The organism is Nocardia sp. NPDC004718 (assembly GCF_053601535.1).
Window position 1 is genome coordinate 55,580 of sequence record NZ_JBSGCA010000013.1, and the last position, 50,693, is coordinate 106,272.

General features: G+C 69.0%; 51 protein-coding genes and 1 pseudogene. 29 read left to right on the forward strand and 23 right to left on the reverse strand.

Annotated elements, in window-relative coordinates:
- Window positions 1-46: 46 nt before the first annotated feature.
- Window positions 47-259, reverse strand: a pseudogene (locus ACWEH3_RS12430) (cholesterol oxidase); the annotation flags it as partial.
- A gap of 18 nt (window positions 260-277) precedes the next feature.
- The gene (locus ACWEH3_RS12435; protein ID WP_450025264.1) at window positions 278-3,127 is read right to left on the reverse strand and encodes a hypothetical protein; all 2,850 of its coding nucleotides are present in this window, start codon (window positions 3,125-3,127) and stop codon (window positions 278-280) included.
- A gap of 695 nt (window positions 3,128-3,822) precedes the next feature.
- Between ACWEH3_RS12435 and ACWEH3_RS12440 the strand changes: the two genes are divergently transcribed.
- The gene (locus ACWEH3_RS12440; RefSeq protein ID WP_450025286.1) at window positions 3,823-4,824 is read left to right on the forward strand and encodes an alpha/beta hydrolase; all 1,002 of its coding nucleotides are present in this window, start codon (window positions 3,823-3,825) and stop codon (window positions 4,822-4,824) included.
- Window positions 4,825-4,875: 51 nt separating this feature from the next.
- Here the strand turns inward: ACWEH3_RS12440 and ACWEH3_RS12445 are convergent, their stop codons facing one another.
- A complete protein-coding gene (locus ACWEH3_RS12445) occupies window positions 4,876-5,466 on the reverse strand; it encodes a TetR/AcrR family transcriptional regulator (protein ID WP_450025266.1) in 591 nt (196 codons plus the stop codon).
- Between the two features lie 73 nt (window positions 5,467-5,539).
- Here ACWEH3_RS12445 and ACWEH3_RS12450 point away from each other — a divergent pair, with 73 nt between their 5' ends.
- Together ACWEH3_RS12450 and ACWEH3_RS12455 are read left to right on the forward strand one after the other, a co-directional pair.
- Window positions 5,540-6,352 (forward strand): class I SAM-dependent methyltransferase, encoded by an 813-nt coding sequence (locus ACWEH3_RS12450; RefSeq protein ID WP_450025268.1) that lies wholly within the window; start codon window positions 5,540-5,542, stop codon window positions 6,350-6,352.
- A gap of 130 nt (window positions 6,353-6,482) precedes the next feature.
- On the forward strand, window positions 6,483-7,238 hold the full coding sequence (locus tag ACWEH3_RS12455) for a ZIP family metal transporter (RefSeq protein WP_379252841.1): 756 nt from the start codon (window positions 6,483-6,485) through the stop codon (window positions 7,236-7,238).
- 32 nt (window positions 7,239-7,270) lie between these two features.
- On the opposite strand, the gene ACWEH3_RS12460 is transcribed toward ACWEH3_RS12455, so the two are convergent.
- Window positions 7,271-7,726 carry a MerR family transcriptional regulator gene (locus ACWEH3_RS12460; RefSeq protein ID WP_450025270.1) on the reverse strand — a complete coding sequence of 152 codons (456 nt, stop codon included), beginning with the start codon at window positions 7,724-7,726 and terminating at the stop codon, window positions 7,271-7,273.
- Between the two features lie 25 nt (window positions 7,727-7,751).
- Between ACWEH3_RS12460 and ACWEH3_RS12465 the strand changes: the two genes are divergently transcribed.
- The gene (locus tag ACWEH3_RS12465) at window positions 7,752-8,462 is read left to right on the forward strand and encodes an SDR family NAD(P)-dependent oxidoreductase (protein ID WP_450025272.1); all 711 of its coding nucleotides are present in this window, start codon (window positions 7,752-7,754) and stop codon (window positions 8,460-8,462) included.
- Window positions 8,463-8,498: 36 nt separating this feature from the next.
- On the opposite strand, the gene ACWEH3_RS12470 is transcribed toward ACWEH3_RS12465, so the two are convergent.
- Window positions 8,499-9,425 carry a class I adenylate-forming enzyme family protein gene (locus ACWEH3_RS12470; RefSeq protein WP_450025274.1) on the reverse strand — a complete coding sequence of 309 codons (927 nt, stop codon included), beginning with the start codon at window positions 9,423-9,425 and terminating at the stop codon, window positions 8,499-8,501.
- A 167-nt stretch (window positions 9,426-9,592) separates the two neighbouring features.
- On the opposite strand from ACWEH3_RS12470, the gene ACWEH3_RS12475 reads away from it, so the two are divergent.
- The gene (locus ACWEH3_RS12475) at window positions 9,593-10,879 is read left to right on the forward strand and encodes a PucR family transcriptional regulator (protein WP_450025276.1); all 1,287 of its coding nucleotides are present in this window, start codon (window positions 9,593-9,595) and stop codon (window positions 10,877-10,879) included.
- Window positions 10,880-10,962: 83 nt separating this feature from the next.
- Here ACWEH3_RS12475 and ACWEH3_RS12480 read toward each other — a convergent pair whose 3' ends face one another.
- Window positions 10,963-11,163, reverse strand: coding sequence for a hypothetical protein (locus ACWEH3_RS12480; RefSeq protein ID WP_450025278.1), 201 nt, complete (start codon window positions 11,161-11,163; stop codon window positions 10,963-10,965).
- Between the two features lie 114 nt (window positions 11,164-11,277).
- Here ACWEH3_RS12480 and ACWEH3_RS12485 point away from each other — a divergent pair, with 114 nt between their 5' ends.
- From ACWEH3_RS12485 to ACWEH3_RS12515, 7 genes are all read left to right on the forward strand, one after another.
- The gene (locus ACWEH3_RS12485) at window positions 11,278-11,730 is read left to right on the forward strand and encodes a hypothetical protein (protein ID WP_450025280.1); all 453 of its coding nucleotides are present in this window, start codon (window positions 11,278-11,280) and stop codon (window positions 11,728-11,730) included.
- 201 nt (window positions 11,731-11,931) lie between these two features.
- Complete coding sequence (locus tag ACWEH3_RS12490; RefSeq protein WP_452358315.1) at window positions 11,932-13,344, forward strand: MFS transporter; 1,413 nt, start codon at window positions 11,932-11,934, stop codon at window positions 13,342-13,344.
- A gap of 9 nt (window positions 13,345-13,353) precedes the next feature.
- A complete protein-coding gene (locus ACWEH3_RS12495; RefSeq protein WP_450023102.1) occupies window positions 13,354-14,349 on the forward strand; it encodes a sigma-70 family RNA polymerase sigma factor in 996 nt (331 codons plus the stop codon).
- Window positions 14,350-14,420: 71 nt separating this feature from the next.
- Window positions 14,421-15,056: a lipoyl(octanoyl) transferase LipB gene (lipB, locus tag ACWEH3_RS12500; protein ID WP_450023104.1), complete on the forward strand. Its 636-nt coding sequence runs from the start codon at window positions 14,421-14,423 to the stop codon at window positions 15,054-15,056.
- A 334-nt stretch (window positions 15,057-15,390) separates the two neighbouring features.
- Window positions 15,391-15,585, forward strand: a complete 195-nt coding sequence (locus ACWEH3_RS12505; RefSeq protein WP_450023106.1) for a hypothetical protein — start codon at window positions 15,391-15,393, stop codon at window positions 15,583-15,585.
- A gap of 217 nt (window positions 15,586-15,802) precedes the next feature.
- Window positions 15,803-16,783 (forward strand): DUF5996 family protein, encoded by a 981-nt coding sequence (locus ACWEH3_RS12510; protein ID WP_450023108.1) that lies wholly within the window; start codon window positions 15,803-15,805, stop codon window positions 16,781-16,783.
- Between the two features lie 305 nt (window positions 16,784-17,088).
- Window positions 17,089-17,331 (forward strand): hypothetical protein, encoded by a 243-nt coding sequence (locus ACWEH3_RS12515; RefSeq protein ID WP_356965283.1) that lies wholly within the window; start codon window positions 17,089-17,091, stop codon window positions 17,329-17,331.
- A gap of 64 nt (window positions 17,332-17,395) precedes the next feature.
- Here ACWEH3_RS12515 and ACWEH3_RS12520 read toward each other — a convergent pair whose 3' ends face one another.
- Together ACWEH3_RS12520 and ACWEH3_RS12525 are read right to left on the reverse strand one after the other, a co-directional pair.
- Window positions 17,396-17,947: a dihydrofolate reductase family protein gene (locus tag ACWEH3_RS12520; protein WP_450023110.1), complete on the reverse strand. Its 552-nt coding sequence runs from the start codon at window positions 17,945-17,947 to the stop codon at window positions 17,396-17,398.
- Between the two features lie 138 nt (window positions 17,948-18,085).
- Complete coding sequence (locus ACWEH3_RS12525; RefSeq protein WP_450023112.1) at window positions 18,086-18,673, reverse strand: NADPH-dependent FMN reductase; 588 nt, start codon at window positions 18,671-18,673, stop codon at window positions 18,086-18,088.
- Window positions 18,674-18,972: 299 nt separating this feature from the next.
- Between ACWEH3_RS12525 and ACWEH3_RS12530 the strand changes: the two genes are divergently transcribed.
- Window positions 18,973-22,203 (forward strand): BTAD domain-containing putative transcriptional regulator, encoded by a 3,231-nt coding sequence (locus tag ACWEH3_RS12530; protein ID WP_450023114.1) that lies wholly within the window; start codon window positions 18,973-18,975, stop codon window positions 22,201-22,203.
- Here the strand turns inward: ACWEH3_RS12530 and ACWEH3_RS12535 are convergent.
- Window positions 22,181-22,462: a hypothetical protein gene (locus tag ACWEH3_RS12535; RefSeq protein WP_450023169.1), complete on the reverse strand. Its 282-nt coding sequence runs from the start codon at window positions 22,460-22,462 to the stop codon at window positions 22,181-22,183. The genes ACWEH3_RS12530 and ACWEH3_RS12535 overlap by 23 nt on opposite strands.
- A 380-nt stretch (window positions 22,463-22,842) precedes the next feature.
- Here ACWEH3_RS12535 and ACWEH3_RS12540 point away from each other — a divergent pair, with 380 nt between their 5' ends.
- Entirely contained in the window at window positions 22,843-22,998 is a 156-nt protein-coding gene (locus ACWEH3_RS12540; protein WP_355080477.1) for a hypothetical protein, read from the forward strand.
- A gap of 65 nt (window positions 22,999-23,063) precedes the next feature.
- Here the strand turns inward: ACWEH3_RS12540 and ACWEH3_RS12545 are convergent, their stop codons facing one another.
- From ACWEH3_RS12545 to ACWEH3_RS12580, 8 genes are read right to left on the reverse strand one after another with little or no spacing between them, the layout of a single operon-like run.
- Entirely contained in the window at window positions 23,064-24,005 is a 942-nt protein-coding gene (locus ACWEH3_RS12545) for an ABC transporter substrate-binding protein (RefSeq protein ID WP_450023117.1), read from the reverse strand.
- 32 nt (window positions 24,006-24,037) lie between these two features.
- A complete protein-coding gene (locus tag ACWEH3_RS12550) occupies window positions 24,038-24,745 on the reverse strand; it encodes a class II aldolase/adducin family protein (RefSeq protein ID WP_450023119.1) in 708 nt (235 codons plus the stop codon).
- A 14-nt stretch (window positions 24,746-24,759) separates the two neighbouring features.
- The gene (locus ACWEH3_RS12555; protein ID WP_450023121.1) at window positions 24,760-25,929 is read right to left on the reverse strand and encodes an LLM class flavin-dependent oxidoreductase; all 1,170 of its coding nucleotides are present in this window, start codon (window positions 25,927-25,929) and stop codon (window positions 24,760-24,762) included.
- Window positions 25,926-27,026: an LLM class flavin-dependent oxidoreductase gene (locus ACWEH3_RS12560; protein WP_450023123.1), complete on the reverse strand. Its 1,101-nt coding sequence runs from the start codon at window positions 27,024-27,026 to the stop codon at window positions 25,926-25,928. The genes ACWEH3_RS12555 and ACWEH3_RS12560 overlap by 4 nt, the downstream gene beginning before the upstream one ends.
- Window positions 27,023-28,048, reverse strand: a complete 1,026-nt coding sequence (locus ACWEH3_RS12565; protein ID WP_450023125.1) for an ABC transporter substrate-binding protein — start codon at window positions 28,046-28,048, stop codon at window positions 27,023-27,025. The genes ACWEH3_RS12560 and ACWEH3_RS12565 overlap by 4 nt, the downstream gene beginning before the upstream one ends.
- Window positions 28,045-28,821 carry an ABC transporter ATP-binding protein gene (locus ACWEH3_RS12570; RefSeq protein ID WP_450023127.1) on the reverse strand — a complete coding sequence of 259 codons (777 nt, stop codon included), beginning with the start codon at window positions 28,819-28,821 and terminating at the stop codon, window positions 28,045-28,047. The genes ACWEH3_RS12565 and ACWEH3_RS12570 overlap by 4 nt, the downstream gene beginning before the upstream one ends.
- Entirely contained in the window at window positions 28,818-29,657 is an 840-nt protein-coding gene (locus ACWEH3_RS12575) for an ABC transporter permease (RefSeq protein WP_450023129.1), read from the reverse strand. The genes ACWEH3_RS12570 and ACWEH3_RS12575 overlap by 4 nt, the downstream gene beginning before the upstream one ends.
- Before the next feature lies 1 nt (window position 29,658).
- A complete protein-coding gene (locus tag ACWEH3_RS12580) occupies window positions 29,659-30,693 on the reverse strand; it encodes an NrtA/SsuA/CpmA family ABC transporter substrate-binding protein (protein ID WP_397077695.1) in 1,035 nt (344 codons plus the stop codon).
- A 257-nt stretch (window positions 30,694-30,950) separates the two neighbouring features.
- Between ACWEH3_RS12580 and ACWEH3_RS12585 the strand changes: the two genes are divergently transcribed.
- The 3 genes from ACWEH3_RS12585 (at window position 30,951) to ACWEH3_RS12595 (ending at window position 33,100) form a co-directional block, all read left to right on the forward strand.
- Window positions 30,951-31,700, forward strand: coding sequence for an IclR family transcriptional regulator (locus tag ACWEH3_RS12585; RefSeq protein WP_450023131.1), 750 nt, complete (start codon window positions 30,951-30,953; stop codon window positions 31,698-31,700).
- A 145-nt stretch (window positions 31,701-31,845) separates the two neighbouring features.
- Window positions 31,846-32,673, forward strand: coding sequence for an SAM-dependent methyltransferase (locus ACWEH3_RS12590; protein ID WP_450023133.1), 828 nt, complete (start codon window positions 31,846-31,848; stop codon window positions 32,671-32,673).
- 73 nt (window positions 32,674-32,746) lie between these two features.
- A complete protein-coding gene (locus ACWEH3_RS12595; protein WP_355080497.1) occupies window positions 32,747-33,100 on the forward strand; it encodes a hypothetical protein in 354 nt (117 codons plus the stop codon).
- Here ACWEH3_RS12595 and ACWEH3_RS12600 read toward each other — a convergent pair whose 3' ends face one another.
- Window positions 33,101-34,117, reverse strand: coding sequence for an NADP-dependent oxidoreductase (locus ACWEH3_RS12600; RefSeq protein WP_450023136.1), 1,017 nt, complete (start codon window positions 34,115-34,117; stop codon window positions 33,101-33,103). It abuts the gene before it with no gap.
- Between the two features lie 318 nt (window positions 34,118-34,435).
- Here ACWEH3_RS12600 and ACWEH3_RS12605 point away from each other — a divergent pair, with 318 nt between their 5' ends.
- On the forward strand, window positions 34,436-35,242 hold the full coding sequence (locus ACWEH3_RS12605; protein WP_452358316.1) for an LLM class flavin-dependent oxidoreductase: 807 nt from the start codon (window positions 34,436-34,438) through the stop codon (window positions 35,240-35,242).
- A 10-nt stretch (window positions 35,243-35,252) separates the two neighbouring features.
- Here ACWEH3_RS12605 and ACWEH3_RS12610 read toward each other — a convergent pair whose 3' ends face one another.
- Window positions 35,253-35,876 carry a LysE/ArgO family amino acid transporter gene (locus tag ACWEH3_RS12610; RefSeq protein ID WP_450023140.1) on the reverse strand — a complete coding sequence of 208 codons (624 nt, stop codon included), beginning with the start codon at window positions 35,874-35,876 and terminating at the stop codon, window positions 35,253-35,255.
- Between the two features lie 74 nt (window positions 35,877-35,950).
- On the opposite strand from ACWEH3_RS12610, the gene ACWEH3_RS12615 reads away from it, so the two are divergent.
- The 3 genes from ACWEH3_RS12615 to ACWEH3_RS12625 all read left to right on the forward strand — a co-directional run bounded on the left by ACWEH3_RS12615 (window position 35,951) and on the right by ACWEH3_RS12625 (window position 38,953).
- Window positions 35,951-36,832: a LysR family transcriptional regulator ArgP gene (locus ACWEH3_RS12615; RefSeq protein WP_450023142.1), complete on the forward strand. Its 882-nt coding sequence runs from the start codon at window positions 35,951-35,953 to the stop codon at window positions 36,830-36,832.
- 302 nt (window positions 36,833-37,134) lie between these two features.
- Window positions 37,135-37,884 carry an LGFP repeat-containing protein gene (locus tag ACWEH3_RS12620; protein ID WP_450023144.1) on the forward strand — a complete coding sequence of 250 codons (750 nt, stop codon included), beginning with the start codon at window positions 37,135-37,137 and terminating at the stop codon, window positions 37,882-37,884.
- A gap of 58 nt (window positions 37,885-37,942) precedes the next feature.
- Window positions 37,943-38,953 carry a zinc-binding dehydrogenase gene (locus tag ACWEH3_RS12625; RefSeq protein ID WP_450023146.1) on the forward strand — a complete coding sequence of 337 codons (1,011 nt, stop codon included), beginning with the start codon at window positions 37,943-37,945 and terminating at the stop codon, window positions 38,951-38,953.
- Between the two features lie 564 nt (window positions 38,954-39,517).
- On the opposite strand, the gene ACWEH3_RS12630 is transcribed toward ACWEH3_RS12625, so the two are convergent.
- On the reverse strand, window positions 39,518-40,414 hold the full coding sequence (locus ACWEH3_RS12630; RefSeq protein ID WP_450023148.1) for a helix-turn-helix domain-containing protein: 897 nt from the start codon (window positions 40,412-40,414) through the stop codon (window positions 39,518-39,520).
- A 254-nt stretch (window positions 40,415-40,668) separates the two neighbouring features.
- Here ACWEH3_RS12630 and ACWEH3_RS12635 point away from each other — a divergent pair, with 254 nt between their 5' ends.
- The 4 genes from ACWEH3_RS12635 (at window position 40,669) to ACWEH3_RS12650 (ending at window position 43,809) form a co-directional block, all read left to right on the forward strand.
- The gene (locus ACWEH3_RS12635) at window positions 40,669-41,502 is read left to right on the forward strand and encodes an SAM-dependent methyltransferase (protein WP_450023150.1); all 834 of its coding nucleotides are present in this window, start codon (window positions 40,669-40,671) and stop codon (window positions 41,500-41,502) included.
- Between the two features lie 26 nt (window positions 41,503-41,528).
- Window positions 41,529-41,996: a hypothetical protein gene (locus tag ACWEH3_RS12640; RefSeq protein WP_450023152.1), complete on the forward strand. Its 468-nt coding sequence runs from the start codon at window positions 41,529-41,531 to the stop codon at window positions 41,994-41,996.
- A gap of 173 nt (window positions 41,997-42,169) precedes the next feature.
- Window positions 42,170-43,096, forward strand: coding sequence for an SAM-dependent methyltransferase (locus tag ACWEH3_RS12645; protein WP_450023154.1), 927 nt, complete (start codon window positions 42,170-42,172; stop codon window positions 43,094-43,096).
- Between the two features lie 8 nt (window positions 43,097-43,104).
- Window positions 43,105-43,809, forward strand: a complete 705-nt coding sequence (locus ACWEH3_RS12650) for a DUF6081 family protein (RefSeq protein ID WP_356965311.1) — start codon at window positions 43,105-43,107, stop codon at window positions 43,807-43,809.
- A gap of 106 nt (window positions 43,810-43,915) precedes the next feature.
- On the opposite strand, the gene ACWEH3_RS12655 is transcribed toward ACWEH3_RS12650, so the two are convergent.
- Window positions 43,916-44,110, reverse strand: coding sequence for a hypothetical protein (locus ACWEH3_RS12655; protein ID WP_355076330.1), 195 nt, complete (start codon window positions 44,108-44,110; stop codon window positions 43,916-43,918).
- A gap of 407 nt (window positions 44,111-44,517) precedes the next feature.
- Here ACWEH3_RS12655 and ACWEH3_RS12660 point away from each other — a divergent pair, with 407 nt between their 5' ends.
- Entirely contained in the window at window positions 44,518-44,814 is a 297-nt protein-coding gene (locus tag ACWEH3_RS12660; protein WP_450023157.1) for a hypothetical protein, read from the forward strand.
- A gap of 431 nt (window positions 44,815-45,245) precedes the next feature.
- Entirely contained in the window at window positions 45,246-46,676 is a 1,431-nt protein-coding gene (locus ACWEH3_RS12665) for an AIM24 family protein (protein ID WP_450023159.1), read from the forward strand.
- A 16-nt stretch (window positions 46,677-46,692) separates the two neighbouring features.
- Here ACWEH3_RS12665 and ACWEH3_RS12670 read toward each other — a convergent pair whose 3' ends face one another.
- Together ACWEH3_RS12670 and ACWEH3_RS12675 are read right to left on the reverse strand one after the other, a co-directional pair.
- The gene (locus ACWEH3_RS12670; RefSeq protein WP_450023161.1) at window positions 46,693-48,306 is read right to left on the reverse strand and encodes a metallophosphoesterase; all 1,614 of its coding nucleotides are present in this window, start codon (window positions 48,304-48,306) and stop codon (window positions 46,693-46,695) included.
- Window positions 48,307-48,395: 89 nt separating this feature from the next.
- A complete protein-coding gene (locus tag ACWEH3_RS12675) occupies window positions 48,396-48,908 on the reverse strand; it encodes a mycothiol transferase (RefSeq protein ID WP_450023163.1) in 513 nt (170 codons plus the stop codon).
- Window positions 48,909-49,122: 214 nt separating this feature from the next.
- On the opposite strand from ACWEH3_RS12675, the gene ACWEH3_RS12680 reads away from it, so the two are divergent.
- Window positions 49,123-49,458: a hypothetical protein gene (locus ACWEH3_RS12680; protein WP_450023165.1), complete on the forward strand. Its 336-nt coding sequence runs from the start codon at window positions 49,123-49,125 to the stop codon at window positions 49,456-49,458.
- Window positions 49,459-50,077: 619 nt separating this feature from the next.
- Entirely contained in the window at window positions 50,078-50,632 is a 555-nt protein-coding gene (locus ACWEH3_RS12685) for a hypothetical protein (protein ID WP_450023167.1), read from the forward strand.
- Window positions 50,633-50,693: the final 61 nt, after the last annotated feature.

Consider the following 50,693-nt stretch of genomic DNA (forward strand, 5'->3'; position numbering starts at 1 on the left):
CCTGGCACCGGGACCGGCCGCACGCGACCGGTTTTCCGCCCGCTCGGACCGGGGTGATCGGCAGGCGCAACGCGCCGGGCGCGGCGACCGGCACCACCGGGTTCTTCGGCTCGATCGGCGCGAGCCTGCGGTAGGCCGTGCCGAGAGGTGGACGCACGTCGTCCTCGCCTTTGTTCGGCCACAACGACATGGCGCGTTCGGCTTGGGCGGTGATGGTCAGGGATGGATTCACGCGCAGGTTCGCCGAGATGGTGGAGCCGCCACCGTTTCGAGCAGGCTATTTCCCGCTGCCGCGCAGCAGGATTCGGACCACGAGACCGCCCTTCTTGTCCGGTATCGCGAACTTGTAGTCGTACTTCTCTTTCGCCGTAGGAGTGAAGGCGAAGCGAATCATGCAAGATGTGTCGGGTTGCGCACCGGGACAATCGGTTTTGTCGATGCTGTAGCCGGGTCCGGAGAAATACGCTTTCGACGCGTCGTAGCAACCTCGCCAGAGGAAGGAGACGACTTGCTTCGCGGTGTCGCCGACGGTGACCGCGCCGAATTGGAGGGTATCCACGACGACGGGACATTCCGGCGGCTTGGTGGTGGTCGTCGTCGTGGTCGTGGTCGTGGTCGTGGTCGTTATGGCCGACTGATCGGCCGAGCGCGCGATCTGCCGGGGGGTCGGGGTGCCGGCCGGTCGAGTCGTCGCCTCGTCCAGCGTCGCGCCGACCACGTCCTCCGTGGTCGCCGCGAGCGGAGCCGATTCCGATGGTCCGGCGGTGGTCGTTGTCTCGAACAGACCGAGCGCCACATCACCGGTCGGTGCCGCGAGGGCGATCCATACACCGACGACGACCGCGACGACAGCGGCGGCCAGCAGCGCCAGACGGGTTGTCCGCTCCGCTGTCTCCGCGCGTCTGCGCTGCGCGCGCAGCCGGTCGACGGTCTCGGCGATTTGGCGGCTGACCGGGTGATACGGGCCGAGTCTGCTGGTGAAGCTCGGCAGCCAAGATGCCCAGAGCGTCATCTGCTCGTTCGCGGCGCCCGGGGTGATTCCCTGGAGGAAGGCGAACGCGCCGTCGGGATCCCCCGCAGCCAGATAATGCCGGACCGCGGCGACTTCGCGGTATGCCGCGGCCTGCGCCGAGCCGCAGCGCTCCAATGCACTCAGCACGGCTCGGTGGGCGCGCCGTCGAGACACCCCCGCGGATGCGTTCGCCGAAGCCAGCGACGCGTGCACTGCGGCGTGCGCGACGCCGATGTGCTCGTCCGGGGTACTCGGGCGGCGACGGCTGAGCAGCGCGCCGAGTGCCACCGTGAGGTTGCGTACCTCGGGTTCGGGCATGCCCGCCGGGCCGAGGGCCTTGATCGATTCGCACACCACCTCGATCGGAAGCACCGGCCCCGGGCTACCGGTCAGCACCACCGCGACCAGCAGACCGAGACGATGGATCGCGGCAGTGCCGCCGGTGCGAGCCAGCGACGCGCGCACCACCTCCAGCCTCCGCCGCACCAGCACACCGACATCGACTCTGCCGTTGAGTTGCTCGTCGGTGAGCAGGGTGGCGGTGTCGATGACAAGACGCGGAATGAGCCAGCCACTGGTCGGCGACCACGGGCGCGCCGACCGGTCACGAGTGTCGGGCACGGTATCCGGCGCCAGACCCAAGGCCGTGACCAGTGCGGTCAGCCGTTGCTCGGGCCACGGTCTGCCCTGCCGGTCGCGCACATGCGCCCGCAGGAACAGTCGGATATCGGAGGCCGTGGGCCCGGTCAACGCGAACGACCGCATGCGCGCGAATTCCGGCATCGTCAGGACATCGGAATCGATTCCGGCGCTGATTATCACGCGCACGTGATCATAGTCCTCCAGCGTCGTGAGACTGCCGATCGTGCGCGCGATGCCCGCACGCCACCCGGGCTCGTCCGGCAGGTCGAGACCATCGATCAGTATCGTGACCCGGCGCTCGGCGTCGTAAAACCGGCTCAACACATCGTGTAGTTCTGCCGTGATCGCGTCGTCTCGCCCGCGGTCGACCGAATTCGTTCCTGTCGTCGGCTGTCCGGGCGCGGCCGGCGCGGGTAGCTGTCGTCGCAGTTGGACGACCAGCTCGTCCACGAGCTTCTTGGCGGTACCGGTCCCGGTGAGGAACACGGCCGCGTCGACGCTCGCGGCGGCGGCGACCGTCGGGATGGTGGCCGAGGTGTCGGCCAGGCCGGGGCGCACCAGCAACGCCATCAGCACGGATTTACCGGAGCCGCCGACGCCGACGACGCCGCGCAGTCGCTCGAATCCATAGTCGGACAGCTCGTTCAGTTGCCTGCGCATCGTCGCGGTGACATGCAGCCGCGTCGTCAACTCGTCCACGGTCGTGGCGTCGGCTCGCCCGTGGACCACGTCCTTCATTCGAGCGACGTTGCGCACCAACCACAAACCCGGATCGCCCTGCTTCTCGACCTCACCGACGGCCATCGAAAACGCCTGCGGCAGCTGTGATGTGCAGGATTTCGCGATGGGGTCGCGTAAATCCGCCGGCAAGATGTGTTCGCCACGGCGCGGTAGGCCGACGCTGAAGAAATCGAGCATGGAACGCGTGAAACATCCCTTATACGCCGGGCCGTCGTCGGATGCGACCAACAGCTCCAACCGGCCGGCGGATCGGGCTACCGCGTCCGACCAATCCCGGGCCGCGGCCTGCGTCGCGCCGCCCGCTTCACACGCGTCGACCAGCACGATCAGGCCGTCGATGTCGGAATACCGCTGCGCGAGGCCGCCGATCGCCTCCGACAGATTGAACACCCCGAAAGGGACGAACGGCTTGCCGCCACCGGCCATCGGCGAAGGCGAGTCCTTCGCCAGGAAGAAGTACCGAGGCGGACCGGTCATGCCGATCCCGTGTCCGATGAAACCGAGGAGCAATATCGCCCGTTGCCGGTTCGCTTCTTCGAACGCCTCGACCATCGCCGACTGTAGATCCGTCAACGTCGGATCGGTCAGCGCCATGACCTTGCCGTCGACCGCGCGCCATCCCCCGGACGTCACGAGTGCCGAAGACAATTCGCGCGCCAAATCGCCGGGAAATCCCAAGCGAGGCATCGCATCGCATTCCGATCCGACGATCAGCGCAAGCCGGTTCCCCACGAGCCGATGATATCGGCCCGCCGGGTTGATGTCTCCACATGGATCACATAATCCGTTGGTAATCAATCGTTTTCACGCGCGCAGCACACCGAGTCGTACGTAACGAGGGTTCGGATTCGGATATCCAACTCGTCGGTATTTCCAAAAGAAATCTTGAAGCGGCAAAGCGCTTTCTCACCCACCCGACGGAGATCCACTTAGTGGCCCGGAGCGCGTTCCCGCTGGGCGAAATCGACCAGTCGGCGAACACGCCCGGACGGCCCGGGGCGAAGTCCACGTCGTTAACATCCAGGCTTCCCATGGCAGCGAACAACCGCTGGGAAACCGGCGCGGCTCCTCGTGGGTCGACGACCGGCCGCGACACGCCGCACTTCTCGAACACGTCAGAGGGCCGCCGCGTAGCAACTTTTGAGCTACCATTTGACCGAGTCGCTCACCCTCGTTTCCTCGACCGGTAATCCGCATCGCCCCGAGCGGCCACAGCGGTCGGCCGACGTCGGTGAGCCGTCCACACCGCGCACCGCGGTCCGTCCCGACTTCCCATGCCTGACCGGGACGGAGCCCGGTAGCCAACACGGCGCAACGTAGGATGAATTCGCGATCGTGGCGCGGCAGCGCAGTGCGGAGCAAGCGATTCGCACTGCGCGACAAAAAGATTCGACTTATCGTCACCGAACAGGAGGCGGGTGGGAGGCATGCGGGTGGGCGCGGCAGCGCGGTCCGGAAAGCAGCGGGGTATTCGCGGTCGAATGAGAAAGACCGGCGCTGTCATGGCAACAGCCGTGCTCATGTCGTGCCTCGGCGGGGCCGTCGCCACCGCCGCGCCGATCCACGCGCCGATATTGCGGGCACCGGCGCGCGGTTTCAGCGAGCTCTCCGTGCCGTCCAGCATGGGACCGATCAAAGTCCAGGTCCAATGGGCGGCTCGCGGCGGAAACGCGGCGCTCTACCTGCTCGACGGCCTGCGCGCGCCCGCCGACCACAGTCAGTGGACGACCGACACCGACGCCTTGGCCCAATTCGCGGACGACAACGTCACCCTGGTGTTGCCGGTCGGTGGCCACTCGAGCTTCTACACCGACTGGTACCAGCCGAGCAGCACGAACGGCCAAGAGACGACGTACAAATGGGAGACCTTCCTCACGCAGGAACTGCCCGCCTACCTACAGCGGTTCGGCGTATCGCGCACCAACGATGCCGTCGTCGGCGCCTCCATGGGCGGCAACGCCGCACTGATCCTGGCCGGATACCATCGCAACCAGTTCAAGTTCGCCGGATCGTTCTCCGGGTTCCTGCACCCGACGTTCCCACTCTGGAACGAAGCGATGCGCGCCGCCATGCGGGACGAAGGCAATTTCAATGTGGACGACATGTGGGGGCCGGTCGGGGACCCGGCCTGGAGCCGCAACGACACCACCGTACAGGCCGAATTGCTGCGCGGGCTGCCGATATACGTCTCGACCGGCAACGGACTACCCGGCCCGCTCGACGTGCCGTTCGGAGTCGGGAACACGGTCAACGCGATGGGCCTCGAGTCGATGACGACGATCGCCGCCCAGATGTTCCGTGATCGGCTGGCGGAACTCGGGATGACCGCCCGCGTCGACACCGTCGACGGGACACACACCTGGCCCTACTGGCAGCAAGCACTCGCGACCGCGCGTCCGATGATCCTCGACGCGCTCGGCGCGCACTGACCGAGCCCCGACGCCGAGCACCGGGCCGGAGACTGCACCTGGGCGCTCACACTAGCCGGACAGTACTCCCGCGACGACCGCGCTCACCGCACCGCCGACCGCCTCACGCGAGGGCGGACCGGCGTCCCGATCGGCGAACAGCAGGTGCGCGGTCCCGATCAGCATGGGGGCGAGCGAGTCGACGTCGGCGGTCGCGGCGATGCGGCCGAGGTCGCGTTCTGCGGTGAGGTACCCGGCGATCATGGCGGTCGCTTCCGCAAGGACGGGGACGCCGGTCGGCCGGTCGCGGCGCAGGCGTGCGCGCAGTTCGTCCCGGAACGTGATCAAGCCGACGATGGCCGTGGTGACCGGGCTGAACACGTCCGTCAGCGCGGTGGTGAGGTGCTCGACCACGGCGCCGCTCCCGGCGGATTCCCGCAGAGCGGCGGCCCGTCGCTCGATCGCGACGATACGGGCGGTCGCCAGTTCGGCGAGGAAGTCGTCGAAGTCGGTGAAGTGCCGGTGCAGCACGCCTTTGGCGCAGCCCGCCTCCGCGGTGACCGCCCGGCTGGTCAGCGCGCTCGGCCCGTCGCGGAGCAGGATCCGGTCGGCGGCGTCGAACAACTGCTCGCGCACGTCGCGGAGGGCGACTCCGGTGGGCATACGGGTGCCTCTTTCTGTTCGGATCGAAACCCACCCGTTGCCGAGTGGGCGCATGCCCATTTAAAGTGGGCGCATGCCCACTATACCTTCGCCGGAGGAAACGCCGCACCGGCACCGGCAGATCGCGGAGTCCTTCGGGGTGAATGCCGAACGCTACGACCGGACCAGGCCCAGCTATCCCGAAGCCCTGATAGAGCACATCGTTTCCATCAGTCCCGGGCGCGCGGTCCTGGATGTCGGCTGCGGCACCGGTGTCGAAGCCCGGCAGTTCCAGGCGGCCGGTTGCACGGTGCTGGGAGTCGAACCGGATCCGCGGATGGCGGAATTCGCACGGGACCAAGGGTTGGAGGTCGACGTGGCGACCTTCGAAACCTGGGACGGCGCAGGCCGCGTCTTCGATGCGGTCATCGCGGGAACGGCTTGGCACTGGGTCGATCCGGTCGCGGGGGCGGCAAAAGCGGCGGAGGTTCTGCGCCCCCGGGGCGTGCTCTCGGCATTCTGGCATGTGTTCCATCTCCCGACCGAGGTGGCGGAAGCGTATGGCGTGGTGTACCGGCGGGTGGCGCCCGACTCGCCGTTCACCCTCCAGCCGGGCACGCGAGCCTTGGAGGTGTACCGGCAGATGCTGGATAAAGCAGCCGAAGGCATCCGGGAGACCGGTCGATTCGAAGATCCGCTGGAATCGAGTTTCCAGTGGGAGCGCACCTACACCCGCGACGAGTGGCTCGATCAACTTCCGACGCACGGCTCCATGACCCGCCTCCCGGAGGACAAACTGACACAAGTGCTCGACGGTGTCGGCGCGGCGATCGATGCGATGGGCGGGAGTTTCACCCTGCCCTACACGACGGTGGCGATCACCGCGACGCGCACCGCCACACCCTGACCCGATGCGCCGCCCCTTCCCCGCTATTCCTGGGCTTCGTTTCCGTCCCGGCGGGTGCGGGTAGCTCGGACAGGTGGCCGGCGATGATCCGCGCTGGTCGACGCGTTCCGAGCGGTGAGGAGACGGTTGAGTGTCAGGGTTGTGGGCTGCGGGCGGATGGGGATTACTGGCCGGATCCGCCCTGCTGATAGGCGCTTTGGTGGGATTCTGGGCGCGCGTTCCCACGAAGATCGTGGCCAGCGTGATGGGATTCGGTAGCGGAGTATTGCTTTCGGCGGTGTCGTTCGAGTTGATCGCCGAGGCGCACGAGAAGGCCGGATTGCCGCCCACCGCCCTCGGCGCGGTGGGCGGAGCGGGGATCTACACCCTGGCGAATGTCGCCCTCGCCCGCCGCGGCGCCCGCCACCGCAAGCGCTCGGGAGACCAGCAACCCAGCGAATCCGAGCAGTCCGGCTCGGGCACGGCCATCGCGTTGGGCGCGCTGCTCGACGGTGTGCCGGAGTCCATCGTCATCGGGGCGAGTTTGCTCGGCGGCGAAACCGTCAGCGCGGTCACCGTGGCCGCCGTGTTCATCAGCAATATTCCCGAGGGGCTGTCCAGTGCGGCCGGTATGCGCCGCGCGAACCGCAGCCCGCGCTACGTGTTCGGCTTGTGGGCTGGGATAGCGGTGATCAGTGGCGTGGCCGCCATGGCGGGCTACGGGCTGCTCGGTGATGCCGCGCCCGCCGCGCTGGCCGCGATCACCGCCCTGGCCGCGGGCGCGATCCTGGCCATGATCACCGACACGATGATCCCGGAGGCCTTCGAGGACGCCCATCTGTGGGTCGGAATGATCACGGTGGCCGGGTTCCTCACCGCCTTCGCCCTGTCCCAGCTCGACCACTAGCCCTGTGGTGCAGGCTTTTCGGAGCCGATTGCTCAGCGTGCGCCGGCTCGACGGTCGGGCGCCCACAACCGATCGGCGTCGCCAACGGCGAGCCTGCCGCGGTAGACGTCGATCTTGTGGTCGATGAGTTCGAGGTTCTCGTGCAACTCGGCGATCTTGGCTGCCACCTCGGCGCGATGCGCCTCCATGAGGGCGAGCCGTTCGTGTTCGTTGCCGCGCCCGGCGGCGACGAGTTCGGCGTAGCGGCGGATGGTTTTGATGGGCATGCCGGTGGCCCGCAGCTTGGTGCAGACGGCGATCCAGTCCAGGTCCAACTGCCGGTAGCGCCGCCAGCCACCGGCTGCGCGGTCGACCGGGGTGACGACCAGGCCCGCGCGTTCGTAGTAGCGCAAGGTGTGCACGCTGACCCCCGCCCGCCGGGCGGCCTCGGCGATGCTCATACCTTCCTGTGGCGGACCGGATTCCGGCTGCGGCTTGACTTCGAGCACGCTCTAGAATTTAGCGTCCGTGATCATGACGACAACATTGATCACCGGAGCGAACAAAGGTCTCGGTTTCGAGGCCGCCCGCCGGCTCATCGCCGCGGGCCACACCGTCTACCTCGGAAGCCGGGACGTCGAGCGCGGACGCCGGGCCGCCGAACAGCTGGGGGGACGGACAGTCCAGCTCGACGTCACCGACGACGCGTCCGTAGCGGCCGCCGTCGCGGCCATCGAAGCCGACGGCGGCCTGGACGTGCTGGTCAACAACGCGGGTATCGCCACGGAATGGACCGCGACCAACACCGTGATCGGCGCCGCGGACGTGACCGCAGACCTCATGCGCCACACCTTCGAGACGAACGTCTTCGGCACGGTGCGCGTCCTGCACGCGTTCCTCCCCCTGCTACAACGTTCCGCCGCCCCGGTCGTGGTGAACGTCAGCAGCGGGCTGGCCTCGCTGGCCCGGGTCAGCGACCCCGGCAGCCGGGCCTACGCCTACCCGGGCGTCGCCTACCCGGCATCGAAAACCGCGGTCAACGCGATCACCGTGCAGTATGCGAAAGCGTTTCCGAACATCCGGATCAACGCGGTGGAGCCCGGCTTCACCCAGACCGATCTGAACGGGAACACCGGCCTGCAGAGCGTCGAGCAAGGCGCCGAGATCATCGTGCGGATGGCGCGGCTGGGCCATGACGGCCCCACGGGGGGATACTTCGACGCCGACGGCGCCCTGCCCTGGTAGCCGAACATCGGTCGTGCGGTGCTCACCCGTGGCGGGTCAAGACGCGACGGACGCGCGGTTCGACTCCCCCGCCGCCGGTGAACGGATCGCGTGGGCCCGCGCGATGACCTCCTTCAGCCCGTATCCGTTGACGATGGGTATACCAAAGCGGTGCTCGAACCTGCTTCGTAGTTCGCTTCCGGCCGGTGCCGCACAGCACAGGGCGAAACGCACCGACGAGGTGTCCCACCGCGCCCGGCCGGGCAGATCGGTCAGTGCCGCGTACAGGCTCGGGAAGGCGGAGGAGTAGGTGGGCCGGATTCGCTCGACCCGTTCCAGGAACGACTCCGGGTCCAGCGGGCCTGCCAAGGTAGTGCGACCTCCCGCGACCAACGGCGACAGGGCGCCCAGCAAGATGCCGCAGAGCTGCCGCATCGGCAGCGTGGACAGGCTGTGGTCGCCATCGGTGAGGGCGAAGACCTCGATCACGAATCGGCACATGGCCTCCAGGTTCCGGTGATCGAGCAGCGCCCGGATGCCGCCGCCGTAGGTGATCAGCGCCAGCGCCTCCCCGCCGGGCCGCGCCGCCGGTGCCGGGTCGCGTTCCGCCGCGCCGAGCGCCGCGGCGGGCAGGACCCGGACCGGAGCGTCGATCGCCGGCGGACGCTCGATGACGATGAGGACCTCGGGGTCCGCGTCGGTTATCCGCTGACTCGCCTCCTCGTCGGACGCCGTCGGGTCGATCACGGCGGCCGTGGCGCCCAGGCGCCAGATCGCGAACAGCGACACCACCAGGTCGACGGCGCCGGGCAGCATGGTCGCGACGACGTCGCCGGTCGTGACGCCCGCGGCGCGCAGGCGGGACGCGGCACGCTGGACGGCGGACAGGAATTCGCTGTTGTTCAGTTCGATGCCGTCAGCGGCAAGGGCGGGTGCCTGCGGGGTGGCTGCGGCGCGACGGTCCGGAAGAGTAGAAAGCATCATGCGATGTCCTCGGCAACGGCGTAGTAGTTCGATAACAACGGTAGGAAGCAGAGCTCCTCTCGCCACCGTCGCGCAGGGATCAAATTCCTCGCCTGTCTTGTCGCCGGGAGACAATATCGACGGCGAGATCCGTCGCCACGCGCACGGCGAGGTAATACGATCGGCTCGTGACGAGTTCTCGTCGCAACGGTGAAGCCGAGGTCGACCGTTGTGTCGCGACGATCGCCGCCCGCATGAACGAGCGGGTGACGGACATGAGCGCGAGCATCCACAGCTCGCTCGAGGAAGAGATACCCGAGCTGCGCGCGGATGTCCACACCGTCGAACTGCTCAGGGCCAGTGTGCAGGGAAACGTCGACACCCTGCTGTACGCGCTGCGTCACGACATCCCCGCCACCCGTATCCACCTGCCGTCGGCGGGCACGGAGTACACGAAGCGTCTGGCCCAGCGCGACGTCCCGCTCAATGCCCTGGTGCGCGCCTATCACATCGGACAACGGCGGGCGACCGAACTGATCTTCGCCGAGTTGCAGGCCGTCGACGTCGCGCCGGTCGATCGATTCGTCGTCGGCCGGGCCATCGCCACCAGGCTGTTCACCTACCTCGACCAGGTGATCCAGGAGGTCGTCGCGGTCTATGAAGGAGAGCGGGAGCAGTGGTTGGACACCCGCAACAGTGTGCGAGCGCTCTGTGTGCGCGAGCTACTGAAGGGGAAGGAGTCCGTCGACGTCGACAGCGCCACCGAGCAGATCCGTTATCCCCTGCGTTGGCATCACCTGGCGCTCATCGTCTGGTATCCCGACACGGAAGCCCGCGGTGACGAACTGGCCGAGCTGCAACGGTTCGTTCGTGGGTCGGCCGAGGCCGCGGGAACCTGCGGGCAGCCCCTCTTCGTCGCCGACGATCAGCTGAGCGGCTGGGCGTGGCTGCCCTACCGTTCGGCGCGACCCGATGCCGTCGCCGATATCCGTGCATTCGCGGCCGCGCAACGCGACGCCCCGAGCGTGGCGATCGGAACGATGGCCCCCGGCCTGTCCGGGTTCCGCCGATCTCATCGCCTGGCTCAGGACGCGCGCACGGTAGCGCTGGCGGGAGCGGACGCCGAACACCGGGTGGTCGCGGCCGAAGACCCCGGATTGTCGGTCGCGGCCCTGCTCGGTGAGAGCCTCGCCGAAGTCCGGGAATGGGTCGGCGACGTGCTGGGCGACCTCGCCTCCGACACCGACAACGACGCGCGGCTGCGCGACACGCTCCAGGTCTTCCTGCGCACCGGATCGAGCTACAAGGCAGCGTCCGCGGAGCTCGATCTTCACTCGAACTCGGTGAAATACCGGGTGCGCCGGGCGGTTTCGCGACGCGGCAGGCCCATTGCCGAAGACCGGCTGGACGTCGAGCTCGCACTGCTCATCTGTCACTGGTACGGACCGGCGATACTGCGACCCGATACGGCGTGACCCGGCTGCCCGGAACTCAGCGGCGCAGCGCTGCATGCTCCACGGGACCGCGCACGGCGTAGAGCCAGGTTGCGAGTCCGTCGTCACGATGTGGCGATGACGGTGCCGGCGGCCGAGGCGGCGACCAACCCGATGATCTGGCTGCTGTGCAATCGCTCCTTCAGCGCGGTCACGCCCAACACCACGGGGACGATCGGGTACAGCGAGGACAACACGACCGCCACGGCCAGGTACTCGGTCCGCGTGGCGAAGAGATAGGACACGAGCAGGCGGGTCGCTGTCAACCCTTCACCCGGCCGCCCGGTGTGCGGAGTGAGACGATCAGGAATCGAGAAGCGCTGGTCAGCGCGCTGCCGTTAGCGTCGGGACGCGAGCCGTTCACACACAGAGGAGGACTCATGAACTGGGACAGACGGATCAGGCAGACGCACCGGTGGCTGGCCGTCATATTCACGGCGACCATCGTCGTCACGGTCGTCGCCTTGGCGTTGAAGGGGCCCGTGTGGGTCTCCTACGTGCCTCTACCCCCGCTCGCCTTGCTTCTCTTCTCCGGTCTCGGCGTATTCGGACAGTCGTGGTCCGCCGATCGGCGCGGCCGGGCGGCCGGGAACACCTCGCCGCGGCAGGTCGTGCCCGCACCGCGGGTCCGGCAGCTGCATCGCTGGTCGGGCATCGGCTTCGTCGCGACCGTTGTCGCCACTTTCGTCGCCTTGGCGCAGGAGGAACCGATCGTCTGGGTGTCCTACCTGCCGCTGCTGCCGCTGGCTCTGCTGCTGTTCTCCGGCCTCTACATGCTGGTTTTGCCGCTTGCCGCGCGACGTCGGCGCGCCGGTCGCCTCGCCGCGTCCTAGTCGGCCGGGGCGGGGGCGGGCGGCGCCGAGCCCGGCGGAACCCGGGGCGCCAACTCCCGACGACGCTTTCCGAAGCGGGCTCCTGCCGGAAGCTCGTACGTCCGCGATCGGCACGAAACAAAGTTTTCTCCGAACCTGCGATGAATCGGGGCGGCGGCGCCGGTATGTACGGGCGAACCCATCGGAGGAGGACTTTCGCCCATGAGAACGACCACGGGACAGCGCTGGGTACTCGCGCTGACATCGGTGGCCGCGTTGATGATCATGCTGGACGCGCTGGTCGTCACCACCGCCTTGCATGCGATCCAGCTCGACCTGCGCGCCTCGCTGGCCGAACTGGAGTGGACCGTCAACGCCTACACCTTGAGCTTCGCGGTGCTGCTGATGGCGGGCGCGGCGCTCGGCGAGCGATATGGACGGCGCCGCGTACTGGTCGCGGGGGTGCTGCTGTTCTCGGCGGCCTCGGCCGCGTGCGCCTCGGCGCCGAACCTGGGCTGGCTGGTCGCCGCCCGGGCGGTGCAAGGTGCCGGCTCGGCGGCCGTCATGCCGGTCGGTATGGCGCTGCTGTCGGCCGCCTTCCCGCCCGCGCAGCGCACCCGCGCGCTCGGGCTTTTCGCGGCGGTGACCGGCCTGGCCACGCTCGGCGGCCCGCTGGTCGGTGGCGCGGTGGTACAGGGCTCGACCTGGCAGTGGATCTTCTGGCTGAACCTGCCGATCGCTGCCTTGCTCGTGCCGCTGATGCTGACCAGGCTGCCGGAGAGCCGTGGCGAGGCACGCGGGCTCGATCACCTGGGCATCGGGCTGGCCAGCGCCGCAGCGCTGGGCTCGGTGTGGGGCCTGCTGCGCGGCGACGAAGCGGGCTGGGGCAGCGGCGAAGTCGTCGCCGCGTTCTTGCTCGCGGCGATCGCGCTGGTCGCGTTCGTACGCTGGGAGCTGCGCACCGCGGCCCCGCTGATCCCGATGCGGCTGTTCGCCGCGCGCGGCTTCTCGGTCGGCAACGCGGTGGGCTTCCTGCTGTTCGGGTCGATCTTCAGCGGGGCGTTCTTCTTCGCACAGTTCCTGCAGACGGTCCAGCACCACGGCCCGCTCGGCGCGGGAGTGCGGCTGGCGCCTTGGACGATCACCTTGTTCCTCGTCGCTCCCGTGGCGGGTAAGCAGGTCAACCGCTTCGGGGAACGGCCGCTGGTGGTGGTGGTGGTGGGACTGCTGATGCAGGCCGCGGGCTACGGCTGGCTCGCGCTGACGGCCGGGCCGCAGTTGTCCTACCCGGCCATGGTCGCGCCGTTCGTGCTCTGCGGTGTCGGCGTCTCGATGGCCATTCCCGCCGCCCAGAGCGCCGTGCTGCGTTCGGTGCCCTTGGCCGCGGTCGGTGCGGCGTCGGGCACGTTCAACACCTTGCGCCAGCTCGGCAGCACGTTCGGGATCGCCTTGCCCGCAGCGGTTTTCGCGACATTCGGTGGACTCGGATCCGCCGCTGCGTTCAGTGCCGGATTCGCCGCGGCGATCGGCACGGCGGCGCTGCTGGCGCTGATCGGCGCCGCGCTCGGGCTGCTGCTACCCGCGGGCGCGCCCGTCGCGACACGCTCCGACGCGCAGCCGGTCGCGGCTCGGTAGGTTGCGGCCATGACGATCGGCGCCGACTTCACGGCCGAGACGATGGCCTACCGGCCGGAGTTACTAGCGCACTGCTACCGCATGCTCGGGTCCGTCCACGATGCCGAAGACCTGGTGCAGGAGACCTTGGTTCGGGCCTGGCGTGCCGCCGACCGGTTCGACGAGCAGCGGGCTTCGCTGCGCACCTGGCTGTACCGGATCGCCACCAATGCCTGCCTGACCGCGCTCGAACAGCGTGGCAGGCGGGCCTTGCCCACCGATCTGAACGGACCGGCCGCCACTCTCCAGACCCGGCCGGCCCGGCATCCCGAAGTGTCCTGGCTGGAGCCGATTCCCGACGCGCTGCTCGGCGGCTCGGCGGATGATCCGGCGACCGTGGTGGCCGCGCGCAGCGGCATCCGCCTCGCCTTCATCGCCGCGCTGCAATATCTGCCCGCCCGCCAGCGCGCGGTGCTCATCCTGCGCGACGTGCTCGCCTGGTCCGCCGCAGAGGTCGCCGACCTGCTCGGCACCTCCCCCGCCGCGGTCAACAGCGCGCTGCAACGCGCCCGCGCCCAGCTCGAGAAGGCCACCCCCATGATCGATCGGACGTCCGAGTCGTTGAGCCCCGGTGAGCGCGCGATGATCGACCGCTACGTCACCGCATTCGGTAACGGCGATATGGACGAGTTGAGCAAACTGCTGCGCGACGACGTGGTGCTCGAAATGCCGCCCGCCCTGTTGTGGTTCGCGGGCCGCGCCCACGTAGTGGGTTTCTTCGCCGACAAGGCGGCCCGGGATGGCGACACCTGGCGCGCCGTGCCGACAGCCGCCAACACCCAACCCGCCGTCGCCTATTACCTGCGCGACGCGGACGGTACCCACCGCGCGCACTCGATCCACGTTCTCGGCACCACGGATACCGCCATAGAACGCATCACCGTCTTCCTCGGCGACGACTTGTTCCGGCCGTTCGGGCTGCCCACGGTACTTCGACGGCCGATCGAGAACTCCATACCGGAGTGATGCTCGGTGCGGAGGACTGCACAGGCGATGGGGCGAATTCCCAGTGCGGCGGGGAGTTATATCGTCGGAGCATGCGAGCCCGGCCGTTGACTTTGATCCAGGACGACCTCGTCGACTACGACAAGGCCATGGAACGCATGGGGGAGCTGGTCGAAGAACGCCACAGCGGCGCGCGGCCGGACACCCTGTGGCTGCTGAGCCATCCGCCGGTCTACACCATCGGGCGGAAGACGCCGCAGGAGCACCTGCCGGACCCGGCACACGACATCCCGGTCGTGCAGACCACCCGCGGGGGCCAGCTCACCTATCACGGTCCCGGCCAGCTGGTCGGCTATCTCGTCGTCCGGCTCGATTCCGGCGAAGGAGTGGTGGACTACATCCGCGAGGTCGAGTTCCGCCTGATCGAGGCACTCGGCCGGTTGGGCGTGCCCGCCGAACGCCGCGACACTCCGCCCGGCTCCGAACTGCTCACCGGCGTGTGGACCCGGCACACCGGCCGCAAGATCGTCTCCATCGGCATGCGCCAGAGCCGAGGGATCACCAGTCACGGCTTCGCCCTCAATGTGAACGGCGACCTCGAGCCATGGCACTGGGCCGTCGCGTGCGGGCTCCCCGACGTCGATATGACCTCCGTGGCCAGGGAATCCGGCGCGGCCACCATGGAGCAGGTGCGCTCCATGGTCGCCACCGCTTTCGAGGCGAGCTGAACTTCGCCTGCGAACGATCCTCGGCTCGCGCGGCGGCGACCCCAACAGTCGATCGCGCTCGTCCGGGCGGTGTCCGCGTGGCCCACGGGGCGCGTGCGTCAGGCACGGGCCGCGGGGACGCCGGCGCGAGCGCCGGGACGGAGGCCGGGCCGTCGCCGTCCGGTCGCGCCATTATGCGTTACCAGACGTATCCCAAATTCCGTGTGCCCGGGTGCTGGCACACCACGAAATCCGCGCGTCGATTCGCGCAGGCGCGCGCGACGTGTGAAGAATGCTCGCAATCACGAAAGTAATTGTCCGCCTGGGGATAACGCGCCATATGGAGCGGACGGGGATGACTGGAGAAATAGCGGTGGTACTGCTGTGGGTGGTGATCGTTGCCATCGTCGTGGTTCTGCTCGGCGGTGCGGCCGCGGCAATGGTGTGGGATCCGGGTCCCCGCCGGAAAGCCCGGGCGACCGAGCGCGGCGCAGCGCTGCCGTTGGCGGGCATGCCATCGCCGCACGACGGGTGGCCCCGGCGATCTTGACACTTCGCCGCGCCGCGAGCCGTTCCTTCTAGTCCGCCGAGCCGATCGGCCCGACCCGCCGCTGCTGCCCGCGATGTTGCCAAACAGTTGCCAATCGTTTTGCATGTCCCGCTTCACCACGTAGGCGCACCGGGTACGGTGGGCGCTGCGCTGCGCCTCCGCAGGCGTCCGCGTGCGGCACTGGCACCGAGAATCCCGAGACGACGGAGGTGCGGCAGTGACAGGCTCAGGAATCGCGCCCGAGCCGTGGCCGGCGTTGCGCGTCGACGACTGGACTCCCACGCGCGAGACGCTGCACATGTGGACGCAGATCATCGGCAAGATCAGGCTCTCGTACACCCCGCTGGTCAACCATTGGTGGCAGGTCACCTTCTACGTCAGCCCGAGAGGGCTCACCACCTCCGCCATTCCGCACCCGGCGGGATGCTTCGATATGGAATTCGATTTCCTCGATCATCGACTACACATCCGGTCCAGCGACGGCCGCGACCGGCAGGTCGCGCTGGAACCCAAACCGGTGGCGGCCTTCTACGCCGAAACCGTCGCGGCGCTGGAGGAACTCGGGATTCCGGTGCGAATCGAGGCCAAGCCCAACGAGGTCGAACTCGCCATCCCGTTCGCCGACGACTACGAACATCGCTCCTACGACGCCGCGGCCGCCACCTTGTTCTGGCGGCAACTGCTGGCCGCCGACCGGGTCATGCACGAGTTCCGTGCGCGCTTCATCGGGAAAGTGAGTCCGGTGCACTTCTTCTGGGGCGCGATGGACTTGGCGTGCACCCGTTTCTCGGGGCGGGCGGCTCCACGACACCCGGGTGGCGCGCCGAACTGTGGCGACTGGGTCATGGTCGAGGGCTACTCGCACGAACTGAGCAGTTGTGGCTTCTGGCCGGGCGGCGGGGCGGAGGGCGCCTTCTACGCCTACGCGTACCCGGAGCCCGCGGGGTTCGCCGAGCACCCGGTCGGCCCGCGAGAAGCCTTCTACAGCCGGGAGAACGGTCAGTTCCTCCTGCCGTACGAGGCCGTTCGCACCGCCCCCGCCCCGGAACGCGCGCTGCTCGAATTCCTCCAGACGACTTACGAGGCCGCCGCCGATCTGGGCCACTGGGACCGCGCCGCCCTGGAAGCCGACCCGGACCGCTGGAAGCACAAGCGCCGAGCGCACGAGACGGGCACGCCACGGCCGCCGGGCGAGTGATCCGGCATGGCGCCGCGCGTGACCGATTCCTTCGGTGCGACGGCGCGACGCCCGCATTCGACGGTCCGTCAGGACAGCATGGGATCCACCGTTGAGTGACCTGTACAACGGCACGTTGTTCAGGTTAGAAGCCGCTCCAGCCGCTAAGGCCACTTGATCCAAAAGCCGCTGTTCACAGCCCATTTCGTGACCTACATACTCCCACCATTGGGAACCCGCTATCTGGTGGAACACCGATGAATGTATCGTTATATGACGGCACGTTAATCGACGGGATGAAACTAATGCACAACACGAGCAGGCGCGTGACAGTGCGTCGAGTGGTGGCCTCGGCGCTGATCGGCGGAGCGGTCGTCATGGCGGCGGCAGTCGCTTCGCCCGAAACCACGGTGACCACCACAGCCGACCGGTACTCCCACAACCCCGCCGACAAGCGCGGTTCCGGAGTGGGAGAGCGCGCCCGGAGCAGCAACCACGGCGGATACCAAGGGCGCAACGAGCGCCCGTGCCAGTACACCCCCGAGGGTTACTGCACCGGAGGGCGTTGATACCCATACCGGCGGCGAGCCGGATCGCCCGGGCGGCCCGAACGGGCCGCCCGTCCGCGTGCGATCAGCCCTCGGCCGGACCGTAGGACAGGTGGACGACGCCATTGGCGTAGACCTCGTGCTCTTTGAGCGCGAGCTTGGTCGCGTCGACGCCGTCGCTCCACAAGCGCTTGCCCTTCCCGAGTGCGATCGGGTAGACGAACAGGTGCAGATCGTCGATCAAGCCGTCGGCGAGCAACGCCCGCACCAGTGTGCCGCTGCCGCTGATGTAGATCACGCCGTCGATCTCGTCCTTCAGCTTGCGGATGACCTCCGCGTCGTAGGCGCCGACGCGGGTGCTGTTGGCCCACTCCACCTGCGGCTCGCTCGCACCGACGACGTATTTCGTCGTGTCGTTGAAGAACGGCGCCCCCGGGTCGTCCTCGACGGTGCGGGTCGACCAGGCCGGTGCGAACATCTCGAAAGTGTTGCGGCCCAACAGGATCGCCTTGGACGCCGAGGTGATCGCCCCGAGAGTCTCCCCCATCTTCGGGTCGAACCCGTACTCGAAGGTCCAGGACGGATCCTCGTACACGCCGTCGAGGGCGATGAACTCGTGGACTGCGATGGTTCCCATGGTTTTCCTTTCATCGGGTGCGGCGGTCGCCGGGTGCGGCGCGGTGCCGCTGTCGACAACGACTCTGCTGGCCGCGCCTTACGGTTTGTTTACGGTCGGTCCGTCGTTTCGGCCGAACCGGGTGTTCGAGGTTGCTTTCTACCGCACGAACGGCATTTCGGCCCGCGCTTGGCGCAAGGCGCGCGCCCACCACATGAGCTGGTCCAGCGTGGCGTCGACGGCCTCGTCGAGTTCCGCGTCACGGCGCGGCCAGCTGCCGTCGCTCGCGAAGCGCTGCCAGACCTTGGTCACGGTGACCGTACGGCGGATGGGGACCGCGTTCAGTTCGCCGAAGACGGGACGCAACTGGGCGGCGGCATGACCGCCGTCGGCGTCGCCGCCGTATCCCACCACCGTCACCGGTTTGGCGGCCCACTCCACGTCGAACCAGTCGACGGCATTCTTCACCGCGGCCGGAAAGCTCCGGTTGTACTCCGGAGTGACCAGGACGAACGCGTCCGCGGCGGCCAGCCGTTCGCCGAGCGCGCGGACGGCGGGCGGTAGCGGCTCGTCGGGATCGGGTAATCGATCGGGCAACCCGGTCTCCGCGAGATCGATCCGGTCCACATCGATGTCGCGGCGGCGGCCCAGCCGCCCGGCGAACCAATCCGCCACCGTGGGGCCGAAGCGACCTGTACGGGTGCTGCCCACGATCAGCGCCACCCGTACCCGGCGGGGTCCCCTCATCGCACGTCCCGCACCGGTGGCGCATCGGCTCCCGGCCCCGTGTGTCGATCGGCGTCGCACGGCACCCGTTGCTGTCCGGGTACCGGGTGCACCCTGCGGTCCGCGCGCGGTCTGTTCAGGCAGGCAGACGCCTCCTCGATAGGGCTCGCACCACAGCTGATTCGACGTGCGGTAGTCGTGATGAGTGGCATGTCGTGCTTTCCTTCCACGAGTTCGGCCTTCGGCGTTCTCATCGTGGGCGCGCCACCTTCCGATTTGTTTGCGGTCACCTTCCGCCGCCGCTCGCATAGGCTGCCCCAATGCGTTTCGGGGTGCTGGGTCCGTTGACGGTATGGACGGATGCGGGCGCCGTAGTGCCGATTCCGGGGGCCAAGGTGCGGGCACTGCTGGCCGACCTGCTGGTCACGCCCGGCCAACCGGTATCCGGCGACCGGCTGATCGACGACATCTGGACCGACGACCCGCCCGGCAATCCGGCGGGCACGCTGGCGGCGAAGGCCTCGCAACTGCGCAGGGCGTTGGAAGACGCCGAACCCGGCGGCCGGGACCTCGTGGTGTCGCCGCCGCCCGGATATCGGCTGGCCGCCTCCGACATCGACGCGCAGGAGTTCCGCGCACTGGTGGCCTCCGCGCGAGCGACGACCGACACCGCCGAGCGGGCCCGGGCGCTCGCCGCGGCGGTCGCACTCTGGCGCGGGCCCGCGTTCACCGATTTCCGGGACGCGGCATTCGCCCAGCCCGCCATCGCGCAACTCGAAGAGCAGCGCTTGGTGGCGGTGGAGGAACTGGCGGAGGCGCGGCTGACGCTGGGCGAGTACCGCGAAGTGGCCGGGGAGCTCAGCGAAGTCGTGACGGCGCATCCGCTGCGCGAGCGGCTGCGCGCGGCCCACCTGCGCGCGTTGTACGGTGCGGGAAGGCAGGCCGAGGCGCTGGACGGTTACGAGGATCTGCGCAGGCACCTCGCCGACGAACTCGGCATCGACCCGAGCCCGGAGCTGGTCGCGCTGCAGCGCGCGCTCCTGGCCCAGGATCTGCCGCAGGCCGCGCCGCCGGAGATCGTGGTCGCCGGTCGGCGCAGCTCGAACATTCCGGCGCAGCGCACCGAGCTGATCGGCCGCGACAGCGACCTCGCGCAGTTGTGCGACGCCGTCGAGAACGCCAGGCTGGTCACGCTCACCGGGCCCGGCGGCGTGGGCAAGACGCGCTTGTCGCTCGCCGCCGCCGCGGCGCTGCCCCAGCGATTCGCCAACGGCACCTGGCTGGTGGAACTGGCCGCGCTGCAACCGACCGCGACCGATGCCGCCACGTTCCTCGCCGACGCCGTGGCCGGTGTGCTCGGCATCCGCGCCGCCGACGGCGCCGACATCACCGCGTCGTTGTGCGAGGCGCTGGCCGAACAGGAACTGCTGCTCGTCCTGGACAATTGCGAGCACGTGGTGGATCGCGCCGCCGATCTGGCCGAGACGCTGCTCGGCGCGGCTCCCCGGCTGCGCATCCTGGCCACCAGCCGGGAACCGCTGCGGCTGCCCGGTGAGGACGTCGTCGCGCTGCAACCCCTGGATGTGCCCGCGCGGGACGCGGCGTTCGACGAGATCGCCCGAGCGGGAGCGGTGCGGCTGTTCGTATCCCGGGCGCGCGCGGGCGCCCGGGATTTCGCGCTCGACGCCGACACCGCCACGTCGGTCGCGACGCTGTGCCGCAGGCTCGACGGCATACCGCTGGCATTGGAACTCGCCGCCACCCGAGTACGCGCGCTGGGCGTGCACGAGATCGTCGCCCGGCTCGACGACCGCTTCAAGCTGCTGGCCACCGGGCATCGCGGCGTGCCGCCGCGGCAGCGGACGCTGGCGGCGATGATCGACTGGAGCTGGGGACTGATGGACGCGACCGAGCAGGCGGTGCTGCGCAGGCTCGCGGTGCACACGGGCGGCTGCACCCTGGCGGCCGCGGAGGCGGTGTGCTCGGCGGGCGCCGAGCCCGCGGTGGACGCGTCGCTCGTCGCCGACGTGATCGGCAGGCTGGTCGACCGGTCGTTGGTGCACCCGGCGGGACAGCGCTACCGCTTGCTGGAATCGGTGGCCGCGTTCAGTCTCGACCGGCTGGCCGATGCGGGGGAGTTCGACGCGGTGCACCTCGCCCACCATCGGTACCACCTGGGGCTGGCCGAGCGCGCCGAGCCCGAGCTGTACGGCGCCGACCAGCGACGCTGGTTGCGTCGGCTGGACGACGAATCGGCCGATCTACGCGCGGCGCTGGACGGTTTCGTGCGCGCGGGCGACGCGGATCAGGCCCTACGGCTGGTGAACGCGCTCGCCTGGTACTGGCAGCTGCGTGGCAGGCCGACCGAGGCGCGGCGCTGGCTGGACGCCGCGCTGGCGCTCGGCGGCTCGCCACGGCACCGGGCGCGGGCACTGGCGTGGAGCGTCGGATTCGCCTTCCAGCAAGGCGATTTCGAGGACGGTTCGGCCAAGCGCGCCGCCGTGTTCGATCTGTACGACATGGTCGACGATCCGGCCGGGCGGGCGCGCGCGGAACTCTTCCTCGGCTTCTCCGCACTGGACTCCGGTGACGTGCAGGAGTTGGAAGAGCTGCTGCGCAAAGCGCTTCCCGTCTGCACCGATCTCGGCGACCGCTGGGGTGTGGCCTCCGCGCACGTGGCGCTGGCCAAGGCGGCCCACAATCGGGTCGATCTCCCGGCGCTGGAACGGCACGCCCGCACGGCCGCCCGGCTGTTCGCCGAACTCGACGACCGCTGGGGCAGGCTCCAAGCCGCCGAATGGCTCGGCGGCCTGGCCGAACTCACCGGCGATCTGACCTCCGCCGCCGATATCCACGCCGAAGCACTCGGCTTGGCGCAGGAGCTGGAGCTGTGGGGGCAGGCGTGCACCCATCTGTGCTGGCTGGGGTGGATCGCCATGCAGCACACCGATTTCGGCCGGGCGCGGGCGCTCGGCGAACAGGCACAGCGCATCGCGGCCGAACACGGGTACGAGCCGGGCCGGTTGTTCGCCGCGCTCGTGCTCGCTTTCACCGCGCGCCGCGACGGCCGAACCGATGCCGCCGAGCGGATTCTGCGCGAACTACTCGCCCTCCCGCTGGCCGCGGGTGAGGAGACGCCGCTGTTCCTGCCGATGCTGCAGGTCGAGCTGGGCTACATCCTGGAACAGCGCGGCGAACCGAGCGCCGCGTTCGACCTCTATCTGAGCGCGTTCGACGGCGCGCAACGCATCGGCGCGCCACGCGACACCGCCTTCGCACTGGCCGCGCTCGCCTCGGCGCTCACCGAGCTGGGCCTGCCGGAGATCGCGGCACAGCTGCTCGGCTCGGCGGCGGCGGTACGCGAGGCCAACGGCATCGCGCTGCTTCCGGCCGAACGCCCCGACATCGACCGTCCGGCGAACCGCGCCACCGTGGCGCTCGGCGAGCACGCCTTCACCGAGCGCCACGCCGCGGGAACGCGGTCGACTCCACTCCAGGCGCGCGAGCTGGCGGCCCGCGCGGTTCGGGTCAGCCGACGATCGAGTTCATGATCGTGCCCGCGCTCGTGGCCACCGCGCCACCGGCCATCGCGCTGGCGACCATCTTCGGCGATTGCAGAGTGCCGCCGTTCCATTTCTCCCACGCGAACCTGCCCCCGCCGTAAGTGATCGCCGTGATGCCGGACAGCTGCACCAACCAGGTGAAGTAGCGGCCCATCTGCATCAGTTTGTCCGCCAGCGGCGGCTCTTCAGGGGTCGGATTGTCGAATTGCTGCGCGATCACGGTGTCGTGCAGCGCGGCGAGAATCATGCTCACGTTCGTGCTCCTTTTCGCATGCCGAGGTGATGCCGGAGACAATCGAGAGAGAGAAAGAGCTGCGCTACCGAGACGTTCGGCGCGCCACGGGCACTGCGACGCCCACGGCCGCCGTTCCGGCGGTTCCGCGTCGTGATCGTATACCGTTTGCCGGATGATTGCCGGAAAACGCGTGACAAGATCGATCAGGCCGCATGGCGAAGGGGTGTTCCGCGCGACACACCGTCGTGCGCATGATTCAACTCACAGCCCTTCCCCGTGCCGGAGAAGGCTGCGACCTCTAGGATTTCACTAGGTGCAGGGGCTGATATGACGTCGGTGCAGTGCGGCGCCGAACCTTCCGCTGAGATCACCGTGACCGCGGGGAGGGCACAATGCACACCGCTTTCTTGATTCCACTGCTCATCACACTATTGATCGTCACGGCGACGGCCGTTGTGGCCGGTTACGCCACCGTCGTCGCAGCCTATTGGTTCGAGTTGCGCTCCACCGAAAGGCACGGCGGCCGCCCGGATATCTCGCCGCGCTGACCTTCCCGGACAGCCGAATGGGCCGGGGATCGCTGCCGACACCCCGGCCCGCCCGTTTCCTCCGATTACGCCGTTACGCCGGATTCGGCGCGCACCGTCTCGCCGATCCACGGCACGACCGCGTCCCGGACCCGCACCGTCCGCGGCAGCAGGCCGTTGGCGGCCAGGAGATCGGCCGCGTGCTGCTGTTCGTCCAGGAAGTGGTCGGAAACGGGTTCGACACCGAAGGGCCTGCCGCGCAGCGCGGCTTCCCACGCATCCAGGCTCGCCGTCCCGCCGCGAGCCACCACGTCGTCCACGAAGTACTGGGCGGCCGCGCGCGGGTTCGCCTTGATCCACGCGTCCGACTGTTGCAGAGCCGTGATGATCGCCGTCAGCGCCTCGCGGTTGCCTTCGGCGAAGTCCCGGCGGGTGAACCACAGCGAGGGGTGGCTGAACAGCGATTCGGTGTCCACGAGAGTGCGCAGGTCGGCGGCCGCCTCGACCGCGGCCAGACCCGGATACGCGCCGACCCAGGCGTCGAGGTCGCCGCGCAGCAGGGCCGCGCCGCCGTCGTGCACGTCGACGTCCACCGGCTCGATGTCCTTCCAGGCCAGGCCCGCCTGGTCCAGCGCGAACAGCGCGAGCGTGGTCTGCCAGGAACCGTGCGCGATGCCGACCCGCTTGCCCTTCAGATCCAGCACCGTCTCGATACCGGAATCGGCCTTGGCGACCAGGCGGCCGTTCTCCACCCGCGGCCCGGAGATGCCGACGTAGACGATGTCGCGGCCGTTGGCGAGCGCGGTCACCGGCGGCGTGAAGCCGGTGCCGATGAAGTCGTAGCCGCCGTCGAACAGATGATCCGAATGCAGCGACGGCAGTCCGTGCTTGGGGTGGACCGGAGCCGGGCGCGGCAGCTCGCGCAGGTCGACCCATTCCACGTCGGGCAGCAGGTTTTCCAGGATGCCACGGTGGCGCAGGACGAACAGGGAGTTGTTGTGCGGGAAGTAGCCGACACGAATGGTCATGATCGCTCCTCGATCTCGATGTGCGGGGCCGGTCAGATCAGGCCGCGGCGGCGCGCCTCGTCGGCGAGACCGGTGCGGCCCCACTGCACCGCGAGGTTGGACGGGTCGAATTCGACCGAGCCGCCGAGAGTTTCGGCGATCGCCTGATATTGCGCGCCCTCCTCCAGCAGCACCACGAACTTCGCCAGCTCCAGCAGTCCCGCGCGTCCGATGACGTTCGCGCCGCCGTTGGCCTCGAAGATCGCGACCAGATCCGGGTCGTCGACCAGCTTGGACAGGATGAAATCGCCCGCGCCGATGGTGCGGTCGATGTGCGGCGGAATGGCCCGGGACAGGGTGAGCCGCTGCGCGGCCGCGTAGCGGATCGGCAGCGTGCGATGGGTCTGCGCCCATCCACCCAGCCACGGCGTGTGGATGTGCACCACGGAGGTGATCTCCGGATGCGCGCGGAACACCTTCGCGTACCCGGTGACGAATCCCGCGGAGCCGGTCCCGGACAGCACCTCGCCGTCGAAGGTGGCGACCACCGGCGCGACGGTGCGGTCGTCGGCCCACGGGCCCGGTTCGTTCAGGGCGAGGGCGATCTCCTCGCCGGGCACTCGCTCCACGAAATTGACGGTGCCATTGCCCGCGACGGTGCCGGTCTCCCGGAACACCCGGAATGCCTTCTCGGCGTCGCGAACAGCGGCGGCGGCGAAAGCGGTGACGGACTCCGGCAACCGGGTCTCGGTGGTGGTCATGGTCTCTCCTGAATCTATCGAGCGGGGGAAAGGGATGCCGCGGCGGCGGACGCGGTGAGCCGGGATCGGCCGAGCAGCGGGAGCACCTCTTCGCCGACGCGGTAGGCCTCCTCGAGATGCGGGTTGCCCGCGAGGATGAACGCGTCGACGCCGAGATCGATCAGCTCGTCGAGCCGCTGCGCCACCTGTTCGTAACTGCCGACCAGGCCGAACGCGGGACCGCCTCGGATCAGGCTGAATCCGCACCAGACGTTGGGTTGGACCTCGAGGTCCCGGTAGCCAGTGATGGTCTCGGGCACCCAGCCCTGGATGCGGGCGGCCCCGACCGAATCGCCCTTGGCGGCGCGCTCGGCCGCGCCACGGTCGACGAAAGCCCAGCCCTTCTCGATCTCCGCCCAGGCCGCTTCCTCGGTGTGCCGGGCCAGGACGTCGATGCGGACGGCGAATTTCGGTGTACGGCCGATGGTTTCGGCGTTCGCGCGCACGCCGTCGAACTTGGCGCGCAGATCGGCGAACGGCTCCAGCCAGGACAGGTAGTAGTCGGCGTGCCTGCCCGCGGCGTGCACCGCGGCGGCGGACGACCCCGAGAAGTACACCTCGGGGAAAGGCTGACCGGCGATGCCCGGCGCGAGCGCCGCACCCTCGGTGCGGAAGAACCGGCCGTTGTGGTCGTAGGGCTCGCCGTCCCACACGCCGCGCAGCACGTCGAGGAATTCGCTGGTGCGGGCATAGCGGTCGTCGTGGGCGACCTTGTCGCCCCACCACAGCTGGGCGGGCCCGCCGCCGCCGCTGATGATGTTGTAGACCAACCGGCCGCCGGTCGCGCGCTGCAGGCTCGCCGACATCCGCGCGGCCTGCACCGGATGCAGGAAGCCGGGCTGGAAGGCGACCATGAACCGGTAGGTGGTGGTCTCCCTGGCCAGGGCCGCCGCGACCGCCCACGGGTCGTCGGTCACGGGGAACGACGGCAGCAGGCCGCCGAGGAATCCGGCCGATTCGGAAGCCTTGGCGACCGCGGCCATATGGTCGATGTAGCCGTAGCCGTCGAGCGCGCCGTCGCGGATGGCCGGTGCGATATTGCCCGGCCCGTAACCGTTGGCGTGGCCGCGGTTGTAGCGGCGCGGCGTGCGCAGCGACGCGTGGTCGCCTTCCATGCCGATGCGCCAGTAGATGTCGATGGTCATGCGGTTGCCTCCTGCGCGGTCAGCGTGCGGCCGGCCGGGTCGGCGCGGAACAACAGGTGTTCGCCCGCGCGGTGCAGTTCCTCGATGTGCGGGTGTCCCGAGAGCACCACGCTGTCGACGCCCGCCGTCACATAGGACGAAAGACGTTGCGCTACTTGCTCATAGCTGCCGACGAGGCCGATGTTCGCGGCGTATCCGAGTTCGGCGAACCCCGCCCAGCGGCCGTCGCCCAGATCGTGCTGCCGCGCGCCGGTACCGTCCGGGCGCACCTCGCGCCACTGACGTTCGACCCGGGCCCACGCCTCGTCCTCGGTTTCCCGCGCGACGACCGGCAGCTCCAGTCCGGCGCGCACCGCGCGTCCCGCCGCCGTCGCGCGTTCGCGCAGGTCGGCGATAGCGGTATCAACGCCCGCCGCGGTCTCGGTGAAGACGTGCACGTCTCCGTGCCGAGCCGACAGTTCGAGCGCCGCCGCGGAGTCGCCGGACAGGTAGACCGTCGGGAACGGCAGCCCGGAGAGGATGCCGCGGAAACCGCCGTCGATCACGTCGTAATACGTGCCCTCGTAGTGGAATCCGGTACCGGCAAATCCCGCCGACGGCACCGGAGCGTCGTTCCATACGCCACGGGCGACGGTCAGGAACTCCGCGGCCCTGGCGTAGCGGTCTTCACCGGTGACGCGATCACCGCGTGCTCGCGCGTCGTCGGGATCGGTGTCCAGGGCCAGCTGCCAGGCCAGGCGACCACCCGAAATGCGCTGTAGGGTGGCCGACATCTTCGCGGCATAGACCGGAGTGCCGAAAGCGGGCTCGAATTCGACGACGACGCGTGAGTACCGCGTGCCGCGCAGCGCGCCGCCCGCCACGATCCACGATTCCTCGCCGTGCGGATCGTAGGGCGCGAGCACGCCGTCCAGCCCCGCCAATTCGGCGGCGTCGATGATCTGGGCGAGGTCGTCGAACGGACCGAACCGCCCCGGCCGCAGGTCGGTCGCCGGCGTCACCGGCGCGGGCCCGCCGAATCCGCCGCGGTTGCGTCGATCTCGGCGGGCGTGGCGGCCGTCTCCACGGGAAGGCAGGCGCCACAGGAACTCCGTCATGCGGGGACCTTCCCGGACTCGACGATCTCCCTGGCCCGGGCCAGCGGCTCGGGCGCGACCCAGGAATCCAGGTCGAAGTCGGCGGCGAGGAATCCATGCGTGTAGAGGAATTGCTTCTGCACGCCGATCAGCTCGATCCGCTCGTCCGACAACGAGGGGTGCAGATCCCGGTGGAAGTTCTCGCCGTACGCCGCGACGACCCCCTCCGGACCGGACAGTGTTTCCCGCTGGAGCACGTCCCGCACTCCGCTCAGATTGCCCGCGGCCCAGTCCGCCGCGCGCAGGCTCTGCGCGAGGAACTCGACGACCACCTCCGGACGCGCCTGGAGTAGCTCCTCGTGCACGGTGATGGGGCGTGGCGTGCCGTTGTTGACCCGGAAGCGTTTGGCCTCGGTGGCGTCCAGGTCCACCGCGACGCGCAGGCCGTGCTCCCTGGCGACCTCTTGCGCCCGGGCTCCCTTGACATAGATGGCGTCCACCTCGCCGCGCAACAACTCCTCGACGCCCCAGGTGACCACGCGGCGATTCGCCTGGACCTCCGTGCGCACCTGCGGGTTCCGCTCGACACCGATCTCGGTCACGCGGACGTCGGCGAGCGTATGTCCCCCGAGACGCAGCGCGTTCGCGAAACCGTGCAAGGCCATCGCGCGGGGAAAGCTGCGCGGCTGGTCCCGCGCCCACGCCGGGACGCCGATGCGCAGACCGGCCAGCTCGGCGGGGCCCCCGACGGTGGATTCCGGACCGACCAGAATGGCTTGCGCCTCATCGATCCAGGTCAGTCCGATCAACCGGGTCGGCGAGCCCTGGGCGCGCGCCGCCAGGGCCGGAACGTTGCCGCCCTCGCGGATCAGCCCGGACAGGTCGTGCAGGAAATGGTGGCCGGCCAATTCCGGCCCGGCGTCCTGCAGGACGCCGAACTCGAGCCCGGCCCGGGCGGCGGCGTCGCCGAGCCAGCCGAGGCTGTGCGCGAGCCCGCTCGCGGTGGGCACGGGGCAGCGGGTGTACCAGAGGGTGTCGGTCATGAGGCACTCCTTGGAGCGGACGTGGTGCTACCCACGCCGAGCCGGCTGAGGAAAAGTGATCGGAAATGCAGGGTTTCGGGGTCGGCGCGGTCGCGCGAGGCCACGTCGATGTCGACGTCCACGGCGAAGCGCCCTTTGTCCAGGATCAGTACCCGGTCGGCCAGGCGGATCGCTTCGTCGACGTCGTGGGTCACCATGAGCACCGCGGGGCGGTGCCGGGCCACCAGATCGCCCACCAGATCCTGCATCTGCAGGCGGGTCAGCGCGTCCAGCGCCGCGAACGGCTCGTCGAGCAGCAGCAATTCCGGTTCGCGAACCAGGGCGCGTGCCAGCGCCGCGCGCTGCGCCTCGCCGCCGGAGAGCGTGGCGGGCCATTGCCTGGCTTTGCCGTCGAGGTTGACCTCGGCCAGTGCGCGTAACCCGGCTTCGCGGTTGTGCCGGGAACGCCGCTGTCCGACGATCACGTTCGCCAGCACCCGTTTCGAGGGGATCAGCCGCGGCTCCTGGTAGACGGTGGTGCGCCGCGCCGGGACGAGCACCTGTCCCGCGTCCGGCGCCTCCAGTCCGGTGAGCAGGCGCAGCAGCGTGGTCTTGCCGGTGCCGCTGGGCCCGAGCAGGACGACGAACTCGCCGCGACGGATGGTGAGGTCGACGCCGTCGAGCACGGTCTTGGCGCCGAACGACTTGCGCAGGCCGGTGATCGAGACGGCGACCGGCTCCTCCCCGGCGGGTGCGGTGACCACCTCGGCTCCAGGTTCGGTAATGGTGGTCATCGGATCGCCACCTGTCCGCGCCAGGGCATCGCGAAGCGCTCCGCCACCCGCACCAACCCGTCGAAGACCAGGCCGAGCAGTGCGTACAACACCACGCACAGCACCATGTAGTCGGTGCGGTTGTACTCCTGGGCCAAGGTGACCAGGTAGCCGACGCCCTCCTTGGTGCCGACCTGCTCGGCCGCGATGAGACCGGTGATGCTGATCGACAGGCACACGCGCAGCGCCATCAGCACGCCGGGCAGCGCTGAGGGGAGGATGACCTCCAGCACCAGCCGCGGCCCGATCAGCCCGAAACTACGGGCGGCTTCGACCATCTTGCGATCGACGTTGCGCACGCCGAGATAGGTGTAGGCGTACATCGGCGCGACCGTCGCGACGGCGATGAGCAGCACCTTGTACAGCTCGTCGATGCCGAACCAGGCGATGAACAGCGGCACCAGCGCCAGGAACGGCACCGCGCGCAGGATCTGCATTGTCGAATCGACCAGTTCCTCACCGAGACTGGACAACCCGGAGACCAACCCCAGCGCCAGCCCGATGGCCACGCCGATCCCGACGCCGAACGCGGCGCGGGTGAACGACGCCACCGCGAAGTCCGACAACTGGCCGGTGCCGAGCAATTCGGTGAACGCCGTCCACACCGCGGGCGGTCCCGCCAGCACGCGCTCGGAGATCGCTCCGCTCGCGGAACCCGCCCACCAGCCTGCCACGATCACTGCCGGGAGCAGGAACCGCAGCGGCACGGAAAACCATGCGGGCCTGCGCTTGCCGACACGCGTGCGGGGCGGGGCGAGTTCGGTGGGGCCCAGCCCGGCCGCCACGACGACCGCCATCTCAGCTGCCCGCCTTCACCGATGCCAGCTGCTCGGGCGTCAGCTTCGACTTCAGGTCGTAGAAGATGTCGGCGGCGGTGATCTTGCGGGTGACGACGCCGTTGTCGAAGAAGGTGTTCACCACGTCGGCCAGCGCGGTGGCGTCGGTCTCGTTCGGCAGGTGCGGCACGGTGGCCTCGGCCCCCACCCGGTAGGCGTCCGACAGCCGCTGGCCCGACAGGGCGCGCGGGCCGGTCTTCTCGAAGACGTTCTCGAACTCGGCGGGGTTGGCGCGCTGCTTCGCCGTGAGGTCCTGCAGCACTTCGAGGTATTTCGCCGCGATGTCCGGACGCTGATCGAGCACCTCGGTGCGGAACACCACCACCGAGTTGTCGTTGGAGCCGATGCTCTTCTCCGTGGCGATCTCGACGCCGCCGTTGGCCTTGGCCTCCTGGTAGGGCACCAGGAACGACGACCAGCCGTCCACCTTGCCGGTCGCGAACGCCGAGGCGGCGTCCTTCTGCTGCAACGGAACCCTGGTCACCTTGTCGGCCGGGACGCCTGCCTGCGCGAGCGCCTTGAGCAGGATGTATTCGCCCTTGGCCGCCGGGTTCACCGCCACGCGTCTGCCGACCAGCTCGGCGACCGAGTGCACGCCCGATTCCGGAGTGACGATGATGCCGCTCTGATCCTTGCCCGCTGGATCCTGTACCGCGACGATCCGCACGCCGACGTCCTTGGACAGCGCGCCGACGACGGGACTGAACGCCGCGCCGGAGACGTCGAGTTCCTTGGTGTTGAACAACTTCAGGTTGGAGCTGAAGCCGGGGGTGATGCTGACCCACTCGATCTTCGCGCCGAGTGGTGCCAGCGCGGCGTCGAAGGTGCCGTCGCGCTTGCCGACCGCCAGCGGCCCGGAGTTCCCCGGGTCGGCGACCTTGAGCACGAAGGAAGCGCCTGCGCCGGTGTCGCGGTCGGTGTCCGAACCACACGCGGCGACGAGTGCGACTAGGGGAACGATCGCCAGCGCGATGCGCATGAGGGCTTGCCGCCACATCGTGAGGACTCCTTGTCCGAATCGTCGATCAATGCCCTCGGAGAGTAGGGACGGCAGCGCGGGGTCACGAGGTAATGCTTTCCGTAGATCGGAAAGCTTGACATATCGAGTTCTCTGTACTGCCCGAGCTCAATGCGACTGTGAATGCGGATCGGACCGTGCCGTTGCCGGTCGATCCATGCTGCTCACGCCAGAGTTTTCCAAATATCGGAAAGAGCAAACTCTCTGGTCCGCACTCTTGTGTTACCGTCACAGTCGTGGAACCCTCCGGCGTGCAGACCGTCACCCGCGCCCTCTCCGTGCTGGACTGCTTCCGTGACGGCCGGGAGCGCGGCGTCTCGGAGGTCGCGCGGCAACAGGGCCTGGCGGTCAGCACCACGCACCGGCTGCTGGCCACGCTGGTGCAGGCGGGTTTTCTGGAGAAGAACGCCGAATCCAGTCGATACCGCATGGGCGGCGCGCTGGCCGAGTGGGGGCAGATCGCCTACCGTCAGCACCGGATCTACCTCGCCGAACCGTATCTGGAACAGCTCGCGGGCACCACCGGGGCAAGCTGCTCGGTCGCCACCCGCCACGGCATCCACGCCGTGCTGCTCGGCACCAGCCGGTGGCGGGAGACCGACGGGCACAAACTGCAGGGCGTGCGACTGCCCCTGCACGCCAGCGCGCTCGGCAAGGCCCTGCTCGCCTGGTCCGAGGCCACCGACGAGCAGCTACGCGAACTCCCCTACGACGAAGGTACCGAGCGCTCGGTGTCCGGTCCCAGTGAGCTGCGCGCCGAGCTGGTCACCACGCGGGAGCGCGGATACGCCTACAACGACGAGGAACTCGATCCGGGCTTCCGCACCATCGGCCTGCCCATCCTCGATCCGGCTGGCCGCTGCCGGTTCGCACTCGGTCTGCGCGGCCCCACGACGCTGATGATTCCCGAACGGGTGCCGTTCTTCGTCGAACTCGCGAAGGTCACCGCCCAAGAGATCGCGGCCAGATTCGCCGCCGCCGACTGACTCTCCGGAAACGGACCAATCGGCCGAATTGCCGCTCATTGTGGATGCGTCACCCTATTCTTGACGCGTAATTCGTAGCGCGAGGTCGCCTTCGGAGGCGACAGGGGTGCGGCGCCGGTCCTGCGTCGCCGGGAAAGGAGTCGCCATGCCGGACGGTCACGCGCGAGTGCGCGCCGGATCGTCGACCAAGCTCGACACGAGCCTTCCCCATGAGGCACGGGTGTACGACTACTGGCTCGGGGGCAAGGACAACTACCCCGCCGACCGCTCCCTCGGCGACACGGTCGCCATGCACATCCCCGGTATCCGCGACATGGCCCGCGCCAATCGCGCGTTCCTCGGCCGGGCGGTGCGCCATCTGGTCCGCGAGGCCGGCGTCGATCAGTTCCTCGACATCGGCACCGGCCTTCCCACCGCAGGCAGCACGCACGAGGTGGCCCAACGCATCGATCCGGCCGCGCGCGTGGTCTGTGTCGACAACGATCCGCTCGTGCTCGCCCACGCCAGAGCACTGATGTCGAGCACGCCGCAGGGCAGGATCGCCTTCCTGGACGCGGATCTGCGCGATCCGAGCGCCATCCTGGACGCACCCGCCTTGGCCGATACCTTCGACCAGGACCGGCCCATCGCGATCCTGCTGGTCGCGGTCATGATGTTCTTCCGCGACAGCGACGACCCGTACGGTGTCGTCGGCCGGCTGCTGGACGCGGCCCCGTCCGGCAGCTATCTGGTGCTCACCCACTTCACCGGCGATTTCGACCCGCGCCCGATGGCGCGCGCGGCGGCCGCCGCTCAGCAGGCCGGCATCGCGTTCCAGCCGCGCAGCCACGCGGAGACCGAATCCTTTTTCGCCGGAACGGAACTCGTAGAGCCGGGAATCGTTCCGGTGGACGCGTGGCGCCCGGACACGGATGTCGCCCCGGCCGCGACGCGATCCGCCTGGTACCTGGCCGGCGTCGGACGCAAACCCTGAGCGGCGTTTGAGCCGCCGCCGTTCGGCAATCACGTCCGAGGAACCGGCGGCCAGGAACGGCGAGGTGGTGAACATGGTCGAAGACGTCGAGAAACGCTGGCGCGATCCGCGCGGGTTCCGGCGCGCCGCGACCTACGTCGCTTCGGTGCTCGCCACCGCCGCGCTGGTCTTCCTGCTGGCCGTACTGTGGGCCGCGCAGCGCGAGTGCGCGGACGCGGACAACCTGCTGTGCGATACCGCCGCGCAGGTCGCCGTGGTGCTCGGGCCGTCGGTGGTGCTGCTGATCGGCGGCATCGGCGCCTTCGTCGAAACCTACGTGCAGTGGCGCCGCGGCCGGACCTGGCCCATCTGGCAGGGCGCGGGCTGGTTCCTGTTCGTGCTGATGGTGGTCTACCTCGGGATCGGCGGCGGCGCGGTGGCGAGCTGATCAGTCGGCGACGCGCACGACCAGCTTGCCGAAGTTGCGGCCCTCCAGCATGCCGATGAACGCCTCGGGTGCGGCGGCCAAGCCGGACACGACGTCCTCGCGGTACCGCACGCGTCCGTCGGCGACCCACTCGCCCATCTCGCGCAAGAATTCCGGGTACAGCTCACGGACGAACTCGCTCTGGATGAACCCGCGCACCGTGAGGCTCTTGGTCAGGATCCGGCTGTAGTAGGCGGGCAGCCGGTCCGGGCCCTCCGGGGAGCCGGTGGCGTTGTAGTTGGCGATCAGCCCGCAGACGGGCACACGCGCGTGGGTGTTCAGCAGCGGGTACACCGCGTCCGCCACCGCGCCGCCGACGTTCTCGAAATAGACATCGATGCCGTCGGGGACCGCCGCCGCGAGCTGCTCGGCGAAATCGGGAGCGCGGTGGTCGAGCGCGACATCGAAGCCGAGTTCGTTCAGATAGGCGACCTTGCGCGGGCCGCCCGCGATCCCCACCGTGCGGGCGCCGTCGATCTTGGCGATCTGGCCGACGGCCGAGCCCACAGGTCCGGTGGCCGCGGCGACCACGAGCGTCTCACCCGGCTGGGGTCTGCCGATCTTGCGCAGTCCGGCGTAAGCGGTGAAGCCCGGCATGCCGAGCACGCCCAGGGCGGTCGAGACCGGAACCTTGCCCGGGTCGAGCTTGCGCACGCGGCGCGCCGGGACCACGTCATGGGACTGCCACCCCGAATAGGCCAGGACCACATCGCCTTTCGTCAGCGATGGGTCGCGGGATTCGACCACTTCGGCCACGGTCTCGCCGACCATCACCGCGCCGATCTCGACCGGTTCGGCGTAGGACTTCGCCGAGCTCATCCGGCCGCGCATGTACGGGTCGAGCGACAGGTACAGGGTGCGCAGCAGAACTTCGCCCTCGCCCGGAGCGGGGAGTTCCGCGGTCTCGGTCCGGAAATTCTCCGCGGTGGGCGCACCCACCGGTCGGGAAGCAAGCACGATTCGCGTCGACTCGACCATGCGCCCCACCCTAGCCGCAGGCGTGGGCGCGGGCCGCTCGCGCCGGACCGTGTCCGGCGATCGGCACGACTGCTGTTCGAACCGGGGAACAGGTGGCCGGCTCCAGCATCCGGCCGATTATCCGTCCGGGCCGCTGCTGCTGTTCTTCCTGCCGCCCACCCATGCGTGTCGACAGCCGCATCGCACGGGCGCGCTACCCGCAAGTCGTCGTGGGGCGAAAGGCGTTACACGGTAGCAAGTTCGGTGTGAGTGTCCGGGATATCGACTCGAGCGGTCGGGACATTGGCGCGAGCGCCGGGTGTTCGTAGCGTCGACACCATGACCTTGGAAGTCGGCATCATCCTGCCCACCTCGACGCCTGATCCCGCACGACCCATCCTCGGTGACGTGCGTGCCGCCGCCCGCCTCGCCGAGGAGGGCGGCCTCGACTCGGTTTGGGCGACGGATCATCTCGTGGCCAGCGCGCCGATGCTGGACAGCACCGTGGTGCTGGCCACCGCCGCTGCCGCGACCGACCGCATCCGCGTCGGCTACGGCGTGCTGCTGCTGGCGTTGCGGCCGGTCGCGTGGGCCGCGAAGCAGATCGCCACGCTGCAGTACGTCTCCGGCGACCGGCTGATCCTCGGGGTCGGCACCGGCAACCCGGCGCACGGGGATGTCGCATGGCGTGCCGCCGGAGCGTCCTTCGCCGAGCGCGGCCGTCGCACCGACGAGGCACTGCGCGTGCTGCCCGGCCTGGTCGCCGGGCAGCCGGTCGTCCTCCCGGACGGCACCGAGGTCGCGTTGGCACCCGGTGCGACCATGCCGCCGGTGCTCGTCGCGGGCGACGCCGAGCGCGCGCGGCGCCGCGCCGCCGAATACGCCGAGGGCTGGGTCGCCATCGGACTGGAGCCGAACCAGGTGGGTGCGCATGTGGCCGAACTGGCCGCGCTCGCCGCGGAATACGGCCGCCCGCCGCTCACCGTGACGGTCGTGGCGCCCACTCTGGCAACTGACCTCGGCCGTGCGTCCGAGCAACTGGCCGCCTACGCGGAAGCGGGTGCGGCACGCGTCGTCCTCGCCGTTTCCGGCCCTGAGTGGCAGGCCGACTACGAGTTCGCGGCGAAGGCCAAGGCACAGCTGTGACATCCCGCTCTCACCCGAGGCACAACAGTCCGAGCCCGAGGCCGAGCAGCACCGTCGCGATCACCGAATCCAGCACGCGCCAAGCGCGCGGACGGGCGAACAGCGGGCCGAGCAGACGCGCACCGAAGCCCAGTGCGGTGAACCACAGCACGCTGGCCAGCATCGCCCCCGCGCCGAGGAACCAGCGATCCGGGCTCGCGTACGTGCTGGCGAGGGAGCCGAGCAGCACCACGGTGTCCAGGTAGACGTGCGGGTTGAGCCAGGTCAGCGCGAGGGAGGTGACCACCGTCGCGCCGAGCGCCGCGGTGGTCCGCCCGGATTCGGCGCTCAGCGCGGCGGAGCCGAAGGCCCGCCGTGCCGCCAGCACCGCGTAGCCGATCAGGAACGCCGCTCCGGCGTAGCGTGCCACCACGAGCGCCCCCGGAGCCGCCTGGACGACCACGCCGAACCCGCCGACCCCGGCCGCGATCAGCACGATGTCGGAGACCGCGCACACCGCCACCACCGCAGGCACGTGCCTGCCGCTGATCCCTTGCCGCAGCACGAACGCGTTCTGCGCACCGATCGCCACGATCAACGACAGGCCGAAGCCCAAACCGGACACAGCCGCCACCACCGCCGAGGAAACGCTCACGTCCAGCGACGCTAAGGCCGCGGACCATACCCAGACAAGCTAAAGATTCTTATCTATCATTACGCTTTCTTAATATGGATCTCCAGCTCGACCAGCTCCGCGCACTCGACGCCGTGATCACCGAGGGGACCTTCGACGCCGCGGCCCGGCGGCTGAGTGTCACGCCGTCGGCGATCAGTCAGCGGATCAAGGCGCTGGAGGACGCCGCGGGCCGGATTCTCGTGCAGCGCACGAAACCGGTGCGCGCCACCGAATCCGGGCTGGCCGTCCTGCGCTTGGCCAGGCAGATCCAGTTGCTGACGGGCGACACCGCCCGCGAACTGGGCGGCGAACCCTCCGACGGCCCGATCCGGGTGCCCATCGCGGTCAACGCCGATTCCCTGGAGACCTGGGTGCTGCCCGCGCTGGCCCGCGCACCGCGCGGCGTGTGCTTCGAGATCCATCGCGAGGACGAGGAACACACCACGCGACTGCTGCGCGACGGCACCGTGATGGCGGCGATCACCTCGACCGCCCAGCCGGTGCAGGGCTGCAAGGTCGATCGACTCGGAGCGATTCGCTACCGGCCGATGGCGAGTCCGGAATTCGCCGCCGGCTGGTTCGCCGACGGGGCGACGGCGAAGTCCTACGCCGCGGCTCCGGTCGTGCTGTTCGACCGCAAAGACGACCTGCAGGATCGCCTCCTGCGCAGGCGCGGTCGCAAACCGTTGAATCCGCCACGCCACTATGTGCCTTCGTCCACCGGATTCGCCGAGGCGGTCCGGCTCGGGCTCGGCTGGGGCATGCTCCCGGATCTGCAGACCCGCGACGACCGAGCCGACGGCCGCTTGGTCTCGATCGATCCCGGCGTCGTCATCGACGTCCCGCTGTACTGGCAGCAGTGGCGTCTGGACTCCCCCGCCCTCGGTGCGGTCGCCGCGACCATCGCCGCCGAGGCGGCGAACGTCCTCCGCTGAGAGCGGACTCACCTTGCCCGGCAACATGTTCGGTTCATGACACCGCCGAGGCAGGGTGCGAGCACCCGGCCCCGGCGGCACCGTATCCGAGAAGGTGCGACCGTGGGCACGGTAGCACCGCCAGTATGTTCGGAGCCCAGGACGAGTTGGATGGCCGCCGACCACCGCACCGCACGACACCAGGGCATTCGAGTACCTCGTATCGCTCCGCATCGCGACCCGGCGAGGTAACTTGATCTCCGCACGCCGACCGAAAGCTTCAGCTCCATCCCGCACCCACCCGAGATGCACAGGAGTTCACTTTGGCACGGCACCGTCGCCCGAACCACTCGCGCACCCGTGGCGCGCTCGCCATCGTCGCCGCGCTCGGCATCCTGCTCGCAGGCATCGTCCCCGATGCGGCGGCGCGCCCGATCGGCCCCTACGACGTGGGCGGAGCGATCGAAGTGGAGTACGACGAGGCCGGTGGGCCCGCGTTTTTCGGCGACCCCGTCACACCCGAGGACTCCGCTGCGCGCGGCGGCCGCTACCAAGCGTTCGAGCGCGGCTCGTCCATCTACTGGCACCCCGACACCGGCGCCCATCAGGTCGGTGGCGCCATCCGCGACAAATGGGGCAATCTCGGTTACGAGGGCGGAGCGCTCGGCTACCCCGTGGCGCGGGAGGTGGCGACACCATCGAAGCCGGGAAGCTACAGCGTCTTTCAGAACGGCTCGATCTATTGGTCGCTCGGCACCGCCGCGCATCAGATCGGCGGCGTGATCCGCGACAAGTGGGGTTCCTTCGGCTGGGAGAGCAGCCCGCTCGGGTTCCCCATCACCGACGAATCCCCCGCCCGCGCGGGCAACGGCCGCTACAACCTGTTCGGCGGCGGCGCCATCTATTACGCCCCGCGCACCGGCGCCCATGTCGTTTGGGGATCCATTCGCGAGCACTGGGAGGCCGCGGGGGGCGAAGCCGGGCGTTACGGCTACCCCACCAGCGACGAGTACGACTTCGAGAACGGGAAAGCCCAGGACTTCGAGGGCGGCCGCCTCACATGGACGCCCTGATCGATCGCCCCGGAACGCGCGGCGCACATCAACCGATCGGCCTGCTGAGGAGTTGAACATGCTTGCTGGACGACTGTTCCCGCGTGCCGCCGACGGGCATCGGTTCCGCATGGAGGACGTCCCGGTGCCGACCCCGGGCCGGGGCCAGGTACTGATCGAGGTGGCGGCCGCCGGTGTCTGCCTGTCGGATGTCCACCTCATCGAGGGCGTGCTGTCGCCGATGTACCTGGCCGGCGACGCGGTCACCCTCGGGCACGAGGTCGCGGGTACGGTGCACACCCTCGGGCCCGAGGTGCAGGGTCCCCAGCCGGGCGACCGGGTGTTGTTGCAGGCGGGTGAGATCCGGGACGGCAAGACCTACACCCGCGGCGTCGACTACGACGGCGGCTGGGCGGAATACGCGCTGGCCACCGCGGACACCCTGGTGCCGATTCCCGACGACCTACCGTTCGAGCAAGCCTGTTTCATCCCCGACGCGGTATCGACGCCGTGGGCCGCCATCACCCGTACCGGTCAGGTGCGGGCCGCGGAGTCGGCCGGCATATGGGGCGTGGGCGGGCTCGGCGCGCACGGGGTGCAGTTGCTGCGGCTGATCGGCGCCGCGCCGATCATCGCGGTCGATCCCTTGCCCGCCGCCCGGCAGCGCGCGCTCGAATTCGGGGCGGACCTCGCACTCGATCCGTCCGACCCGGAACTGGCGAAAAAGGTGTACGCCGCCACCGCGGGAGCGGGACTCGATGTCGCGTTCGACTTCGCCGGCTTCGCGCCCGTGCGCGAACAAGCCGTCGGATGCCTCGCCGACGAGGGACGCTTGGTGCTGGTCGGGCTCACCGACAAGCCGATCACGATCACCAACGGCACCATCTTCAGTTTTCGGCAGCAACAGCTGCGCGGGCATTACGGCTCCGAGCCCGGCCATGTGCTCGAACTCGTGCGCCTGCGCCGCGCGCATCGGCTCGATTTCGCCAAGTCGGTGAGTGCCGTGCTCCCCCTGTCCGAAGCGGACGAAGCGGTACACGCATTGGAAAGCAAGGAGGGCAATCCGATCCGGATCGTGCTGACGCCGTGAACTATCGGCAATCCGGACATCGGAGCGGTTCACGACGGCTCCGCCGGCGGCCCCAACTCGCGTTGGGGCCGCCGTGGCCGAACCAGCCAGTGCCCGAGCCGATCCTCAGACCCCGACCTCGACAGGGATACTGCCACACCACAGCGGCCGCGTCGCATCGGTGATCGTCCATCGGTACGTACATGCGCGCGTGCATGTGCATTGGCGCCACCGGTCTCGAAAACCTCGAAAATCGAGGTGAACGCAGGCTGATCGATAACAAATCAGCATCGGTTGCAATGGAGCGATATCGAACCGTTATCTGCTGCCGATCGCATTTCACCGAGTTCTCCCCGACGACAACGGATTTCACGTCACGGAACGAGGATTCGATTCGGAGCCTTCGCTCTCCGCCGCTCCGCGCCGACCGACCGGTTTCCGAGAGCACGACGCGATCCCGCCACCGACAGCACGCGGCGGCGACTCCTCGGTCGCCCGCGACCCTGTTGGCAAACTTCCCGCGCCGAGCCGGCGCACACACGCGGAGCACGGATACCGCACTCCGAAACGACGATCGAGTCAGTCCTATTCGCCCGATTGCGGCTCGGTGAGCAGCCCGCGCAGGAAGCGCACGCTCTCGGCCGGGGAAAGCGCCTCCACGCTGATCCGGTTCATGACCGACATGTACAGCTCGACATCGCGCTGCTTGTCGAAATACAGGGAGCTGGTGAGCTGCTCGGTGTAGACGATGTCGGGCAGCTCGGGCTCGGGAAACCGGAGGATGCTGAACGGGCCGCCCGCGGCGGAGTGCCCACCCGCCGCATACGGCAGCACCTGGATCCGGATGCTGGGACGGTCGGCCATCGTGACCAGATGCTCGATCTGCTCGTGCAGCACCTCCACCCCGCCGACCGGCCTGCGTAGCGCGTTCTCGTCGATGACGGCCCATAGCGTGGGAGCGGCGGCACGGTAGAGGATCTGCTGGCGGCGCATGCGAATGGCGACGCGGCGTTCGGTCTCGTCGGTGTTGCCCAGCTGGATCACCGCCCGCGCGTAATCGGCGGTCTGCAGCAGCCCAGGGACGAACTGCGCCTCGTAGGTGCGGATCGTGGTGGCGGCCTGTTCGAGGCCGATGTAGGTCTCGAACCACGCCGGGAGCAGATCGCTGTAGTGCTGCCACCATCCCGGGTCGTTGGCCCGCCGAGCCAGTTCGAAGTACGTTTCGCGTTCAGCGGGGTCGACAACTCCGTAAAGGTTCAGCAGGTCGTGCAGATCGCGTTCCTTGAACCCGGTCCGGCCCAGCTCCAGCCTGCTGATCTTGGCATGCGATCCACGGATCGCGTCGCCCGCCGCCTCCCTGCTGATTCCGCAGCCCTCGCGCAGCTGACGCAACCGGCTGCCGAGCGCGATCCGCAGTACCGTCGGACCGCGTTCTGCCGCAGGGAATTCGGCGTTGTCACCACTGTCCTCGTCGTTGGTCATGCATGCCTCCGGCCGATCGGGGGTTAGACCGCGCGGCGTAGTGCCTCCACCATCACAGCTGTCGGAACGTCGGCTGACGATCCTACTCGGCCGCACGCAGACGCCGGCCCGGACGCGAGGGCGCGCCGTGAATCGGATACGCACGAATGGATTCGCAAGAGCGCCAACGCAATATCCGGGCCGAATTCCCCGGCGCGCCGAGGCGGCTGTGCGTAGAGTCGCCCCCGACGGTGGCCACGCGGAGGAGGAGCGCCATGACGTCGGCAGAGGGATCGACCCGACTAGCGGGTGTGGACCCGGAGATACCCAGTATCGCACGGGTGTACGACTATGCCCTCGGCGGGACGGACTGGTACGAGTCCGACCGGCAGGTGTACCAGCGCTTGAAGAAGGCGGTGCCGCACCAGGACGACGTCGGCGCCGCGAATCGGCGCTGGCTCGAGCGGGTGGTCCGGTACGTCACGCGGTCGGCGGGTGTCGACCAGGTTCTCGATCTGGGCAGTGGGCTGCCCACGCAGAAGAACACCCACGAGGTCGCCCAGGAACTCGGCGCCGAGGTCGCGGTGGTCTACGTGGACAACGACCCGATCTGCGCCGCGCGCGGGCGCAAGCTGCTGGAAGCCAACGAACGTACCCACTTTCTCGACCTGGACCTGACCCGGCCGGACGACGTGCTCGACGACCCCGCGGTCAACGGCTACCTCGATCTGACCCGACCGGTGCTGCTGATGCAGTGCGGCACCTTGCACCACGTCGACGACGATCGGGACCCGGCGGGCATCATGCGGCGGTATATCGATCGCCTCGCTCCGGGGTCCTATGTGATGATCAGCCACTTCTTCGATCCGGCCGCCGAGAGCGAACAGCTGCACGCGCTGGCCAGACTGGCCGAACGAGCACTGCACGACGGGGGCCTCGGCACCGGACGCTGGCGCACCCGCGCGGAGATCCAGGCTTTCTTCGACGGATTGGAAATGGTTCCACCGGGATTGGTGGAACTGCACGAATGGTGGCCCGGCGGCCCAGCGCTGCGCACGCCGTGGCCGGATGAACGTCTCATACTCGGCGGCGTCGGCCGCAAAACCTGAACCCGTCCCCCACCACGGAGCCCGACATGACATCGAACGACGTGCGGATCACCGATCAGGACATCCAGGACAAGCTGACCGGTGTCCTCGGCTTCACCAGCATCGACCTCGCCACGTCGAAAGCGGGCGTGAACTGGTGCTCGAACGCGTTCTTCGCCGAGCTGAACGGCGATCCGTTCCGCTTGACGCTCGTGCTCGAGTCGAGCGGACGGACGTTGGACGGCTTGCGCGCCAATCCCAGCGTCGGAGTCAAGGTCGTCCCCGACGGATTCCTCAACCCCTTCGCACAAGGCCTCGGCACGGCCGTGGTCCGCACCGGCGCGAGCGAGCGGGAGGAGACGTTCCGGACGCTGTTACGGAAGGAGCCACAGATCGAACCGTTCTTGTCCACGCCCATCGAGGCGGTGGAGGTGCACATCGACTGGTGGCGCGTGACGCATGTCCAGGGCGGGTGGCTGCCCGGACGGGTGCTGTACCGGCCCGGCGCGTCCTGAGTCATCGCCCGCAACCGATGAATACCGACCGGTTCCCATGCGGGGTCGCGCTCGGCAAGACCGCCATCGGTTCACGAAAGCAGCACTGGCCGAATACATCCGCACGGATTGCTCCCCGATTCGGCGGTCCCTAGGCTGGTGAGCCAGGCGACGGAAACTAGAGAGAGGTCTCCATGTCCGATCCCGCTCCCCAGACCGGTGTCCGCGCGCCGGTAGGCGTGGACACGACACGCGCGAGCATCGCCCGCGTCTACGACGCCACCCTCGGTGGCAAGGACAACTACGAAGTAGACCGCTACGTACGCGACCGAGTAGCCGAAGTCGCACCGCGGCAGAGCGACGTGGCCCGCATGAATCGCCGCTGGCTGCACCGCGTCGTGCGCTATCTGGCCGGGACCGTCGGCATCGGCCAATTCCTCGACATCGGCGCCGGTCTGCCCACCGTCGGCAACACACACGAGATCGCGCAGCAGCAGAACCCGACGGCGCGCGTGGTGTACGTCGACAACGATCCGGTGTGCAACATCCACGGCCGCGTACTGCTCGAACGCAACGAGTTCACCCATTTCGTGCCCGCGGATCTGACCGCCCCGCAAACCCTGCTGGCGAACTCCGAGGTGACCCAGCACCTCGACCTCACCCGGCCGCTGGCGCTGATCCTGTGCGGCATCCTGCATCACGTCGACGACGATCTCGATCCGGCGGGGATCATGCGTCAGTACATCGATGCGCTGCCCGTCGGCTCCTACGTCGCGATCACGCATTTCTACGATCCCGCCGACGGCGGCGAGGCGCACGAGATGGCCATCGAGCTGCAACGGCGTTTCACCGAAATGGGCCTGGGCTCAGGGTGGTACCGCACCAGGGAGCAGATCGCCTCGTACTTCGGCGATCTGGAACTGATCGAGCCCGGTCTGGTCGAACTCGACGACTGGTGGCCGATGGGGCCCGCGCTGCGGCCGCGGCTGACGGAGGAACGTCTGCTACTCGGCGGCGTCGGCTACAAGTCCGGATCGTCGAACGGCGTCGTGACCCCCCTGCGCCGCCGGGCGACCGAGGACGACCTATCGGATCCCCCGAACGAATCGGCTGAAAGGTAACCGCCGCGATGATATACGACGACCTGAGCGGACCGGATCTACGCGAAGACCGGTGGCGCTTCCTCGAAGTCCCCCTCGGACCGGACCAGACGTGGCGCTACGCCGACCCGGCCGCCCGCACCGAGGTCGGCGAGGGCGCGGTATCGGTCCGGATCGACGCCTTCACCCGATCCCACGCCGAGGTCCAGATTCTGGACAACCCGAAGCATCTGCTGGTGTCGACCGAAACGTTCGATCTCACCGGCGGACCGCGGACCTTCGCGGTGGAGCTGGCGGCGGAGAACATCGGCGTCACCGGTGAGGACTACCGGGACGGCTTCGCCGCGTTCAACGTCCTCGACATGAGCAGCGCCCAGGTCTTCGACCTCATCGCGACGAGCAGGCACGCGTACGCCATTCACGAACGGCTGTTCGTGCCGGGCGTCGTCCCCGCGGAGGAGGCGTTCACCCACGTCGTGCACGCGCCCTTGGCAGGGGTCGACATCAAACCCGGCGAATTCCACCGCTACAGCGTCACCATCGACCGCGCCGCGGGAACCGCCGGCTGGTACGTCGACGACATCCCGGTGTACACCACGCGCGCGCCGCGGTTGCCGGAGACGGTGCAGATCGGTTTCGGCATCATCACCCTGCATCCGATCGAAGACGGGCGCAGCACGTCGCTGCGCGGGCAGGGCCTGCACGCGTCGTGGCGCGACTTCACCGTGGCGTGACCGGATCCCGGCCTTCGGGCCGAATCCGCCGGAAAAGGACGGCGCCCAGCCACACTCGGCTGGGCGCCAGGGTCGCCACCGCCCGCCGGGCGGCCGTTGCCGCCGATCAGACGCTCTCCTTGCGCGGCCATTCGACATTGCGCGGGCGGGCGTACTCGTCCGCCAGGGCGTCGTCCTCGTTCATGTCGTACTCGTAGTCGTATTCGTCCGACTCCGCACGGCGGCGCGGATCCCACACCATCGCCACGGCCGACACGGCCAACAAGGTCACGACAATGGCCGCGATGACTACATAGAGCACGTCTTCCACCCTCCTGAAGTAGACCGAACAGCACGCAGCCGTGCCGGATAAGCAACGCGCACAGCTTGTTTCACACCGCTGGCATAGTAAGCCGGGCTGCCGGAAACCGGACATTCCGACGGCGGTTACCGACCGGTCGCCCCCGGATGCGGGCCGGTCGGCAACTCCTGCCGAATCCGCGAAAACGCCTCCGCGAATCTTCAGCGTCGCTTAGGCTCGTCACCGTCCCGGTGGCTCCGGGACATCCGGCGCGGCACCGCACGCCCAAGCGTGCCGCGATCGCTGGTGGTAGCGGTGGGGTTCACCCGAATAGATGAACCTCGCCGTCCCCCATTTTCTATGAAATCCAAAGGACATTCAGCGGGAATCACCCGCATTGGGCATCCTTCGAGCTACCGTCTTCGGTCATGGACGACATCGAACTGCAGCCACCGACCGTCGCCTCCGCCAAGCAGACCGGCCTGGTCCTGGACATCGCCGCGCTCGACATCCACAACCCGCTCGCCCGGCCGGGCGAGATCACCTATCCCTATGTTCGCTGCACCGACCACCGGGTTCTGCGGCTACCCGAGCCGTTGCACCGGTGGGCCACCGAAACGATCGCCCTCAACCACACCCAGCACGCCACCGGCGCACTGCCCCTGTTCCCCGGACAGGTCGAGTTCGGCATCCTCGACGGCACCATGTACGCCGAAGTCCTCTGACCAGCCTCGGAGCCCGGCAGACCCGGCCGGGCTCTTCCGGGTCACGGGGATTCGCCATACCGGCCAGGCGGATTCGGCACCTCCGCTCGATCACTACCGCGCGCTCCCCATCACGCGATGAATGCGCGGATACGTTCCCCGTCTCTCACGCACGGATGGCGATCCGCCCGCGTCGTGGCGACCTCGCGCCGGCTCACGTCGACGCGGGCGCCAAGCGGCGCTGTTGTCGCTGTTCGGTCTGGTCGGCGAGCAGTTGCCGGTACCGCGCCCGACCAGCGAGCCCGGCCCGAGCGAATGGGGCTGCGTGACAAGAAAACGCCTGGTGGCAGCCTATTCCGGGTACGCGTGTGGCGCGGGTTGCGGGTGCACGACACACTGGAGCCCGTGAATCGCATGTCAACCCGACACCGCCGCGGATCGGACGGCCTGCCGTGACCGATCTCGCCCGCGGTGAGAACCGCCCCGCGCCCGGCGACCGGCTGGCGGTGACCGTCACCTGCTCGGCTCCCGTCGACGTATCGGCGCTGTTGCTGAACTCGGCGGGGCGCGTGCGCTCCGATGCCGATTTCGTGTTCTTCAATCAACCGGTCGCCCCGGGCGTCACCTACCGGCACGGCCAGGGCGCGGGCGACGTGGTGGACATCCAGACCGGCGCGCTGCCCAGCGACGTGGACCGCGTCGTGGTCACCGCGAGCCTCGACGGCAGCGGGCCACCGACTTTCGCCGCCGCGGGCTCGCTGCGCGCGACCATCGCGTCTTCGTCGAGCACACTCGCCTTTCCGATGACGGGCTTGAGCACCGAGACCGCCGTGGTGTGCGTCGAGATCTACCGCCGCGGCGGCGGATGGAAAGTGCGTGCTGTCGGCCAGGGGTACGACAACGGTTTGGCTGGTATCGCAACGGCTTTCGGTGTGAACATCGATGATGAACCGGCCCAGCCGACCTCGTCACCCGCTCCCGCACCGGCATACCGACCCGCGCCGCCCCCGGCACACCACCCTGCGCCACCTCCCGCGTACCAGCCCGCGCCCCCGCCCGCCTACCCACCGCAACCGGCCTATTCGGCGCCGGTCGCCGCGGTGCCGCCGCCACCGATGCCCTCACCTCAGCAAGGAGCGCTGCCGATGCAGAGCGAACTGTTCGCCCCCAGCCACGCCGAAGTCACCGGCGCGGGCATCCAGAAGCAGGGCGGCAAGATGATCAAGGTGGCCGTCAACGGCGAGGTCATGGCTCGGGCCGGATCCATGGTCGCCTACCAGGGCGATCTGCAGTTCCAGGCGCTCGGCGCGGGCGGGATCGGCCGGGCGATCCAGCAGCGGTTGACCGGTGAGGGCGTTCCGCTGATGAAGGTGTCCGGGCGCGGCGACCTGTTCGTCGCCAACGGCGCCGCCGACGTGCACACCATTGATCTGGACGGCACCGACGGCCTCACCATCAACGGCGCCAATGTGCTCGCCTTCGATTCGGGCCTGCGCTACGACATCCGGATGGTGCAGGGCGCCGCCGGATTCGCGAGCAACGCCGGGTTGTTCAACTGCGTCTTCACCGGCCGCGGCCGCATCGCCATCACCACGCACGGTACGCCCGTGGTGCTCAACGTCGACCAGCCGACCTACGCCGATCCGCAGGCGGCGGTGGCGTGGTCGTCGAGCCTGCAGACCGGTATCAAGCGCAATGATTCGTTCGGGCTGGGCAGGCTGATGGGCCGCAGCACCGGCGAGGGGATGACGCTGTCGTTCTCCGGACGCGGCTTCGTCATCGTGCAGCCGTCGGAGCTGCCGCCGGGCGGTTTCGTCGGAGGCACCGGCGGCGGGCAGGAGGCCGGCCAGAGCGGCGGTGTGCTGGGCGGCCTGTTCGGCTGACCCGCGAGTTTCGCGTTCAAGCCTGGAGCGACACGAGTTCCACGACGGTGATGTCCGACGGTGCGCCGACCCGCACCGGCGGACCCCACGCCCCGGCCCCCCTGGAGACGTACAGCTGGGTGTCGCCGTACCGTTCCAGCCCGGCAACGGTCGGATTCGCCAGGGCCGCAAGGTAATTGCCCGGCCAGAGCTGGCCGCCGTGGGTGTGGCCGGACAGCTGCAGGTCGACGCCGTGCGCCACCGCGTCCTCGATCAGCACGGGCTGGTGCGCCAGCAGCACGGCGGTGCGTGTGCGATCGCGGTCGCCGAGCGCCTTGCCGAAGTCCGGGCCCTGACCGGTTCGCCCGCCCTGCACGTCGTTCACGCCCGCCAGATCGAATCCGGGCAGCTCGGCGCGAGCGTTCGCGAGCAGATGCATGCCGAGTTCCTGGACATGCTCCACCCACTGCTCGGCGCCGGAGAAGTACTCGTGATTCCCGGTCACGAAGAACGCACCGTGGCGGGCACGCAGTCCGGCCAGCGGCTCGACGGCCGAGCGGAGGTGTTCGACGCTGCCGTCCACCAGGTCGCCGACGACCGCGATGAGGTCGGGCCGAGTGTCGTTGACGGTGCGCACCACGCGTTCGGCGAAGCCGCGTCCCAGGATCGGGCCGAGATGCACGTCGCTCACCACCGCGACGCGGAACCCGTCCGCTCGGCGCGGCAACTTCGCCAGCGGCACGGCGACCCGCTTCACACCGGGTCCGTCGAGCACGCCATGGGCGCCGATGCCGACCGTGGTCGCGGCCGCGGCGACGGCGGCGCCACCCATCACCCGCGCGACGAAGACACGGCGCGGCACCCGGGTCGGCGGGGACTCGGCCGGAGCGGTCGTGCCCCGCGGGGACTCCGGAGCGGAGACGGTTGTCGCCGAGGTGGAACCGCTTTCCGCTGAAGACTCCAGCTCGGACCCGGCCCTCGCCGGCGACTCCGGCCCAGCCCCAGCTCCAACCGACGACTCCGGCGCTGACCCAGCTCCCGCTGACGATTCCAGCCCAGACTTGGGCCCCGGCAACGACTCCGGCGCTGACTCGGCTCCCGCTGGGAACGCCGCCCCGGACCCCGCTCCCGCCGACGACTCGGGCCCGAGCCCAGCTCCCGCTGGGAACTCCAGCTCAGACCTGGCCCCCGCCAACGACTCCTGCACGGGCACGGCTTCCGCCGAGTAATCCGACCCCGACCCAGCTCCCGCCACGGACTCCGACGCGAACCCGGTTTCCGCATATGTCTTCGGTTCGCGTAGCACCCGGCCTCGATCAGACCAGCGCAACGCCAAAGCTCGAATCGGCTCGCCGGCCACCAGCGCGAGCAGCAGGTATATGAACAAGGCGCCCCACAGGTAGCCGGGCCAGGCGATGATCCGGACCAACGCGAACGGAGCGGACGCCAACTCCGCCACCGTCGTGCCCAACAGCAGCAAGGGTCCTGCCAAAACAATGGCGGTGCCGACGCGACGCGTGCGGGAACCCGCTGTGGTCGTGTCCCGCACGAGTCGCCGCCATATATACCAGTGCGCACCGACCACCGTGAGCACGACGACTCCCACGAGAACGAGCACGGCGAGACCGACCAGAACACTCTTCACGACCACGGCGGCACTCTCTGTGAACCTTCGGCTTGCTCGGCATCAACTTACGTCACAGCGCGGGCCGCGCAGGGCCGGTGACTTCCCGGTGCCGGTTATCTCGTTCGTTCCAGCAGGCCGCGCAGAAACGCCGCTTGGCCCGCGTGCTGCAGATCGTCCGAGATCACGCTGACCAGCCGCACACCCAGCGTCACCGGCGGATCCCATCGGGTGTCCACGACGCGGTCCAGATCGCCGTCCACCAGCCCCCGGACGAAGCGCAGCGTCTGTTCGTGCACCGCGTCGTAATACCCCGTGAGCAACTCGGCCGGCGCTCGGACCACCGCCACGTCGGCAGGCTGGTCGCCGTAGCCGGTCGCGCCCTTGTCGATGGGTAGACCGAAGCGGTCGTACCAGCCGTGGGCGGTCCAGACCTGCTCGATACCGGCCACATCCGCGATGTGGTCGTCCTGCACACGAGTCAGATGCCAGATCAACCACGCGATCGAGTTGGCGCCCGCATCGATGCGGTGAGCGAGGATGTCCTCCCCCAGTCCGTCGACCGCTTCGTGCACCACCTCCCTGATCCGCTCGTATCCGTCGGTCAGCACGTCGGCACTGGTCGCCATCAGTCGACTCCTCTCGAGTGTCCGCTGACCCGACGGTACCCAGCGTGACCGCCCGGCACGAGCGCCGACATACGCGCCGCGAATTTTCGCACGACCGAACCACATTGAACGTACCGTTATTCAACGGTACGATGCGTGGTGGTGAGATTGGGTCGATGACCTTTCCGAATCGGTCACCGACCGGACGATGACGTACCGAAGTGAGGAAGTACCGATGATTCACGACGTCGAGACCGGACGCGCCCGGCGAGCGGTTGTCCGCGTGGCGATGGTCGCCGCGCTCGCACTGACCCCCGTTGCCGCGGCCGCCGTGCCCGCGGTCGCCGCACCCGCTGTGGCGCAGCCGACCGTTACACAGACGGCTCAGGCCGACGAGATCCACGGCGGCTGGCACCGCCACGGCGGGTGGGGCCACGGCGGCTGGGGTGGCTACGGCGGGTGGGGCGGCTACGGCGGCTACTGGGGTAGCCCGTTCGGCTACTGGGGCAGCCCGTTCGGCGTATGGCCCGGCATCGCCTGGCTGCTGCCCGGCTCCGGTAGCGCGTTCTGAGCAGAAACGATCCCCGCATAGTCGGCCAGGTGATCCCGGCTCCGCGCGGCATCGTGAGCGCGGAACCGGAATCATCTGCCGCCGTGGGCGAGACGATCGCCGGTCTCACTGCGCTGCCGGCATCCCTACGCTCGAGGTATCGGCGATGGCCCGCGGGATGAGCGACGCCGCGACAACCGCGGCGGCGGCGAAGGTGCAGAAGCCCAACGGGTGACCGTAGCCCGCCGCGATCAACCAGCCCGTTGTAGCCCGCCTTGCGCATCAAGGTCGGCAACCAGGTGTTGAGGCCGTAGACCAGCAGCGCGCAGCTGTCCCTATCGACTGAATCAGTCAGGGAACCAGCAGTTTTCCTGAAACAACCTCGCTCGCCTGATCCAATATTGATGCCCCGCAAGTCAATAGCACATATTTGGCAATCGGTTGCATCGTATCGACGAAACAACCAGTGTCCCGGCACAATTCAAGCGCGCATTGCTCGCGAACACAGCACGGATTTTTCCACGGAATTCGCAGAACGATTGCTTCGGGAATCCACTGCGGCCAGAATGGTGGGGCCGAGAACCGGCATCTTGGGGATTCGTCGGCACTCGTGGCCGACACGACTAAGTGGGGAAATACGATGAGAGTCAATAGATTCGCCGCAACCGCCCTACTCGCGGTCGGGGCCACCGGAATCGCGACGGGCGTCGCGCACGCCCAGCCCGCGACGCCCGCGCAGGTCAGTGTGCACGGTGTCGAGCAGGGCCTCGGTTTCACCTCGGCTCCCGCCGCCGACGGGACAGGGGTGGTCACCACGCTCGACGCGGGCACCTTCGCGTTGACGGCCGACGCCAGGGCGGTCGAGCTGCGGAGCGAAACGGGACAGGTCGTCGCGACGCTGCCGCTGACGTTCCAGGCCTCCGGCGCGACCCACGGGCTGGCCCCCGCGATCACCGACGCGGGCCGCACCCTCACGGTGACGCCGGTGGGCTCGCCCGCCACCACCGAGCGCCTCAACCAGTTCGTGGGTGAGGACGAGACGCTCGCCCGCAAGCAGTACAACGCCGGGATCGGCGCCCTCATCGGCGCGGGGATCGGCGCCGTGCTCGGCTTCTTCCTCGGCGGGGTCGGCGCGCTGGTCACCATCCCGATCGGCGCGGGCATCGGTGCGCTGATCGGTTTCTCCACGCCGTAGTCGGCCGGTTCGGTGTGGGGGCCCCGCCGCGGGGCCCCCCCCCGCCACCCCCCCGGGGGCC

What these genes read in the sequence shown, in the direction of transcription:
- ACWEH3_RS12440 (WP_450025286.1), top strand. Translation starts at nt 3,823, where the DNA reads ATGCGGGTGGGCGCGGCAGCGCGGTCCGGAAAGCAGCGGGGTATTCGC.
- ACWEH3_RS12445 (WP_450025266.1), bottom strand. Translation starts at nt 5,466, where the DNA reads ATGCCCACCGGAGTCGCCCTCCGCGACGTGCGCGAGCAGTTGTTCGAC.
- ACWEH3_RS12450 (WP_450025268.1), top strand. Translation starts at nt 5,540, where the DNA reads ATGCCCACTATACCTTCGCCGGAGGAAACGCCGCACCGGCACCGGCAG.
- ACWEH3_RS12465 (WP_450025272.1), top strand. Translation starts at nt 7,752, where the DNA reads ATGACGACAACATTGATCACCGGAGCGAACAAAGGTCTCGGTTTCGAG.
- ACWEH3_RS12470 (WP_450025274.1), bottom strand. Translation starts at nt 9,425, where the DNA reads ATGATGCTTTCTACTCTTCCGGACCGTCGCGCCGCAGCCACCCCGCAG.
- ACWEH3_RS12485 (WP_450025280.1), top strand. Translation starts at nt 11,278, where the DNA reads ATGAACTGGGACAGACGGATCAGGCAGACGCACCGGTGGCTGGCCGTC.
- ACWEH3_RS12490 (WP_452358315.1), top strand. Translation starts at nt 11,932, where the DNA reads ATGAGAACGACCACGGGACAGCGCTGGGTACTCGCGCTGACATCGGTG.
- ACWEH3_RS12495 (WP_450023102.1), top strand. Translation starts at nt 13,354, where the DNA reads ATGACGATCGGCGCCGACTTCACGGCCGAGACGATGGCCTACCGGCCG.
- lipB (WP_450023104.1), top strand. Translation starts at nt 14,421, where the DNA reads ATGCGAGCCCGGCCGTTGACTTTGATCCAGGACGACCTCGTCGACTAC.
- ACWEH3_RS12505 (WP_450023106.1), top strand. Translation starts at nt 15,391, where the DNA reads ATGACTGGAGAAATAGCGGTGGTACTGCTGTGGGTGGTGATCGTTGCC.
- ACWEH3_RS12520 (WP_450023110.1), bottom strand. Translation starts at nt 17,947, where the DNA reads ATGGGAACCATCGCAGTCCACGAGTTCATCGCCCTCGACGGCGTGTAC.
- ACWEH3_RS12525 (WP_450023112.1), bottom strand. Translation starts at nt 18,673, where the DNA reads ATGAGGGGACCCCGCCGGGTACGGGTGGCGCTGATCGTGGGCAGCACC.
- ACWEH3_RS12530 (WP_450023114.1), top strand. Translation starts at nt 18,973, where the DNA reads ATGCGTTTCGGGGTGCTGGGTCCGTTGACGGTATGGACGGATGCGGGC.
- ACWEH3_RS12535 (WP_450023169.1), bottom strand. Translation starts at nt 22,462, where the DNA reads ATGATTCTCGCCGCGCTGCACGACACCGTGATCGCGCAGCAATTCGAC.
- ACWEH3_RS12540 (WP_355080477.1), top strand. Translation starts at nt 22,843, where the DNA reads ATGCACACCGCTTTCTTGATTCCACTGCTCATCACACTATTGATCGTC.
- ACWEH3_RS12545 (WP_450023117.1), bottom strand. Translation starts at nt 24,005, where the DNA reads ATGACCATTCGTGTCGGCTACTTCCCGCACAACAACTCCCTGTTCGTC.
- ACWEH3_RS12550 (WP_450023119.1), bottom strand. Translation starts at nt 24,745, where the DNA reads ATGACCACCACCGAGACCCGGTTGCCGGAGTCCGTCACCGCTTTCGCC.
- ACWEH3_RS12555 (WP_450023121.1), bottom strand. Translation starts at nt 25,929, where the DNA reads ATGACCATCGACATCTACTGGCGCATCGGCATGGAAGGCGACCACGCG.
- ACWEH3_RS12560 (WP_450023123.1), bottom strand. Translation starts at nt 27,026, where the DNA reads ATGACGGAGTTCCTGTGGCGCCTGCCTTCCCGTGGAGACGGCCGCCAC.
- ACWEH3_RS12565 (WP_450023125.1), bottom strand. Translation starts at nt 28,048, where the DNA reads ATGACCGACACCCTCTGGTACACCCGCTGCCCCGTGCCCACCGCGAGC.
- ACWEH3_RS12570 (WP_450023127.1), bottom strand. Translation starts at nt 28,821, where the DNA reads ATGACCACCATTACCGAACCTGGAGCCGAGGTGGTCACCGCACCCGCC.
- ACWEH3_RS12575 (WP_450023129.1), bottom strand. Translation starts at nt 29,657, where the DNA reads ATGGCGGTCGTCGTGGCGGCCGGGCTGGGCCCCACCGAACTCGCCCCG.
- ACWEH3_RS12580 (WP_397077695.1), bottom strand. Translation starts at nt 30,693, where the DNA reads ATGTGGCGGCAAGCCCTCATGCGCATCGCGCTGGCGATCGTTCCCCTA.
- ACWEH3_RS12590 (WP_450023133.1), top strand. Translation starts at nt 31,846, where the DNA reads ATGCCGGACGGTCACGCGCGAGTGCGCGCCGGATCGTCGACCAAGCTC.
- ACWEH3_RS12595 (WP_355080497.1), top strand. Translation starts at nt 32,747, where the DNA reads ATGGTCGAAGACGTCGAGAAACGCTGGCGCGATCCGCGCGGGTTCCGG.
- ACWEH3_RS12600 (WP_450023136.1), bottom strand. Translation starts at nt 34,117, where the DNA reads ATGGTCGAGTCGACGCGAATCGTGCTTGCTTCCCGACCGGTGGGTGCG.
- ACWEH3_RS12605 (WP_452358316.1), top strand. Translation starts at nt 34,436, where the DNA reads ATGACCTTGGAAGTCGGCATCATCCTGCCCACCTCGACGCCTGATCCC.
- ACWEH3_RS12615 (WP_450023142.1), top strand. Translation starts at nt 35,951, where the DNA reads ATGGATCTCCAGCTCGACCAGCTCCGCGCACTCGACGCCGTGATCACC.
- ACWEH3_RS12625 (WP_450023146.1), top strand. Translation starts at nt 37,943, where the DNA reads ATGCTTGCTGGACGACTGTTCCCGCGTGCCGCCGACGGGCATCGGTTC.
- ACWEH3_RS12630 (WP_450023148.1), bottom strand. Translation starts at nt 40,414, where the DNA reads ATGACCAACGACGAGGACAGTGGTGACAACGCCGAATTCCCTGCGGCA.
- ACWEH3_RS12635 (WP_450023150.1), top strand. Translation starts at nt 40,669, where the DNA reads ATGACGTCGGCAGAGGGATCGACCCGACTAGCGGGTGTGGACCCGGAG.
- ACWEH3_RS12640 (WP_450023152.1), top strand. Translation starts at nt 41,529, where the DNA reads ATGACATCGAACGACGTGCGGATCACCGATCAGGACATCCAGGACAAG.
- ACWEH3_RS12645 (WP_450023154.1), top strand. Translation starts at nt 42,170, where the DNA reads ATGTCCGATCCCGCTCCCCAGACCGGTGTCCGCGCGCCGGTAGGCGTG.
- ACWEH3_RS12650 (WP_356965311.1), top strand. Translation starts at nt 43,105, where the DNA reads ATGATATACGACGACCTGAGCGGACCGGATCTACGCGAAGACCGGTGG.
- ACWEH3_RS12660 (WP_450023157.1), top strand. Translation starts at nt 44,518, where the DNA reads ATGGACGACATCGAACTGCAGCCACCGACCGTCGCCTCCGCCAAGCAG.
- ACWEH3_RS12675 (WP_450023163.1), bottom strand. Translation starts at nt 48,908, where the DNA reads ATGGCGACCAGTGCCGACGTGCTGACCGACGGATACGAGCGGATCAGG.
- ACWEH3_RS12680 (WP_450023165.1), top strand. Translation starts at nt 49,123, where the DNA reads ATGATTCACGACGTCGAGACCGGACGCGCCCGGCGAGCGGTTGTCCGC.
- ACWEH3_RS12685 (WP_450023167.1), top strand. Translation starts at nt 50,078, where the DNA reads ATGAGAGTCAATAGATTCGCCGCAACCGCCCTACTCGCGGTCGGGGCC.